Origin of the sequence: Paenibacillus sp. IHBB 10380, from assembly GCF_000949425.1 — a bacterium.
GTDB lineage: Bacteria > Bacillota > Bacilli > Paenibacillales > Paenibacillaceae > Paenibacillus_AQ.
In genome coordinates, this window is record NZ_CP010976.1 from 1 (window position 1) to 57,671 (window position 57,671).

The window sequence follows — 57,671 nt, forward strand, 5'->3', positions numbered from 1 at the left end:
GATAAGACTTATGGAACAATAGATTCCATGAATATTTCCTCACTCGTTGTCAGTTTTGAAAGAGCAATCTTTCAAACATGTTATTTCTCTTTTAGAAATGACTTTGATCCTTGAAAACTAGATAACGAAACGAATTTGCGATTTAGAACATTCTTTTATATTTAACATTCAACTCATTATGAATTGAATGAAGTGTAAAGGTAGCTAGCGAATTTGATGTGATGATCGATCCTTTGGGAGTTCATTTCAACCTCTAATGGGTTTACTCAATAGATGAAATGAACGGACAAGAGAGCGGACAGCGCAACAAATGAGCGAAATGGTTAAGCTACTAAGAGCACACGGAGGATGCCTAGGCGCTAGGAGCCGATGAAGGACGTGGCGAACAACGAAACTGCCTCGGGAGCTGTAAGCAAGCTTTGATCCGGGGGTGTCCGAATGGGGAAACCCAGCTGTGGTAATTCGCAGTTACTCATTCCTGAATACATAGGGAATGTAGAGGCAGACCAGGGGAACTCATGAGGAAGAGAAAACAATAGTGATTCCGTCAGTAGCGGCGAGGAACGCGGAACAGCCCAAACCAAGGAGCTTGCTCTTTGGGGTTGTGGGACGTCTCACATGGAGTTAAAGGATTAGGTTAGGTGAAGAGGTCTGGAAAGGCCCGGCATAGAAGGTAAAAGCCCTGTAACCAAAAGTCTAATCCCTCCGAGACGGATCCCGAGTAGTGCGGGGCACGTGAAACCCCGTATGAATCTAGCAGGACCATCTGCTAAGGCTAAATACTACCTAGCGACCGGATAGTGAAACAGTACCGTGAGGGGAAAGGTGAAAAGCACCCCGGAAGGGGAGTGAAATAGAACCTGAAACCGTGGTGCTTACAAAAAGTCAGAGCCCTATTTATGGGTGATGGCGTGCCTTTTGTAGAATGAACCGGCGAGTTACGTTCCCGTGCAAGGTTAAGGTGAGAAGCCGGAGCCGCAGCGAAAGCGAGTCTGAATAGGGCGAATTTTAGTACGTGGACGTAGACCCGAAACCGAGTGATCTACCCCTGTCCAGGGTGAAGGTGCGGTAACACGCACTGGAGGCCCGAACCCACGCATGTTGAAAAATGCGGGGATGAGGTGGGGGTAGCGGAGAAATTCCAATCGAACTCGGAGATAGCTGGTTCTCCCCGAAATAGCTTTAGGGCTAGCCTCGGAAATAAGTCGTGGAGGTAGAGCACTGATTGGGTGCGGGCCGCAAGGGTTACCAAACTCAGTCAAACTCCGAATGCCATAGACTCGAATTCCGGGAGTCAGACAGTGAGTGCTAAGATCCATTGTCGAAAGGGAAACAGCCCAGACCATCAGCTAAGGTCCCCAAGTGTGTGTTAAGTGGGAAAGGATGTGGAGTTGCACAGACAACCAGGATGTTGGCTTAGAAGCAGCCATCATTGAAAGAGTGCGTAATAGCTCACTGGTCGAGTGACTCTGCGCCGAAAATGTAACGGGGCTAAACACGCCACCGAAGCTATGGCTTGATGCTTTGCATCAGGGGTAGGGGAGCGTTGTATGCAGGTTGAAGGTGTACCGTAAGGAGCGCTGGACAGCATACAAGTGAGAATGCCGGTATAAGTAACGAAAAGATCAGTGAGAATCTGATCCGCCGAAAGCCCAAGGTTTCCTGAGGAAGGCTCGTCCTCTCAGGGTAAGTCGGGACCTAACGCGAGGCCGAAAGGCGTAGTGGATGGACAACAGGTTGAAATTCCTGTACCACCGTAATCCGTTATGAGTAATGGGGTGACGCAGCAGGGTAGTGACGCGGACTGATGGAAGTGTCCGTCTAAGCAGTGAGGCTGATGTGTAGGCAAATCCGCACATCAATAAGGCTGGGCTGTGATGGGGAGCGAAAATTATAGTAGCGAAGGTCATGATCTCACACTGCCAAGAAAAGCCTCTAACCAGGAGAAGGTGCCCGTACCGCAAACCGACACAGGTAGGCGAGAAGAGTATTCTAAGGCGCGCGGAAGAACTCTCGTTAAGGAACTCGGCAAAATGACCCCGTAACTTCGGGAGAAGGGGTGCCCCGGTAGTGTGAATAGCACGAGGGGCCGCAGTGAAAAGGCCCAAGCGACTGTTTAGCAAAAACACAGGTCTGTGCGAAGCCGCAAGGCGAAGTATACGGGCTGACGCCTGCCCGGTGCTGGAAGGTTAAGGGGAGTGGTTAGGGGTAACCCGAAGCTATGAACCGAAGCCCCAGTAAACGGCGGCCGTAACTATAACGGTCCTAAGGTAGCGAAATTCCTTGTCAGGTAAATTCTGACCCGCACGAATGGCGTAACGACTTGGGCGCTGTCTCAACGAGAGATCCGGTGAAATTTTAATACCTGTGAAGATGCAGGTTACCCGCGACAAGACGGAAAGACCCCATGGAGCTTTACTGCAGCTTGATATTGGATTTGGGTACGATCTGTACAGGATAGGTGGGAGCCTAAGAAGTAGGAGCGCAAGCTTCTATCGAGGCGCCGTTGGGATACCACCCTGATCGTATCTAGGTTCTAACCTAGGACCGTAAACCGGTTCGGGGACAGTGTCAGGTGGGCAGTTTGACTGGGGCGGTCGCCTCCTAAAGAGTAACGGAGGCGCCCCAAGGTTCCCTCAGAATGGTTGGAAATCATTCGAAGAGTGCAAAGGCAGAAGGGAGCTTGACTGCGAGACCTACAAGTCGAGCAGGGACGAAAGTCGGGCTTAGTGATCCGGTGGTACCGCATGGAAGGGCCATCGCTCAACGGATAAAAGCTACCCTGGGGATAACAGGCTTATCTCCCCAAGAGTCCACATCGACGGGGAGGTTTGGCACCTCGATGTCGGCTCATCGCATCCTGGGGCTGAAGTAGGTCCCAAGGGTTGGGCTGTTCGCCCATTAAAGCGGTACGCGAGCTGGGTTCAGAACGTCGTGAGACAGTTCGGTCCCTATCTGTCGTGGGCGCAGGAAATTTGAGAGGAGCTGTCCTTAGTACGAGAGGACCGGGATGGACGCACCTCTGGTGTACCAGTTGTTCCGCCAGGAGCATAGCTGGGTAGCTACGTGCGGACGGGATAAACGCTGAAAGCATCTAAGCGTGAAGCCCCCCTCAAGATGAGATTTCCCAATTAGTAAGACCCCTTGAAGACGACGAGGTAGATAGGTTGGAGGTGGAAGTGCAGTAATGCATGGAGCTGACCAATACTAATCGGTCGAGGGCTTATCCTAAAAGTTTCATGAAGTGAAACTACTTCGGAAGCATATGCTGTTTTAACATTGCAAATTCGTTTCGTATCTAGTTTTCAAGGATTAAACCTTGTACTGATTTTATGTTGCATGCTCTTTATAGGGTTGGATATTTTGTTGAAGTATTAACAAAGTAGATAAGCAACACAAAAATCCTGTTTGGTGGCGATAGCGGAGGGGTTCCACACGTACCCATCCCGAACACGACCGTTAAGCCCTCCAGCGCCGATGGTACTTGGACCGCAGGGTCCTGGGAGAGTAGGACGTCGCCAAGCAACTATGAGAACACTATCCATCATTGGGTAGTGTTTTTTTGGCTTTTTATTGAAGGAAAAGAAATTTAGCATACAGGTACTGGCAGATGAGTTGTTATTTTGTACATTAAAGGGAACTTCGATATACTTTATTAAAGTGAGAAGAAGTCCGTTATGACCAATAATAATAAAGCATTAGATATAATGTTATATATTTTATGAACGTAAAAAATGGATAGAGTTGTCAGAAAACATCTGACTCTCTATCCATTTTTCTTTTTGTTATAATTACATTTTGACTTGGAGATGCTCGAAGAGATTATAGTTTTAGACGGTCACACTTTTCAGCTACTGTGTCTGCAAGCAGAACGTGGAGACTCCCCCAGCGTTAGCATTTTTGGGACTGAATTATCATATCCCGTCGTATTATGAGGTTAGCTAGTTTTTACTGGTTGAGGTCTAGTCTCGTATCACGTGCAATGCTGTGGAACTGCAAGCAGATGTCATAGTGGTTACGGGCAACCATACAATCAGAGAGGATGAGAATATGATGAATCCAGTCATTGGTCTTGATATTTCAAGAGGTCAAAGCGAAGGTCAAGCATTCTTAAATAAAGGCAACCTTACGGTAAAAGCCCTCCTTTCTTCACACATAGGAAGGCTAGAGGAGTTATTCAACATGGTGCAGACTTTTGATTTTCGTTCCCTATTGGGAACTACTTATGGGAGTTGAAGAGAACTATCAGCCAATAAATTGCATTAATATCTGATTGAACTTGTCGCGTTCTTCCCAGAAAGTACCATGACCGCTATATTGAAATGGAACAAGTTGTGAATTTTTAATTAGCTTATTTGTTTCCTGAGCATTGGTAAAGGGAACGATTTTATCATGGATGCCATGAATAATTAATGTAGGTACAAATATTTTGCTAAGATCATTGTACACATTCTCATCTCTTAGTGTAGTCATGACTGCCGCAGTCGACCAACCAGCTGCTTGTAATCCCATTTGAAAGAACCAGTCTGAGAAAGGCTCCGTAATATGCTGAAAGAAAAAGAGATCCGTTACTCCCTCCAACATTTTTGGCCGATCATTTAGTGTTCCTGTAATGAAATTATTTGCTATTTCTTCTGGAACACTAGTCGGAGATGCAGCGCCTATAAGGACAAGCTTGGATACTCCATAACCTTGATATCGAGCCATATATCGAATCGAGATTCCTCCTCCTGTGGAGTGCCCTGCTAGTGTGAAGTTTTTTAACTGTAATGCCTCTATTACTGCACGGATATCATCTGCCAATCTGTCAAAATTGTAGCCACTAAATGGTTTATCAGAGTTACCGTAACCCCTCCAGTCAATGCCTATACATCGGTACCCCATTGCTGGAAGAATATTAAATTGATATTCAAACTGCTTATGGTTTAAAGGCCAACCATGTATAAATAGTATTGTTTTACTCCCCTCTGGGTTCACATCCTCTACATATATTTTCACACCTCGTTCTACAGTAACAAAGTATCCCATGCTGTTTCCTCCGTCTAATTAAAATGGCTTTAACAATAGGATACTCATCTAAGGCAATATAGGTGAATGTCTATTCTTTATTGTTTAGTTTGTTTGTACGTTCCGAGGTAACGTTTGTATACTTATATAGCTATCCAATTGAACTTACTGTATTTGGATGAATGCCTTTACCTATATCTAAAAGAGCAAAGAGAAGATGGTGTTGTGTTTTTTGGAAAGAGCATTATGATTAGAAGCTTGGTCAAGACAATACTCTTTCATTAAAATGGTGAATACGGGAGCTATTAATACTGCGTAAAAGACATTCCTCTGAATGTAGCCTAACGGGATATAGTAATGAGTAGTCAATAATGGTCATTTAGAAAATATTGTAACTTGTAGTTACTTAACAAACGTGATATATTATTTATCCGGCCATTAAACGTCGGTCAACACGAACCAGAAAGCTTAACAATCACATGAAAATGACATTGAAAATAAAGCTTGCATTACTGAGTCGGACATGATAAGATATAGTAGTTGTCGCCGAGAACAACTGGTGATGACGAGAGAGAAATTGATCTTTGAAAACTGAACAACGAGTGAGTAAGGATTTCACGAAAGTGAAGTCAAAACAAATGAGAAATCATTTGGTAGAGAATGAAAATTCTCGCCAGTTTGTTTCAAAATGAGCATATCGCTCTTTTCATTCGATGAATGTCCGGTCGCTGCAAAGTTGATCTGACATTCATCTCTATTGGAGAGTTTGATCCTGGCTCAGGACGAACGCTGGCGGCGTGCCTAATACATGCAAGTCGAGCGGAGTTGATGGAGTGCTTGCACTCCTGATACTCAGCGGCGGACGGGTGAGTAACACGTAGGTAACCTGCCTGTGAGACTGGGATAACTACCGGAAACGGTAGCTAATACCGGATAATACATTTTCTCTCCTGAGGAGATGTTGAAAGGCGGAGCAATCTGTCACTTACAGATGGACCTGCGGCGCATTAGCTTGTTGGTGAGGTAACGGCTCACCAAGGCGACGATGCGTAGCCGACCTGAGAGGGTGAACGGCCACACTGGGACTGAGACACGGCCCAGACTCCTACGGGAGGCAGCAGTAGGGAATCTTCCGCAATGGACGAAAGTCTGACGGAGCAACGCCGCGTGAGTGATGAAGGTTTTCGGATCGTAAAGCTCTGTTGCCAGGGAAGAAGATTCAGGAGAGTAACTGCTCCTGGAGTGACGGTACCTGAGAAGAAAGCCCCGGCTAACTACGTGCCAGCAGCCGCGGTAATACGTAGGGGGCAAGCGTTGTCCGGAATTATTGGGCGTAAAGCGCGCGCAGGCGGTCATTTAAGTCTGGTGTTTAATCCCGGGGCTCAACCCCGGGTCGCACTGGAAACTGGGTGACTTGAGTACAGAAGAGGAGAGTGGAATTCCACGTGTAGCGGTGAAATGCGTAGATATGTGGAGGAACACCAGTGGCGAAGGCGACTCTCTGGGCTGTAACTGACGCTGAGGCGCGAAAGCGTGGGGAGCAAACAGGATTAGATACCCTGGTAGTCCACGCCGTAAACGATGAGTGCTAGGTGTTAGGGGTTTCGATACCCTTGGTGCCGAAGTTAACACATTAAGCACTCCGCCTGGGGAGTACGGTCGCAAGACTGAAACTCAAAGGAATTGACGGGGACCCGCACAAGCAGTGGAGTATGTGGTTTAATTCGAAGCAACGCGAAGAACCTTACCAGGTCTTGACATCCCTCTGAATCCACTAGAGATAGTGGCGGCCTTCGGGACAGAGGAGACAGGTGGTGCATGGTTGTCGTCAGCTCGTGTCGTGAGATGTTGGGTTAAGTCCCGCAACGAGCGCAACCCTTATGCTTAGTTGCCAGCACATTATGGTGGGCACTCTAAACAGACTGCCGGTGACAAACCGGAGGAAGGTGGGGATGACGTCAAATCATCATGCCCCTTATGACCTGGGCTACACACGTACTACAATGGCCGGTACAACGGGCTGCGAAATCGCGAGATGGAGCCAATCCCACCAAAGCCGGTCTCAGTTCGGATTGCAGGCTGCAACCCGCCTGCATGAAGTCGGAATTGCTAGTAATCGCGGATCAGCATGCCGCGGTGAATACGTTCCCGGGTCTTGTACACACCGCCCGTCACACCACGAGAGTTTACAACACCCGAAGTCGGTGGGGTAACCCGCAAGGGAGCCAGCCGCCGAAGGTGGGGTAGATGATTGGGGTGAAGTCGTAACAAGGTAGCCGTATCGGAAGGTGCGGCTGGATCACCTCCTTTCTATGGAGAATCGTTTCCTGCAACGGAAACATTCATATAAGAGTCAAGATAAGACTTATGGAACAATAGATTCCATGAATATTTCCTCACTCGTTGTCAGTTTTGAAAGAGCAATCTTTCAAACATGTTATTTCTCTTTTAGAAATGACTTTGATCCTTGAAAACTAGATAACGAAACGAATTTGCGATTTAGAACATTCTTTTATATTTAACATTCAACTCATTATGAATTGAATGAAGTGTAAAGGTAGCTAGCGAATTTGATGTGATGATCGATCCTTTGGGAGTTCATTTCAACCTCTAATGGGTTTACTCAATAGATGAAATGAACGGACAAGAGAGCGGACAGCGCAACAAATGAGCGAAATGGTTAAGCTACTAAGAGCACACGGAGGATGCCTAGGCGCTAGGAGCCGATGAAGGACGTGGCGAACAACGAAACTGCCTCGGGGAGCTGTAAGCAAGCTTTGATCCGGGGGTGTCCGAATGGGGAAACCCAGCTGTGGTAATTCGCAGTTACTCATTCCTGAATACATAGGGAATGTAGAGGCAGACCAGGGGAACTGAAACATCTAAGTACCCTGAGGAAGAGAAAACAATAGTGATTCCGTCAGTAGCGGCGAGCGAACGCGGAACAGCCCAAACCAAGGAGCTTGCTCTTTGGGGTTGTGGGACGTCTCACATGGAGTTACAAAGGATTAGGTTAGGTGAAGAGGTCTGGAAAGGCCCGGCATAGAAGGTAAAAGCCCTGTAACCAAAAGTCTAATCCCTCCGAGACGGATCCCGAGTAGTGCGGGGCACGTGAAACCCCGTATGAATCTAGCAGGACCATCTGCTAAGGCTAAATACTACCTAGCGACCGATAGTGAAACAGTACCGTGAGGGAAAGGTGAAAAGCACCCCGGAAGGGGAGTGAAATAGAACCTGAAACCGTGTGCTTACAAAAAGTCAGAGCCCTATTTATGGGTGATGGCGTGCCTTTTGTAGAATGAACCGGCGAGTTACGTTCCCGTGCAAGGTTAAGGTGAGAAGCCGGAGCCGCAGCGAAAGCGAGTCTGAATAGGGCGAATTTTAGTACGTGGACGTAGACCCGAAACCGAGTGATCTACCCCTGTCCAGGGTGAAGGTGCGGTAACACGCACTGGAGGCCCGAACCCACGCATGTTGAAAAATGCGGGGATGAGGTGGGGGTAGCGGAGAAATTCCAATCGAACTCGGAGATAGCTGGTTCTCCCCGAAATAGCTTTAGGGCTAGCCTCGGAAATAAGTCGTGGAGGTAGAGCACTGATTGGGTGCGGGGCCCGCAAGGGTTACCAAACTCAGTCAAACTCCGAATGCCATAGACTCGAATTCCGGGAGTCAGACAGTGAGTGCTAAGATCCATTGTCGAAAGGGAAACAGCCCAGACCATCAGCTAAGGTCCCCAAGTGTGTGTTAAGTGGGAAAGGATGTGGAGTTGCACAGACAACCAGGATGTTGGCTTAGAAGCAGCCATCATTGAAAGAGTGCGTAATAGCTCACTGGTCGAGTGACTCTGCGCCGAAAATGTAACGGGGCTAAACACGCCACCGAAGCTATGGCTTGATGCTTTGCATCAGGGGTAGGGGAGCGTTGTATGCAGGTTGAAGGTGTACCGTAAGGAGCGCTGGACAGCATACAAGTGAGAATGCCGGTATAAGTAACGAAAAGATCAGTGAGAATCTGATCCGCCGAAAGCCCAAGGTTTCCTGAGGAAGGCTCGTCCTCTCAGGGTAAGTCGGGACCTAACGCGAGGCCGAAAGGCGTAGTGGATGGACAACAGGTTGAAATTCCTGTACCACCGTAATCCGTTATGAGTAATGGGGTGACGCAGCAGGGTAGTGACGCGGACTGATGGAAGTGTCCGTCTAAGCAGTGAGGCTGATGTGTAGGCAAATCCGCACATCAATAAGGCTGGGCTGTGATGGGGAGCGAAAATTATAGTAGCGAAGGTCATGATCTCACACTGCCAAGAAAAGCCTCTAACCAGGAGAAGGTGCCCGTACCGCAAACCGACACAGGTAGGCGAGAAGAGTATTCTAAGGCGCGCGGAAGAACTCTCGTTAAGGAACTCGGCAAAATGACCCCGTAACTTCGGGAGAAGGGGTGCCCCGGTAGTGTGAATAGCACGAGGGGGCCGCAGTGAAAAGGCCCAAGCGACTGTTTAGCAAAAACACAGGTCTGTGCGAAGCCGCAAGGCGAAGTATACGGGCTGACGCCTGCCCGGTGCTGGAAGGTTAAGGGGAGTGGTTAGGGGTAACCCGAAGCTATGAACCGAAGCCCCAGTAAACGGCGGCCGTAACTATAACGGTCCTAAGGTAGCGAAATTCCTTGTCAGGTAAATTCTGACCCGCACGAATGGCGTAACGACTTGGGCGCTGTCTCAACGAGAGATCCGGTGAAATTTTAATACCTGTGAAGATGCAGGTTACCCGCGACAAGACGGAAAGACCCCATGGAGCTTTACTGCAGCTTGATATTGGATTTGGGTACGATCTGTACAGGATAGGTGGGAGCCTAAGAAGTAGGAGCGCAAGCTTCTATCGAGGCGCCGTTGGGATACCACCCTGATCGTATCTAGGTTCTAACCTAGGACCGTAAACCGGTTCGGGGACAGTGTCAGGTGGGCAGTTTGACTGGGGCGGTCGCCTCCTAAAGAGTAACGGAGGCGCCCCAAGGTTCCCTCAGAATGGTTGGAAATCATTCGAAGAGTGCAAAGGCAGAAGGGAGCTTGACTGCGAGACCTACAAGTCGAGCAGGGACGAAAGTCGGGCTTAGTGATCCGGTGGTACCGCATGGAAGGGCCATCGCTCAACGGATAAAAGCTACCCTGGGGATAACAGGCTTATCTCCCCCAAGAGTCCACATCGACGGGGAGGTTTGGCACCTCGATGTCGGCTCATCGCATCCTGGGGCTGAAGTAGGTCCCAAGGGTTGGGCTGTTCGCCCATTAAAGCGGTACGCGAGCTGGGTTCAGAACGTCGTGAGACAGTTCGGTCCCTATCTGTCGTGGGCGCAGGAAATTTGAGAGGAGCTGTCCTTAGTACGAGAGGACCGGGATGGACGCACCTCTGGTGTACCAGTTGTTCCGCCAGGAGCATAGCTGGGTAGCTACGTGCGGACGGGATAAACGCTGAAAGCATCTAAGCGTGAAGCCCCCCTCAAGATGAGATTTCCCAATTAGTAAGACCCCTTGAAGACGACGAGGTAGATAGGTTGGAGGTGGAAGTGCAGTAATGCATGGAGCTGACCAATACTAATCGGTCGAGGGCTTATCCTAAAAGTTTCATGAAGTGAAACTACTTCGGAAGCATATGCTGTTTTAACATTGCAAATTCATTTCGTATCTAGTTTTCAAGGATTAAACCTTGTAAATACCGTTTGGTGGCGATAGCGGAGGGGTTCCACACGTACCCATCCCGAACACGACCGTTAAGCCCTCCAGCGCCGATGGTACTTGGACCGCAGGGTCCTGGGAGAGTAGGACGTCGCCAAGCAACTATGAGAACACTATCCATCATTGGGTAGTGTTTTTTTGGCTTTTTATAGAAGGAAATGAAATTTAGCATAATCATTTTAATGCTTTAGAACGCGATAGGTTGGACACTTCTTGGCAGGAGCAGTATATTAAATGTTGTAATATAGGCTGTTGGGAAGGACATGAGATTAGTTCTTGATTTGGATGCTTATAGACCTTTTGTTAAGCTGGAGGCGTTAGTTTGCATAGGGGACTAAATGGGGATTATGCTTGTGGTAACGATAGCTTTTTGTGCAAGTCGTTATGGGCTAGTCTTTTATTGGATGGGGTATAATGAACAATAGGTTGAGGAGCTATTAAAGAAATAGGAGAGAAGTAGACACATGGGAAATATATGGACAGAGGAACATCTCATTTATTCTAATGAAATTGATTATAAGGCCAATTGTCGATTATCTAATTTGTTAAGTCTGATGCAGCGAGCTGCTGATGGTGATGTGGAGCATATGGGGGGAACACGAGACCAAATGGTCGCCCATCATTTGGGCTGGATGCTGACAACGATTGATTTAGCATGTGAACGGATGCCTATTTTTAATGAAACTCTAAAAATTACGACATGGAATAAAGGAACGAAGGGCCCGTTATGGTTAAGGGACTTTAGGATATTTGATGAGAATAACCAAGAAATCGCCAAGGCATGCACATTGTGGGCTCTTGTGGATATTGATAAGCGCAAGGTGCTGAGACCATCAGCATATCCATTTAATATAAATTCTAACCATGAAGACTCTGTTGGACCTGTTCCTGACAAATTGAATATCTCGGATGAAGTGGAACTATATCATTCATACTCTATAACTGTACGTTACAGTGGCATTGATAGTAATGGGCATTTGAATAACTCTCGATATGCTGACTTATGTATGGATACATTGACGCAGTCTGAGCTGGATACCCTATCTATATTGGGTTTTCATATTACTTATTATCATGAAGTAAAGAGTGCGGAGCAGATTCAAGTTCTTCGATCTGATCATCTGGAGGGTTATATTTATTTCAGAGGACAATCTTTGGAGGATGAACGTTACTTTGAAGCTTGTTTACATGTGGGATGATATACGGACGTAATTAGCATAGCTTATGGATTGGATGGGTATGTTAATGGGAGGGGTGATATCATGCCATTTCATAAACCATTGAAAATAAATAACCAGCAGAACAAATCAAGTATTAAAGAAGAAGCGATAACGCTACACCCGGAGAAGGCCGCGAAGTATCCACCAAGCTTAAACAATATTCCTAAACAGAATTCTTAATGTTAATATAAACAGCCCAATACTTTATGGTATTGGGCTGTTTATATTTTTGGAAGGGATGTATTCAGTGATATACTAGATCTACAAGAAAGGAGCGAGTCATGAAATCTTTAATATTAGCAGAAAAGCCTTCCGTCGCAAGAGAGATCGCACGGGTAATGGGTAGTAGAGAGAAGCATAAGGGGTATTTTGAAGGACCTAAATATGTAGTTACTTGGGCGTTAGGACATTTGGTTGGCCTTGCAGAGCCTGAGGATTATGATCATAAATATGGAACATGGAATTTAGAGGATCTACCTATTCTTCCGGAGTCGATGAAACTAAAGGTACTCCGTGAGACAAGTCAACAATTCAAGGTGGTTCAACAGCAGCTTCGACGTCAAGATGTGACTGCTCTCATAGTAGCGACTGATGCGGCTCGGGAAGGTGAGTTGTTAGCTCGTTGGATTATTCATATGGTGAAGTGGAACAAGCCGTTCCAAAGACTGTGGATATCCTCACAGACGGACAAAGCGATTAAGGAAGGATTTGCATCCTTACGTCCTGGACATGAGTTTGATCGTTTATATCAGTCAGCCCGTTGCCGTGCAGAAGCCGATTGGATGATTGGACTGAATATAACGCGGGCTTTGACTTGTAAATTTGGCGCCCCACTGTCTGCTGGTCGAGTGCAGACCCCTTCGTTAGGGATGATTATGGATCGTGAGAAGGAAATTATCAATTTCAGATCAGAAGAATACGATACGTTATCGATTGATTGTGGAAGTTTCACGGCAACGTGGAGAGGTACGAATGGTGATGCTCGGATGTTTGATCGGCAGCAGGCCCCGGCAATGCAGAAGCAACTCCAAGGTAAGCCTGGTTCTATTGTTAGGGTGAAGAAATCAGAAAAGGTGGAGCCACATTCACTGGCCTATGATTTAACAGAACTTCAACGTGATGCTAACAAAAAGTATGGCTTCTCAGCGAAACAGACTTCTAATGTACTTCAACGTTTATATGAACAACATAAAGTAGTCACTTATCCGAGAACGGATAGCCGTTATTTAACCTCTGATATGACAGATACGTTAAAGGAACGATTAGAAAGCATTGCTGTAGGCCCGTATGCGACATTGGCTCGTCCACTGCTGCGTAAGAATCTACCAATTACAAAGCGAATTGTGGATGACAGTAAAGTAAGCGATCATCATGCCATCATTCCTACAGAAGAGACACTACTATTGAATAAGCTTAATACAGAGGAACGTAAACTATATGATCTCATCGCGCGTCGGTTTATCAGTTTATTTTATCCTCCAGCTCGTTATGATGATGTTGCGGTAACGGTTAAAGTGGAGAATGAGTCTTTTCATGTTAAAGGGACGACGGTTAAGGCGATCGGTTGGCGTGAAGTGTATGGTGGTGAGATGGGGGACGAGGCAGATGAAGAGGTTGCGGATAACCACGAGAACCGTGCCGTTCTACCAGAGTTACACGAAGGGGATCATGTAACCATACAACGGACCAGCGTTCGTTCTGGACGTACGCTTCCTCCGAAGAGATATAACGAAGCTGCGTTACTCTCACAAATGGAGAAGCATGGGTTGGGTACACCAGCCACTCGTGCTGACATTATTGAGAAATTAGTTTCCTCGGATACCATTGAACGACAAGGGAACGCATTGCATCCCACAGGGAAGGGGAAGCAACTGATTGAGTTAGTATCACCACAGCTACGTACACCGGAATTGACGGCTAAATGGGAAGCGGAGCTTGAGAAAATTGCAAGGGGTCAAGGAAGTCCAGAGCCATTTTTGCAAGGAATACGAAGTATGTCTAAAGAATTAGTGTTAGGAGTTAAAGGAAGCTCGGCTGAATATAAGCCCCATAATGTATCGAACAGTCATTGTCCAGATTGTAATACACGTTTATTGGAGAAAAAAAGCAAGCGAGGTACGATGTTAATCTGTCCGAATCAAGATTGTGAATATCGCCGATCTGATGATAAAAAGTTATCCAATCGTCGTTGTCCACAGTGCCATAAAAAAATGGAAATGAAGGATGGTAAGGCTGGTCTGTATGTTCAGTGTCTGTCATGTGGAATTACCGAGACGGTCAACAAAGATAATAAACACATCAACAAACGTGAAGAACGCAAGCTAGTCCAGAAATATACACAGCAAGAGACAGTGGGTTCTAATCTAGGTGAACTGCTGAAAGCAGCCATGGAGCAGAAGAATAAGGGCTGATTTTAAGAAAAATTGATGGAGTGGGTATTATTGTGTCCTATGATTGATCGTTCTATAATGGAAGTGTGACATAAGGCAAGAAATAAGGGAGTGAACATTCAGCGGATGAGAACTGCACTGTGGATATGGTTTATTTTTATCAACATGGTAGGATATCTAGTCATGTCTGAAGATAAGAAGCGTGCTCAGAGGCGGCGTGACCGAGTTCCTGAGAAAACACTGTTTCTATTAGCTGCCATGGGTGGTTCATTAGGTGTAATGATCGCAATGTACCGTAAGCGACACAAGACGAGGCATCTTAGTTTTAGATTTGGAATACCAGCGCTACTCTTTGTGAATGCTGTGCTGTATGGATATTTTATGATGTAGAATGAACTAAACTAAAGATCAGTATAGCTAAATGAAAGAGGTGGAGCATCATGTTATTTTCTAATATTTTATTAGCTTACGATGGTTCTAAGGCTTCTAATAAGGCTTTTGATCGTGCAATCGAGTTAGTACAAGCAACTCCAGATGCAACGTTAACGGTTATTCATGCTTTTGATTTTCCACGTATATTTATTGGTGAAGGACTAGCTCCAATTCCAGCTTCTGTGAATAAGGAGTATTACGATCTTGCCGAGCAGACAGTGGAAGAAGTCAAGAAACGTCTGGTTGAAGCGGGTGTTAACGGGGATGCGCAATTAGTACAAGGTTCTCCTTCACAAATTATTCTGGAATATGCCAAAGAGAAAGGTTCAGATATTATCGTTATTGGGAGCCGGGGGCTTGGGGGTATCCGAGAATTTGTACTTGGCAGTGTAAGTCATAATGTCGTTCAAAATGCTAGAATTCCCGTACTAGTCGTAAAATAAAAATAATGTATATCAATAGCCAGTCATCTGTTGTTTCAGGATGAGCTGGCTATATTTATTTCATTTTACGCTAAAAGCGAACGTTATTTTTATATATTATATAAATGTTCGGATTTGAGTTGACATAGGGTGAAAGGGATTGTTAAACTATAAGTATATTGTGAATGAGAAGTTATAAAATATGATGTAAATAAATCTCGTATAATGCCGGGAATACGGCCCGGACGTTTCTACCCGAATACCGTAAATTTTCGGACTACGAGGGAATACTGATGGAGCCATGATGCTTTGGGAATAAAGCAATGGCATTCTATGCCTGAGATTTGTCATTTTTTATCAATGAATGTCAAATCTCAGTGTATTCCTTTCTAGGTCCGGTGTCCTGAAAATAGAAGTATTTTCTTGGGGTTCCGGATTTTTCGAGTTTAATGATAAGTAGTGATTCACAGGAGAGTGGGTTGAAGCATGTTACCAGAGGTTGCTGTCATTATGGGAAGTAAATCAGATTGGGAGACCATGAAGCATGCATGTGAAATGCTAGATGTACTCCAGATCCCTTATGAGAAAAAAGTCGTATCAGCTCATCGTACACCCGATCTTATGTTCACTTTTGCAGAAGAAGCTGCTGGGCGTGGAATTAAGGTTATCATTGCTGGAGCAGGAGGGGCGGCTCATTTACCTGGAATGGTGGCTGCTAAGACCCTATTGCCCGTGATCGGTGTTCCAGTTCAATCAAAAGCGCTGAATGGTCTAGATTCTCTGTTATCTATTGTACAAATGCCGGGTGGCATACCTGTAGCTACTGTGGCGATTGGTAATGCTGGGGCAACGAATGCAGGTCTACTCGCTGCTCAAATCATCGGTGCCTTCAATCCTGAAGTACATTCAAGAGTACAAGCAAGGCGAGATACGATCCGTGATGAAGTGCTGGAAAGCAGTGATAACCTATGAACACAGGTAGACAAATAGGAGACAAATCTGTAGCAGGCCATAGAACAGTGCTACCTGGAGATACAATTGGTATTCTTGGAGGCGGGCAATTAGGACGTATGATGGCGTTGGCTGGAACGGCGATGGGCTATCGATTCGTGACATTAGACCCGACACCTGATGCACCAAGTAGTCACACGGCTCATCAGATTATTGCGGAGTACCATAATATAGAGGCTGCGAGAGAGTTAGCAAAGAAATCAGATGTTATCACATATGAATTCGAGAATGTGGATGCAGGTGTGGCTTCTGTATTAGAGGAAGAGTCGTATGTTCCACAAGGAAGTCAATTACTCTATACAACACAGCACAGAATTCGTGAGAAGCAAGCCATTGAGAAAGCAGGAGTGCCAGTCGCACCTTATCGAGTCATTGAGGGACTGGATAGCTTGAAGCAAGCGGTTGAAGAGCTAGGGTTACCTTGTGTTCTAAAGACGGCTACAGGTGGTTATGATGGCAAGGGACAATTCGTAATCCGTCATGCGGAACAATTGGATGAAGCTTTTACGGAACTAACGGCTTCGGGGAAAGAGTTAGTACTTGAACAGTTCATATCTTTTCAGTGTGAAATATCTGTGATTACAGCGCGCAGCCCGCAAGGTGAAGTGAAGAGTTTCCCTGTATCTGAGAATATTCATGTGAACAACATACTGCATCTTTCGATTGTGCCTGCACGGGTAACGGAGCAAGTACAACGAGAAGCACGTCGACTTGCAGAAAGACTTGCGACAAGTATGAATACAGTTGGGCTTCTTGCTGTAGAACTGTTCGTAACGGAAGAGGGTAAGCTGTATGTCAATGAGCTAGCCCCTCGTCCACACAACTCCGCACACTACACGATGGAGGCTTGTGTGACATCCCAGTTCGAACAGCATGTTCGCGCCATCTGTAATTTAGAGCTTCAAGATACGGATCTGCTTAGCCCAGTGGTCATGGTGAACGTATTGGGGCAGCATTTAGATGCAGTCGTTCAGAGAGCAGGAGAACATGATGAAATAGCTACAGAGCTTGGTGTGATTCCTAAGCTTCATTTATATGGAAAGAGTGAGAGCAAGACCAATCGCAAAATGGGCCATATTAACTTGTTATGTAAGGATGTACAAGAGGCTCTGGATTGGGTAGAACATACTAATATTTGGAGGTAGTGAATAAATTATGATCGAACGTTATAGCAGACCCGAAATGCGGGCCGTTTGGACCGAAGAGAATAAATTTAATTCTTGGCTAGAAGTAGAATTATGCGCTTGTGAGGCTTGGGCTGAGTTAGGGGTTATTCCTAAGGAAGATACCGTGTTACTCCGTCAAAATGCGAAATTTGATATAGATCGGATCTATGAAATTGAACAGGAAACACGCCATGATGTGATCGCCTTCACTCGTTCCGTATCAGAGAGTCTTGGACAAGAGCGGAAATGGGTACATTATGGTCTTACTTCGACAGATGTAGTCGATACGGCGCTAGGTTATGTCCTTCTTCAAGCTAATGAAATATTAGAGAAAGATATTCAGAACTTCATTGAAATTCTAAAAAACAAAGCCTTGGAGTACAAGGATACGCCTATGATGGGTCGTACTCATGGTGTACATGCTGAACCGACGACATTTGGACTCAAAATGGCTCTGTGGTACGAAGAGATGAAGCGCAACTTGGAACGTTTTCATCATGCAGCTAACGGTGTACAGTTCGGTAAAATTTCAGGTGCAGTTGGCACTTATGCGAATATCGATCCTTTTGTAGAAGAATTCGTATGTAACAAGTTGGGAACAACTGCGGCACCGATCTCTACGCAGACGCTGCAACGTGATCGTCATGCTGAATATATGGCAACTCTAGCTCTGATCGCTACATCCTTGGACAAGTTCGCTACTGAAATACGTGCTTTGCAGAAGAGTGAAGTACGTGAAGTAGAAGAAGCGTTTGCTAAAGGGCAAAAAGGTTCGTCTGCTATGCCACATAAACGGAATCCTATCGGATGCGAGAACATCTCGGGTCTGTCCCGCGTCATTCGTGGTCATATGGTAACGGCATATGAAGATGTTACTTTGTGGCATGAGCGTGATATTTCACACTCTTCCGTAGAACGCATCATTCTTCCAGATGCGACGATGCTGCTGAACTACATGTTGAACCGTTTCGGTAATATCGTGAAGAACTTAACTGTTTTTCCAGAGAATATGAAGCGCAATATGGCTCGTACCTTCGGAGTTCCTTTCTCAGGACGTGTCATGACCAAGCTGATTGATAAAGGCTTCAGTCGTGAGCAAGCTTATGATACGGTTCAACCACGTGCGATGCAAGCATGGGAAGAGCAACGTCAGTTCCGAGATATTGTAGAGGAGACGCCAGAAATTACTGAGGCGCTTAGCCCTGCTGAAATCGAGGATGCATTCAATCCAAGCTGGCACTTGAAGCACGTAGATACGATTTTTAATAAATTGGGTCTGAAATAAACATAGAAATTTATTGGACTGAGGAGGATGGACATGACATCAACGGCTATAGCAACTGCCGTGGAGCTTGTCAACGCGCCACTGCTATACAAGGGCAAGGTTAGAGAGTTGTATGATCTAGGAGAGTATGTACTAATCGTCGTAACAGACCGTATTTCTGCTTTTGATTATGTGCTTGACCCACCCGTGCCTAATAAGGGGAATGTATTGAATCGTCTAAGTGCTTTCTGGTTCGAGCAGACTTGTGACTTGATGGAGAATCATGTCGTCCATATAGATGTTGAGCAACTTGGAGATATTGTTAAAGATAAGGAATTGTTAAAGAATCGAATTATGGTCGTCCGTAAGGCAGAGCGCGTTGATATTGAATGTGTTGTGCGTGGCTATATTACAGGAGGCGGTTGGCGTCAGTACCAGCAATCGGGGGAAGTGAACGGGATTCCCCTTCCAGCAGGTATGCGTAAGAATGAAGCCTTCGTAGAACCTATATTCACACCAGCTGCTAAGAATGACATTGGTCATGATGAAGATATTTCACTGGCGAAGATGAAGGAATCGGTAGGAGAAGAGCTGACGTTGGAATTGCAGGAGAAGAGCTTGCAGTTATATAACTTTGCTCGAGCGTATTGCGCAGAACGAGGCATCATATTAGCAGATTGTAAATTTGAGTTTGGTATTTTGGATGGTCGAGTGATTCTTATAGATGAAATATTCACACCTGACTCTTCACGTTTTTGGGCAAAAGAGAAATATGAGCTCGATGTTGAGATCGATAGTATGGATAAGGAACCGGTACGTTCTTACCTTGCAACCTCTTCGTGGGATAAGAATAGTGTGCCTGATCCACTTCCACAAGAAGTTGTAGAAGAGACGACACGGCGTTATGTAGATATTTATTATAGATTAACCAATACAAATACTAATGATTCGCCATTCTGAGGAGGAACGAACAGACATGATTAAAGCAACCGTTTATGTCACCATCAAAAAGAGCGTACTTGACCCACAAGGGGTAGCCGTGCAGGGAGCACTTCATTCTATAGGATTTCAAGAAGTTGAAAGTCTTCGTATCGGTAAATACATGGAACTAAACCTAGATACGGATGATCGTGCTGAAGCAGAAATACGACTAAAGGCGATGTGCGAGAAGCTTTTGGCGAACACGGTAGTCGAGGATTACCGTTACGAATTGGAGGGCTGAACCCATGAAATTTGCTGTCATTGTGTTTCCGGGTTCTAACTGTGATATTGATTGCTATAAAGCGGTAGAGGATACAGTAGGAGAGTCCGTAGATTATGTATGGCACACAGCTACTGACCTATCAGCGTATGACTGTATTCTTATTCCGGGCGGCTTCTCTTATGGTGACTATTTACGATGTGGTGCCATTTCGCGGTTCGCTCCTGTCATGTCTGAGGTGGCTAAGGCTGCTGAACAGGGTAAGTTCATTCTTGGGATTTGTAATGGGTTCCAGATTCTAACGGAAGCGGGTCTTCTACCAGGCGCTTTACGCCGCAATATGTCGATGAAGTTCCGTTGTCATGATACAGTGCTTAAGGTGGTCAACAACGATACACCATTCACGCGCGAGTATAGTAAGGATGAGGAAATTACGATTCCAATCGCACATGGTGAAGGCAATTATTATTGTGATGAAGAGACGCTTGCGAAGATAAAAGCAAACAACCAAATTGTATTTACGTATAGCGATAACCCTAACGGATCCTTGGATGATATTGCAGGCATATGTAATGAGCGTGGCAATGTCATGGGTATGATGCCACATCCAGAACGGGCAGTTGACACATTGTTAGGTTCTGAAGATGGCAAACGCATGTTCACATCTATATTGAAGTCTTGGAGGGATTTACATGACGCAGCAGCAAATGTCCGTTAAAGAACCGACCGCAGACCAAATTGCGGAGCATCACATATATCAGCAAATGGGTGTATCGGATCGCGAATACGAGCTGATCTGTGGGTTCATGGGCCGTAAGCCCAATTATACGGAAATTGGCGTATTCAGCGTAATGTGGTCAGAGCATTGTGCATATAAGAACTCTAAGCCTCTGCTTCGTCGCTTCCCAACGACGGGACCTCGTGTTCTAATGGGTCCTGGTGAGGGTGCGGGTATTGTCGATATTGGTGATAATCAAGCTGTTGTATTTAAGATTGAAAGTCATAATCATCCTTCGGCTATCGAACCTTTCCAAGGTGCCGCAACAGGGGTAGGAGGAATCATCCGCGATATTTTCTCGATGGGTGCTAGACCGATTGCTGTATTAAATTCCTTGCGCTTCGGTAAGCTTGAGAGCGATCGTGTGAAATATTTGTTCGAACATGTGGTATCAGGTATCGCGGGTTATGGTAACTGTATCGGTATTCCTACGGTCGGTGGTGAAGTGGTCTTCGACGAAAGTTATGATGGGAATCCACTGGTGAATGCCATGTGTGTTGGCCTTATCGACCATGATAAAATTCAACGTGGCGTAGCTAAGGGGGTAGGTAACCCGGTGTTCTACGTTGGTCCTCCAACAGGACGCGATGGTATCCACGGGGCAACGTTTGCTTCGATTGAACTAAGTGAAGAGTCTGAAGCGAATCGGACTGCTGTTCAAGTAGGTGATCCATTCATGGAGAAGCTCGTTATGGAATCTTGTCTAGAGCTCATCGATAGTGGGATTGTAGTGGGTATTCAAGATATGGGTGCTGCGGGCTTAACTTGCTCCAGTGCGGAAATGGCTAGTAAGGCGGGCAATGGTCTAGAGTTGTACTTAGATCAGGTGCCACAGCGTGAAGAGGGGATGACCCCTTATGAAATGATGCTCTCTGAATCACAAGAACGGATGCTGTTCGTCGTTGAACCGCGTGATGAAGCACAAGCGCAGGAAATTTTTGATCGCTGGGGTGTTATTTGCACCAAGGTAGGTAAAGTGACTGATGATGGACGTTTGAAGCTGATTCACCACGGTGATGTCGTTGGAGATATGCCTGTTACTGCATTGGTGGACGAGTGTCCGGTATATGACAAACCTTCAACGGTTCCTGATTATTATAAGGATAGCGATAAAATAGATACCCTTCGTTATGAGGAAGTGACAGATCTTGGGGGTGCGCTTAAACAGGTGCTTGCATCTCCGAGTATAGCGAGTAAAGCATGGGTATATGACCAATACGATTATATGGTTCGGACAAGTACAGCCGTCCGTCCAGGTTCTGATGCAGCCGTTGTAACGATTCGTGGAACACGTAAAGGCCTAGCTATGACAACAGACTGTAATGGCCGATATGTATATTTGGACCCAGAAGTGGGCGGTAAGATTGCAGTGAGCGAAGCAGCCCGTAACATTGTGTGTTCAGGAGCTGAGCCACTAGCGATCACAGATAACTTGAACTTTGGTAGTCCTGATAAGCCGGAAATTTTCTGGCAAATGGAGCGTGCGGTGGACGGTTTAGCTGAAGCTTGCCGTGAGCTCAATACACCGGTTATCGGTGGGAATGTGAGTCTTTACAATGAGAATGCGAGTGGCGCTATTTATCCTACACCTGTTGTGGGCATGGTGGGTCTTGTACACGATCTTGATCACATTACGACTCAGGACTTTAAGCAAGAAGGCGATGTGATCGTACTATTGGGTGATACGATGGCTGAACTAGGCGGTAGTGAATTCCAAACTATTCTTCATGGTGTCGCTGAAGGTCGTCCGCCTGCACTTGATCTGGAGGTAGAGAAAAAGCTACTATCTGCTGTATTGGGAGCCATTCAAGGGGATCTTGTCCAGTCGGCACATGATTTGTCCGAAGGTGGACTAGCTGTGGCCCTTGCAGAGTCATGTATTAGTGGTGGAGTTGGAGCTAAGGTTAGTGTAGATACAGAGCTTCGCTCAGACGTAGCACTGTTCAGTGAGAGTCAATCTAGAATATTGTTATCTGCAACACAAGAAAAAGCAGAGCAATTGATCACATATATTAAGGGCTTCGGTGTTCCTGTGGTGAAACTAGGTACGGTAGTAGGAAGCGAGCTAGAGATAAATATCAATAAGGGTACTTCAGTAGTCAATGAATCCGTGGAGGCCTTGAAGCAGGTTTGGAAGGATGCGATTCCATGTCTCATGAAATAACGTCCGATACGATGATGGTGAATGCAGCCAAATTAGCATCCAAGATTCCCTCTCAGCTGTGGACAGGTGACTTTTACAACGAAGGTACGGGTAAGGACGATATTTTTGATACGTTAAAAGAAGAATGTGGCGTCTTCGGAGTGTTTGGTCATTCCGAGGCGACTTCGCTCTCCTATTATGGTCTACATGCTTTGCAGCATCGCGGAGAAGAAAGCTGCGGCATGTGTGTAGCTGATGGTAAGGATTTTAATTATCACCGTGGGATGGGACTGGTTAAAGAAGTATTCGATAAAGATACGATGGCTTCCTTAGTGGGGGATATGTCTATCGGACATGTGCGTTACTCTACAAGCGGAGATAGTCGTCTAGCCAATGCACAACCGCTCGTGTTCAAATATCGAGATGGCGATTTAGGGATTGCGACGAATGGTAATATCGTGAATGCGCCACAGATCCGGCGTGAGTTAGAGCAAATGGGCTCTATCTTTCAGACGACGAGTGACACTGAGGTTATTGCTCACTTGATCGCCCGTTCTCCTAAAGATGTTGTGGAAGCGGCTAAAGATGCGCTAGGCCGTATTGTGGGTGGGTACGCTTTTCTCATTATGACGAACGATAAATTACTTGTGGCTTCTGACCCGAATGGACTTCGTCCTATAACGATGGGCCGTCTAGGGGATGCTTATATATTTGCCTCTGAGACGTGTGCGTTAGAGACCATCGGAGCTGAGCTTATACGTGATATTCGACCAGGAGAGTTGCTTGTATTAGATGCAAATGGATTACGGGAAGATCGCTATACAGAACCGCAGCGGAAGGCGATATGTTCGATGGAATATATTTATTTTGCCCGTCCTGATAGTGATATCAATGGATCCAATCTGCATGCTGCACGCAAAAGAATGGGGAGTCAAATGGCGCTTGAGGCGTTCATTGATGCTGATATTGTAACTGGGGTACCAGATTCCAGCATTTCCGCAGCTATCGGGTATGCCGAGCAGACTGGCATTCCCTATGAGCTTGGGTTGATCAAGAACAAATATACAGGTCGTACATTTATTCAGCCCAGCCAAGAACTTCGAGAACAAGGTGTCAAAATGAAGCTTAGTGCTGTACGTCGTGTCGTTCAAGGTCAGCGTGTTGTCATGATTGATGATTCGATTGTACGCGGCACGACCTCACGCCGGATAGTCAATTTGTTACGTGAAGCAGGAGCTACAGAAGTGCATGTTAGAATTACCTCACCTCCATTCAAGAATCCGTGTTATTACGGCATTGATACACCTGATCGTAAAGAGCTGATTGCTTCTTACCGTACGGTTGAAGAAATATGTCGTGAAATTAACGCTGATTCTTTAGCATTCTTAAGTCCAGAGGGCCTAATCAGTGCTGTTGGCGGCGATAATGCTGGAGATGAGAATGGGGGCTTATGTCTCGCTTGTTTTACCAATGAATATCCAACGACGTTGGATTTCGATGGTGAGGAGAAGGGTGGCTGCGGCTGTTAATACACGTTAGAACAAGAGTGCTAACTGATTCAATACATTAATCGTTAATGCTATATAGAAAATCCCTGCCTATGATGCTAAGTAAGCTGTTTATGTGTTGGAATGAAGCGATTGTCCATTATGAAAGGTGTTGTTACAAGTGTCTGAGGCCTACAAAAGTGCTGGAGTAGATATCGCAGCAGGTAACGAAGCAGTTGAACGGATGAAGAAGCATGTGAAGCGGACGATGCGTCCAGAAGTAATGACGGATCTTGGTGGCTTTGGAGCGCTATTCGGATTAAATAAGGATAAGTATGAAGAACCCGTACTAGTGTCTGGTACGGATGGTGTGGGTACGAAGCTGAAGCTTGCTTTTGCCATGGATCGTCATGATACGATCGGTATTGATGCGGTTGCTATGTGCGTGAATGATATTGTCGTACAGGGTGCAGAACCCCTCTTCTTCCTTGATTACTTAGCTTGTGACAAAGTGCTACCAGAGAGAATCGAAGCGATTGTAGCTGGAATTGCAGAGGGATGTCATCAAGCAGGTTGTGCTTTGATCGGTGGTGAGACGGCTGAGATGCCAGGTATGTACGCTGAAGGCGAATATGATATTGCTGGCTTCACTGTAGGGATTGTAGATAAACGCAATATTATTAATGGCACAACGATTGCTCCAGGAGATACCGTGATTGGTCTTGCATCGAGTGGAGTTCACAGTAACGGTTTTTCTTTGGTACGTAAGCTTTTGTTGGAACAAGCGGGATATAGTTTACATGAAGAAATAGCCGAACTTGGTGCTAAGCTTGGAGATACGTTACTCACACCGACTAAGATTTATGTTAAGCCACTCCTAACATTGATTGAGAAGCTGAATGTAAAAGGGATGGCACATATTACGGGTGGCGGATTTATTGAGAACATCCCACGTATGTTGCCGGATCATGTCAATGTCGATATAACTTATAAATCTTGGCCGATTCTGCCTATATTTGAGCTCATGCAGCAAACGGGGAATATCTCGAATCGTGATATGTTTACAACCTTCAATATGGGAATCGGTTTAGTGCTGGTAGTTAGTGAGGAAGATGCTCAAGAAGCGCTAAGTATTCTCAAAGATAATGGAGAAGAAGCTTATATTATTGGCCGTGTTACAGAAGGAGAATCCATCGTGACTTTTACAGGGGCTGACGTGTAATGAGTCATTACCGGATTGCCGTATTTGCTTCTGGAGAGGGTAGTAACTTTCAGAACTTAGTCGATGCATCCGTTAATGGGGCACTTGGCGGAGCTAAGGTAGAATTGCTTGTATGTGATAAACCGGAGGCTCCGGTCGTTAAGCGTGCCAGAGATGCTGGAGTAAAGGTTCATTTATTTACGCCTAAATCCTATACTTCTCGTGAGGAATATGAGAAGGAGATCGTCGCGCAACTAGAGTCGCTAGATATTCAGTTGGTGGTTCTTGCGGGGTATATGCGTCTCCTAACATCCGTTATTGTTGACAAGTATATGGGACGCCTCATTAACATTCATCCGTCATTACTTCCTGCATTTCCGGGTACGAATGCTATAGGACAAGCATTGGAGTATGGTGTGAAGCTGACTGGAGCAACGGTTCACTTGGTCGATGGAGGAATGGATACTGGACCTGTTATCGCACAGCGAAGTGTCGAAATCAGCGTAGATGATACGTTGAAATCATTGACGAAGGCTATACATGACATCGAAGAAGAACTGTATCCACAGGTCGTATCTTGGTTTGCTGAAGGTTGTATGAAGGTAGAAGGTAGACACGTAACAAGAATAGATCCGAACAAATAACTACAATTCGTCAGCAGTTACCGACTCTGCAAAGTAATTTCGATATTTCTCGGGAAATAATGGTCGTGGAATCGAATGGTATCGTTTTAACAGATAAAGGAGGATCTTATTCGTGGGTATTAAAAGAGCACTAGTAAGCGTGTCGGATAAACAGGGCATCGTGGATTTTTGCCGCGAACTGTCTGCATTAGGTGTGGAGATCATTTCTACGGGGGGCACGAGTAGTTTACTTGCCAAGGAAGGTGTACCCGTTATAGGAATTTCAGAAGTTACAGGGTTCCCAGAAATTATGGATGGTCGTGTGAAAACATTACATCCAGCTGTACACAGCGGTTTACTCGCTGTACGTGACAATGTGGAACATCAGCAACAGATGAAGGAACTGGATCTTGGTTATATCGACCTTGTTGTCGTGAACCTGTATCCTTTCCAAGATACCATTGCTAAGCCAGACGTATCGTATGAAGAAGCTATTGAGAACATTGATATTGGTGGACCTACCATGCTTCGTTCAGGCGCTAAAAACCATGCTTTTGTAAGTGTGGTAGTAGATTCTAGCGATTACAGCACAGTGCTCGAAGAAATCCGCAAGGATGGAGACACAACACTGGAGACTCGCAAACGGCTCGCGGCAAAAGTATTCCGTCATACGGCGGCTTACGACGCTCTGATCTCTGATTATTTGTCGAATGTGACAGGTGATCCGTTGCCAGAACGCTTAACAGTGACTTATGAGAAAATTCAAGATTTGCGTTACGGCGAGAATCCTCATCAAACAGCAGCATTCTACCGTAAACCGCTCGCTCCTGAAGGAACGCTAACGACAGCAGAGCAGATTCATGGTAAGGAATTGTCTTTCAACAATATCAACGATGCGAATGCAGCTCTGCAAATTGTGAAGGAATTCGATGAACCAGCAGTGGTAGCCGTTAAGCACATGAATCCTTGTGGTGTGGGAACGGGAGCTAATATCCACGAAGCCTATCAAAAAGCGTACAATGCGGATCCTACGTCCATTTTTGGTGGGATTGTCGCTGCGAACCGTACGATTGATGCAGATACTGCTGAATTACTCAAAGAGATTTTCTTAGAAATTATACTTGCTCCTGATTTCACAGCAGAAGCGCTTGAAATTCTAACGAAGAAGAAAAATATCCGTCTCTTGAAAATGGGCGAATTCGGTTCTTCTAAAGAACGCAGTAGCCAATTCCTATTCACTTCTATAGATGGAGGTATGGTCGTGCAAGAGAGCGACGTTCATTCTGTGGATGCTTCAGATTTGAAGGTCGTGACTGACCGCCAACCGACTGAAGAAGAGTTGAAACAATTGCTGTTCGGATGGAAAGTAGTTAAGCATGTTAAATCTAATGCGATTGTACTGGCATCCGATAATATGACGGTAGGTGTTGGTGCTGGACAAATGAACCGTGTAGGTTCAGCTAAAATTGCAATTGAACAAGCTGGAGAGAAAGCTAAGGGTGCCGTACTAGCTTCGGATGCATTTTTCCCTATGGGTGATACCGTCGAATTTGCAGCAAAAGCAGGAATTACGGCTATTATCCAACCGGGTGGTTCGATTAAAGACGAAGAATCTATAAAAGCCGCGAATGAGGCTGGGATTGCAATGGTATTTACAGGCGTAAGACACTTTAAACACTAGATAGACTTTGGCGGGAGGGCGAACATGGATATATTGGTCATTGGTGGCGGCGGACGTGAACACGCCATCGTATGGGCGTTAGCGAAAAGCCCTCAGGCTGGACGCATCTATTGCGCGCCTGGTAATGCAGGAATTGGAACCATCGCTGAATGTGTGCCGATTGCAGTAGGGGAGTTCGACCGTTTGACAGCTTTTGCTATGGAGAACCATATTGAGTTTGTAGTCATCGGACCAGATGATCCATTAGTTGATGGAATTGTGGATGCTTTTGAAGCTAAGGGCATTCCAGTCTTCGGTCCACGTCAGAATGCAGCTGCTATTGAAGGTAGTAAGACATTCATGAAAGATTTACTGCATAAATATCAGATTCCTACAGCAGCTTATGAGAAATTCGATAACTACGACGATGCGCAGTCTTATTTGCTTAAGCAAGAAGTCCCGATCGTCATTAAAGCGGATGGATTAGCAGCGGGTAAAGGTGTGACCGTAGCGTTCTCCATGGACGAAGCTGAATCTGCTCTACGAGACATTATGGTAAACAAAGTATTCGGTGAAGCGGGTACTCAAGTGGTTATTGAGGAATTTCTTGCAGGTCAGGAGATGTCGATCCTTGCATTTGTAGATGGAGAAACCGTAAGACCGATGGTAGCAGCTCAGGATCATAAGCAAGTCTACGATAATGATCAAGGGCCTAATACGGGAGGAATGGGTACTTACTCACCCTTACCACATATCGCAAGTTCTATTATTGAAGAAGCCGTTGAAACGATTATTAAGCCAACAGCGAGGGCTATGGTTACGGAAGGACGTCCTTTCCGCGGTGTATTGTTCGCAGGGCTGATGATTTCGCCTGATGGAACACCTAAAACGATTGAGTTCAATGCTCGTTTTGGAGATCCTGAGACGCAGGTAGTGTTACCACGACTAAAGACTGATTTACTTGAGATTATGCTGGCGGCTGTGAACGGAACACTAGCTGACATCCAGATCGAGTGGAGTGAAGAGGCAGCGGTATGTGTTGTACTTGCATCTGGTGGATATCCTGCTGCCTATCCTAAAGGTATCACGATTCAAGGGTTGGATAACAAGACAGATGCCCTTGTATTTCATGCCGGAACAGCAAAGAATGAAGCTGGCGAATGGGTGACGAATGGCGGACGCGTTCTCGGTGTGGTTGGTTTAGGGCAGACTATAGCCGAAGCTCGTGATTCAGCTTATCGTGAAGCTGAACGTATTCAATTCGAAGGTAAGCAACTTCGGTCGGATATTGCAGCTAAAGCTCTGCTTAGGGATTAACAGTGATCGGAAGAATATTCCTCCAGCGGAGCTCATTCGTTCTATCTTAGATCGTAAAAATTGTTCAACTTATATAGTAAAGGTGTCATTGTAATACGGGGGAACAAGAGCGGAATTATATATAGATCATAATAGAATGATCATAACAAAAGAGGCCTTTCCTGATTATAGGAAGGCCTCTTTACATTTACATGTATTTATTTAGAGATATCTACAAATCCTTCTCCAAAAACATCACGTACATCATGAATGGTTAAGAATGCGTCTTTGTCGATAGATTTAACAATTTTTTTGAGTGTAGATACCTCTTGTTTACTGATGACGATATAAAGAATTTCTTTAGCTGTTTTGGTATAGTAACCGTGTCCTGAGAGAACAGTAACACCTCTGTCCATCACAACATTAACTTGATCAGCAATTTCATTCTGCTGTGTTGAGATGATCATCACTGCTTTTTTGGAATTAAGTCCTTCTATAATGAAGTCCATGACCTTGGTACCGACGTAAAGCATAATGATCGTAAACATTAGGCTCTCTGCTCCAATAATGAAATAAGAAGAGAAAGCAACAATTAAATCAAAAAACAGTAGAGAGTAGCTAATATTCCAGTCTAGATATTTATTTGTCATTCTCGCTAGAATAGCAGTTCCTGCGGTCGTACCTCCGACACGTATAATCATCCCGATTCCAATACCCGTAAAAATCCCACCAAAAATAGCATTGAGAATGAGTTCATCCGAAGGGATGCTCCAGCTTTCCGTTAAATGGAGGAAGAGCGAGTTGAATAGAACGGCAATGATCGTGTAGACGGTCGTTGTTTTATCCAAAAATCTATACCCTGCTATCAGCAGAAACGTATTTATGATTAAGTTCACTAGTCCAGGTGACCACTGAAATACGTAATAGAGAATAATGGTTATCCCTGTAACGCCACCTTCACCGAGCTCATTCGGAATAACAAATAGGTTAACTGCGAGGGCAAAAATAAAAGAACCTAGAATAATAAATAAAATATCAATGAGTCTTTTTTTCATCTGACGTCCGCCTTTTTCAAATAAAATGAAGAATAAATAAATGCTAATGGAGTTATATAAGCAACAAAACTAAAATGTTATCGTGTATTAGTAATTATGTCAAGGTTTTATATAATGTAGGATGTGAACATAGGAGCATTTAAATACAATATATAATGTAGTGAAGGAATTTGCCTTGCAATGAGCCTCTGAATTATATATTATTAAATAAGTAATCTTAATATAAAGATATTAAGGAATTATTCTGAATAATATAAGTACACGAAGAGGAGATAATTGCTATGAAGCATATTTTCAAACAAGGAAGTCAAACATCTGCCCCAACACTCGTTCTGTTTCACGGTACGGGCGGGACGGAAGAGGATCTACTTTCCATTGGAGAAATGATCTCTCCAGCATCTTCTATTCTGAGTCTTCGAGGTAATGTGTTAGAGAATGGTATGCCACGTTTCTTCCGTAGGTTAGCTGAAGGCGTATTTGATATAGAAGATTTAGTAGTGCGTACGAAAGAAGTGTACGATTTCTTAGATGAAGCAGCTGAAAAGTATAGTATCGATCGTCATAATATGGTAGCTGTTGGTTATTCTAATGGAGCCAATATTGCAGGAAGTTTATTATTTCACTATGAGGATGCTTTTAAAGGGGCAATTCTCCACCATCCTATGGTTCCACTACGTGATAAGAAACTCCCAGATTTAACAGGAATACCTGTCTTCATCGGAGCAGGGCGTAACGATCCAATCTGTCCAGCGAAGGAATCTGATGATCTTGATGCATTGCTGGACGGAGCTAGAGCGTTAACGCATCTGCACTGGGAGAATCATGGACATCAGTTAAGTCGCACGGAGATTGAAGCTGCTGCTGTATGGTTCAGTAAGCATTTTAAGTCGTAATAGTAGACACCCAGTAAATCATTTTTTTAAATGTCTATATGAAGGGCCTCTGGTTATCAGTTCCGGAGGTTTTTCTGCATGAGTAGGTTTTTCATCAACATTCGTTGTTGTGCTTGAATAATAGTCGTGAAAATAGTACGTTACTACATAGAAGAACGGCGCTAAGCGCTGATACAGATGTGGTGGAGTGTGGAGACGATGAATGAAACAAACAAAGAAGCAAATAAAGAAACGTATACCGAGGTAGTAAAAGTGGCTCATGTTAATATGGAAGATATCGTACGAGCACATCATGTGCTACGGGAAGTCATTGTACGGACTCCGCTACAGTGGGATGCTGTTCTGTCGGCAAAATATAACTGCAACGTATATCTGAAAAGAGAGGACTTACAAGTAGTACGCTCTTTCAAGATTCGTGGAGCTTATAATATGATCCGTAGTCTTTCAGAAGAAGAGTTATCCAAGGGGATTGTCTGTGCAAGTGCGGGTAATCACGCTCAGGGCGTAGCATTTTCCTGCAAGACACTAGGTATTCAAGGTAAGATTTATATGCCAAGTACGACACCTAATCAAAAAGTAAAGCAAGTTAGACGTTTCGGTGGTGAGAACGTTAAGGTCGTATTAATGGGTGATACCTATGATGATGCTTATGCTGAAGCTATGAAGACTTGTGCGGAACAAGGGATGACGTTTATTCATCCTTTTGATGAATCACGTATTGTTGCCGGTAATGGTACGATCGCTATGGAAGTCATGGAAGACTTGGAATCTTCCGCGGATTATGTATTTGTAACCATTGGTGGTGGTGGATTAGCAGCTGGTATAGGTACGTACATTAAGACGATGAGCCCTCAAACGAAACTCATAGGCGTAGAACCGCTAGGTGCAGCTTCAATGAGTGAGGCCTTGCTACACAAAGAGGTCGTCACTTTAGATGAGATTGATAAATTTATCGACGGTGCCGCAGTTAAACGTGTAGGTGATCTGACCTTTGATATTTGCGCTCGTACCTTGGATGACGTAGTGAAAGTTCCAGAGGGTAAGGCATGTACAACGATTCTCGAATTATACAATGAGAATGCGATTGTAGTAGAACCTGCTGGAGCATTGCCAGTTGCGGCTCTTGAGTTATATCGTGAGCAGATTCAAGGAAAAACGGTGGTTTGCATTATCAGTGGGGGTAATAATGATATAGCGCGTATGCAGGAGATCAAGGAAAGATCGCTTATTTACGAAGGACTCAAACATTATTTCATGATCAATTTCCCGCAACGTGCGGGTGCATTACGTGAATTTCTTGAAGAGGTGCTTGGACCCGATGATGATATTACGAACTTTGAATATACCAAAAAGCATAACAAAGAGAACGGTCCTGCTCTGGTCGGTATTGAACTAGATACTAAAGCTGATTATGGCGCTTTAATCGAACGAATGAATCGTAAAGGCTTCGATTATAAGGAACTGAATAAGGATTTAAATCTTTTTAATTTGTTGTTTTAAGAGTGAGTTCTATTGTAGTTTGACTATAAATATAAGAATACCGTGCCCTCTTTAGGACACGGTATTTCACTTTTTCTAAAATAAGTTTATTATTTCAGCATACGCTTTGCACCGAGGTAGGCCTTTTTGTAATAAGAGGTTGTTAGGGACTGAACTCTTACTCCTTTGGTTGTAGCGGCGATAAATTCGTTATTTCCTACGTAAATACCTACCAATGAGGCTGTTTTTCCATCTGTCTTGAAAAAGATGAGGTCGCCTGCCTTGAGACTCTTAGAACCAATAGCTTGACCCTGCTTGAATTGCGCTGCCACGGAACGCTCAAGGATCATTTTGGCATCTGAGTTTTTATATACAAACTTAGTGAAACCGGAAGCGTCGAATCCGTCCTTGGTTACACCACCATATTTATAATCCACGTCTATATACTCTTGTGCAAAAGTGACAACTTTTTGTCCTAAAGTCTCAATAGAGTCTGGGACTGCGCTAGCGGAAATCGTATCCGCAGGTTTTGTCACTGTTTTAGAAGTTTCCCCATAGACAGAGGTCCATCCGGTCATGCTCACTGCTAGAATTAAACTCATTAGTAATACTGCTTTCTTGTTCATACTGTTTCTCTCCTCATTTCTAAATCATATCTTTAGCATAATATGATACTATACCATTTGGTGGAAAACGTCGTAACAATTTGATGACAGTTTAGTTATCTCTCTAAAGTAATCACAGCACGAATAATTCCTTGACATCCAATTCATAGGAAGCATATATATAATGCCAATCATTCGTAGATGGATTGTATTGGTAGTCCTGTTTCCAACATGCGACATTGGCGATGATCGAACGGATGGCAGCCACAATCTCATAAATTTCAGCATTTGTCATGATGGGATGCATGGATATTCGGACCCACCCAGGCTTGTGTGTAAAGTTTCCTTCGTTTAGTTGGTCTGTAATCTGTTGGGAAATATTTTTATTAATGTTGAGTAAGTAATGGCCATAAGGTCCCGCACAAGAGCACCCTCCCCGAACCTGAATGCCAAAGCGATCACTGAGGAGCTTCACCATTAAGTTATAATGGACATCTTGTACAATGAAAGACACGATTCCGAGACGATCCTTCGAAGCTCCCCCTAGTACATATACCTCACGAATACATGTTAATTCCTCCATCAATAAAGAGGCTAGCTCATGCTCTCGTTGCATAAGCTGGTTGATGCCCATGTCTTCCTTCAGCTGAATAGACAACGCTGCTCGTATCGTCTGCAGGAAACCAGGTGTTCCACCATCTTCACGCGTCTCTATATCGGAGAAATAATGATGTTCCCCCCAAGCGTTACTCCACATCACTGTTCCGCCCCCGGGATGATCAGGAACATGGCTTGTGTAGAGTCGTGAATCAAAGATCGCTATTCCGCTGCTCCCCGGGCCACCTATAAACTTATGAGGAGAGAAAAAAATGCCGTCTAACTTTTCTATAGGGGAAGGAGGATGCATGTTTATATTCACGTAAGGAGCGCTTGCTGAGAAATCAACGAAGCATATTCCTCCGTGCTCATGCATGATTCTTGCTAACTGATGATAGGGTGTCTGAAATCCCGTCACGTTAGAACAGGCGGTGAAAGATCCGATCTTGCATGTACGATGCTTATATTTCAGCAAAGCCTGCTCTAACTGATAGGGGTCAACCTCACCGTTCTCGCCTGGCTCAATACAAACCACATCTCCAATGGTCTCAGACCAAGTCAGCTGATTGGAATGATGTTCCATATGGCTAATAAAGATAACAGGACGGCTTTTCTCTGTGATGCTCGAATGTTGTTGGAGCCACTGAGGTACTTTTAATCCTAGAATACGTTGGAGTTTATTAATAGCATCTGTCATTCCTGAACCGGTCATCATCAGAACATCTCGTGGACCTGCGTTAACATGACGCTTGATCCTATCTCGAGCTTCCTTATACGATTTGGTCATGGTCATGCCGGTCATATTTGCTTCTGTATGTGTATTAGCTACGAAGGGACCAAATCGATGAGAGAGGGTCCATTCAATAGGTTCGTATAGACGCCCGCTGGCAGCATAGTCCGCATAAATCATCTTTTTCCTACCGTAGGGGGTCTGATAATAACAGCGGTTTCCTATTATATGGTTACGAAAGGGTTGGAAATATTGTTCAAGTGAGCATGCACAGGGATGATCCGATGAATGATCCTTAGGTTGTATATTGAGCAAATAGCATTCCTCCAGCGGTATAGAATGAAGTGGATTCGAAAAGTCCAATTGTGATCATTTCACAGTATATGTGGCATCTTGATGATGGGTTAAAGCCTAGAAGTTATTTATTTATGGATCATGGGTCATGGAAGAAATCCTTTATAGTTTGTGACTACAATCACAATGTCCTTATTTGGCCTATGTTAATCTGTTGTTGAGAATAGTTATCAATAAAGGAGAAGAGGCCATGATGGAGAAGGTGCTGAAGATGGAAGAATCCATATACGAATGGGTGAATCGATATCCGGAGGTCATCGACATTATGGTTGAGCTAGGCTTTGATGATATTGCCAAACCGGGTATGTTGCAGACCGTAGGGCGTTTCATGACTTTGTCTAAAGGAATTAAGCTGAAAAAAATGGACATCGACACCGTTAAGCTAACGTTTCAGCGTTATGGCTTCAATGTTCTAGAATAGATCATCTTATATAACTAGGATTCGATAAGGAGAGAAGACAAATGAGCGAACTGATTAACAACCGTGAGGTTGATGTACCGGAGCAAACCCGACGTCAGGCTATGCTTAAGGAGATTATTAAGGAACTGCATGCAGGCAAGAGTGTGGAGGAGGTAAAAGCGCGTTTTGCAGAGGCGGTCGGCGACGTTACGGTAGCAGAGATCTCCGCAATGGAACATTCGTTGATGACAGAGGAGGGTATACCGGTATCCGAAGTACAGCGTTTGTGTTCGGTGCATACGGCGATTTTTAAAGGTTCGATCGAGGAAATTCACCGCTCGTCCAAACCAGAGGAGCAGCCAGGGCATCCTGTGCATACATTTAAGCTAGAGAACCGCGAAATCGAGCGATTGGTAAACTTTCGTCTGGAGCTGCATATGGGTAAGTTCCATAATAACGATAGCAAAGAGAATGTCTTCAAACTGCTGGAGGACTTAAGTCTACTATTAGACCTCGATAAGCATTACAGTCGTAAAGAAAATCTATTGTTCCCCTATCTTGAGAAATACGGTATTTTTGGACCGACCAAGGTGATGTGGGGTGTTGACGACGGTATCCGCAGCATGATTAAAGAGGCAAAGGCACTGCTCGGTCCATATAATGGTGATAACAAGGTAGAGATCGGCGCACTACTTGCGCATATCATTCAGGAAGTTAACGAGATGATTTTTAAGGAAGAAAATATTTTGCTACCGATGGCACTCGACAAGCTAACGGAGGATGAATGGGTCAAGATTGCGAGGGAGAGCGACGAAATTGGTTTCTGTCTGACATCACCAGAGCATGAGTGGGTACCGGAGCGTGCCGCAGAACCAGAGGATACTGTGCAGCAGAATGATGAAGAAGGAACCGCACCACAAGGATTTATCCGCTTTGAGACGGGGCTGTTGTCGTTGCACCAGTTGGAGACGGTGCTGAATCATCTGCCCGTGGACTTGACGTTTATTGATGAGAACGACATTGTTCGCTATTTCTCCCATGGGAAGGAGCGTATCTTTGCCCGAACCAAAGCCGTTATCGGTCGTACGGTACAGAACTGCCATCCACCGCAAAGCATGCATGTGGTAGAGAAGCTATTGGAGGATTTCAAAGCGGGCCGCAAGGACAATGAAGATTTCTGGATTGCGATGAAAGATAAATTTATCTATATCCGTTACTTTGCTGTTCGTGATGAGGCAGGTAAATACATGGGCACACTGGAATTCACACAAAATATAGCTCCAATTCGGGCACTTGAAGGACAAAAACGTATTTTGTCGGAATAATATAAGAAAGTAAGAAGCGCCGAATGGTCCTGAAGTACAGGACCGACCGGCGCTTCTTACTGTTAAATCATTATTTCCTTTATCGGTGCTTACATTTTATTCCCCCGCCTGCTCGCGTTGAAATTTCGCAATGGCTTCGTACTGGCTTTCCAAGTTGCGGTATATGGAAATAAATATAGGTAGCAAATTTTTGTATATTTTAGCATTCCTTTCTATCGGTGTGTGCTGATGGGTGGAGCCGATCATATCGAAGACGATTTCTAGGGAATCGGCTTTTCCGGTAGCATAGAGGCCGAGTACGACCGCACCCAAACAGGAGCTTTCAACGCTCTCGGGAACAACGACCTCCTGGTCAAAAATATCGGACATCATCTGCCGCCACAAGAAGGAGCGGGCAAATCCGCCTGTAGCGAGGATACGTTGTGGACGTCCGATCTGCTCTTCCATGGCGAGCAGGACCGTGTACATGTTGAATATAACGCCCTCCAGTACGGAACGGATCATATGTTCTTTCCGGTGGTTCATCGTCAGTCCGAAGAAGGAGCCTCTAGCATCTGGATTCCACAGTGGTGCTCGTTCCCCTGTTAGATAGGGGTGAAACAGGAGACCGTCGCTTCCGGCAGGTACTCCTTCCGCAATGCGCGTCAGCACCTCATAGGGATCAATACCGAGCCGTTTGGCGGTCTCGACCTCGGGGGCTGCAAATTCGTCCCGTACCCACCGGAACAACATCCCGCCGTTGTTGACCGGCCCCCCGATCACCCAATGCTGCTCGGTTAATGCGTAGCAGAAGATCCGTCCTTTAGGGTCGGTAACCGGACGGTCCACGACTGTGCGAATGGCGCCGCTTGTGCCGATCGTAGCCGCCACGACACCTGGCTGAATCGCGCCTACGCCCAGGTTGGAGAGGACGCCGTCGCTGGCTCCTACCACAAACGGTGTGTCGGACAGAAGTCCTAGCTGTTCCGCCATCCCGGGGGACAAACCTTGCATAACATGGGTAGTCGGCACAAGTCTGGAGAGGCGCTCTGCGGTAATGCCAGCAATCTTCAGCGCTTCCGCGTCCCAGTCCAGATTTTCCAGATTCAGCATTCCTGTTGCAGAAGCAATGGAATGGTCCACAATATATTCGCCGAACAGCTTGGCAAACACATACTCTTTAATGGAGATGAATTTGGAAGCTTTTCCGAAAATGTCTGGGTGCTCTTGATGCAGCCACATCAGCTTGGTGATAGGCGACATGGGGTGAATCGGTGTTCCGGTACGCATGTACAGTTCATGGCCGTTCAGTTCAAGCTTTAAACGCATTGCATACTCGGCGCTTCGGTTATCAGCCCAGGTGATGCATTGTGTGAGGGGAATGCCGTGAATGTTCACGGCTATCATACTGTGCATGGCAGAGCTGAAGGAGAGAAACAGGACTTTACCGGGTTCAATGCCGCTCTTCTGCATCACCTGTGATATCGTAGCTATCACGGCGTGCCAAATCTCCTCTGGGTCCTGCTCGGCTGCAGATGGGGAAGGTTTATGTAAGGGATAACCTACATTCGCTTGCTCAACAATAACTCCGTTCTCCTCAAAAAGGACAGCCTTTGTGCTCGTAGTTCCGATATCTACACCAATCATATAATGTGTACTCAATGGTTAGCCCTTCTTTCTACAGAGAAGTGAAAGCGGGGCCGTGCTGAGTAGCTCAGCCGCCCCGTTTCTTACCTCATAAATATGGTTTATACAAAAACACTTAGAATCATAATGAAGATTAATCCCACTACGGACAGAATGGTCTCCATGACCGTCCAGGTCTTAAGAGTCTGTACTACAGTCATACCGAAGAATTCTTTGATCATCCAAAAGCCGGCATCGTTAACGTGAGAGAGGATCAATGAGCCTGCACCTGTTGCCAGAACGACCAGCTCAATATTCACACCGGTGCTCACGGCCAGTACGGGAGCGATGATTCCGGCGGCGGTTGTCATCGCAACCGTCGCAGAGCCGGTGGCTACACGGATTAGCGCCGCTACAAGCCAGGCAAAGAAAATAATGTTTACATGTGACTGGGTGGCAAGCGAAGCAATAGCCCCGCCGACTCCGCTGTCTATCAGAACCTGCTTGAATGCGCCGCCTCCGCCGATGATCAAAATAATCGTTGCTGTCGGCGCAAGGCACTCGCTTGTGAAGCGGGAAATCTCCTCTTTTTTGAAGCCGCGGGCAAAACCCAGAGAGAAGAAAGAGAAGACTGCTGAGATGAGTAGTGCAATAACTTCATGCCCGATAAATTTGGCAAAAGGCGTAAAGGCGTTCACAGCTTCGGGATCAACGATGTCGACCAAGGAGCCGAGCAGCATCAAAATTACAGGAAGCAAAATCGTAAATAGGGTAATACCAAAGCCTGGCAGCTCCCGTACGCTCTTTGCCGCAAACTGTTCAGCCAACGCTGTCGGAGGCTCAACATGTATGCGCTTGCCAATGAATTTACCGAAAAGAGGTCCGGCTATAATGGCAGTGGGCAAACCAACAAGAATAGAGTATAGAATCGTTTTACCTAAATTTGCACCATAGGCACCGATAGCGATCATAGGTGCGGGATGCGGTGGTACAAGCCCGTGAACCGTCGAGAGACCAGCCAAAATCGGAATCCCGATTTGTAGAAGTGGCATTTTTGTTTTACGTGCAACCATAAAGACAACTGGAATGACGAGAATTACACCGACTTCGAAAAAGACGGGAATCCCTATGACGAATCCCACAAGCATCATGGCCCAGTGGACCCTCTTCTCACCAAACCGGTCGACCAGCGTATTGGCTATACGTTCCGCGCCGCCTGACTCGGCCATCATTTTACCCAGCATGGTGCCAAGGCCTATGACAATGGCTATCGTACCGAGTGTACCGCCAAGACCGCCTGTGATCGACTTTATAAGAGCCTGATAATCCATGCCTGCAAGCAGACCAAGGAACAACGCAGAAACGAGCAGGGTAACGAATGGGTTCCACTTGTATCTGGCGATAAGCACGATCAGGAATACAATGACTAGCAGTGTCCAAATCAAGAGTGTCGCGTTATGACTAAGTCCAAATAAACTCTCCATAGTAATTTACCTCCTTATTAATGGCATAACAGATACAGATATCAAGTTTTATGGATATAGCAGTATAGAGCTATTTCAATGAAAATCATACGTTGTGTACTTGTATACATCTTGAGGCGGAGCTCATCAGGAAGGTATGCAACCTCCCCAGGCTCCTAAGGCAGGCTGTGTATAAGCGTTCTTCCCGAATCCGCAAAGTAATCCTGAACGACCTTGCGAATGATTTCGATGTCCCCGGAGCGAAGGCTTTCTACCACGGTACGATGCTTCTCCGCTACCCAGTTCATTCTTTCTTCGCCTTCGTGGAAGCCTTTTTCGGTGGTTATCAACATGACGGTCATTACAATATGGCGGATGCTGTTCCACAAATGCAGAATCCGGGTATGATTCGCTTCTTTGACAATCGCTTCGTGAAAGATGAAATCCTGATTCGCGAACTCGACAATATCATTGTGTTTTACCGCGAGCTTCATTTTATCGATGATTTGCTCTAGCTGCAGGATCATTGCTTCGTGCCCGCCGCCCGCGAGCTTTTGTTGGGCGAAGCTTTCGATGAGGTAGCGCACATCGTACAATTCCTCGACGTCCTTTAAATTGAGTCCGATAACAACCGCGCCCATTCTTTCAAGGCGGATTAACCCTTCACCCGATAAATATTTAAGCGCTTCCCGGACTGGAGAACGGCTTGTGCCGAAATCTGCGGCTATTCGGTTCTCCGAGAGGACTTCCCCCGGCTTGATCTGTTCATTTATAATTTGCAGCCTGAGTTCACAGGCAATGGATTCTCCGCGAGAAGCTCCTTGCAGCCAGGCCGTTGGATATTGCATCTTTACACGACTCCTCTATTTAAGCGATTGGTTAGTGTACTAAAATGATAGTTCTTTTATCGATTTTAGCATATATTCGCTTTGAGGTTCCATCCGTTTATAAAGAGCAGGGCCTTCTTACGGACATTCGTTAGCAGGAAAGGATCAGTCTTCTTTGACAACGGCATGGCCGCCGAATTCGTTGCGGAGCGCGGCAACAACCTTACCGTGAAAAGTATTCTCCTCCAGTGAGCGGTAACGCATCAGAAGAGATAGGGCAATGACTGGCGTGCTGGCTTCCAGATCAAGGGCTGTCTGTATCGCCCATTTGCCTTCGCCTGAGCTCTGCATCACGCCCCGGATGCTGGAAAGCTCCGGATCTTTGGCAAAAGCATTTTGGGCAAGCTCCATCAGCCAACCGCGGATTACAGAACCGTTCGACCATACGCTGGCTACAGCTTCGTAGTTGAAATTGAAACTGCTCTTCTCCAGCAGCTCGAAGCCTTCGGCTATAGATTGCATCATGCCGTACTCGATACCGTTATGAATCATCTTCAGGAAATGTCCGCTGCCACTCTCTCCCGCATACAGATAGCCTTGATGAACCGCCAGGTCCTTGAATAATGGCTCGATTAATGGGAAAATCTCCGGGTTACCGCCAACCATGAAGCAAGCTCCGTGCTCTGCACCCTTAGTTCCGCCAGATGTGCCGGCATCAAAGAAGTGTATGCCGCGTTCGCTCAGCTTCTCTGCGCGGGTGATAGATTCTTTATAATGAGAGTTTCCACCATCAATAATAATATCGCCCTTGTTCAGCAACCCGGAGAGAGTATCGATTAAACCCTCTACCACAGGTCCTGCTGGGACCATGATCCATATCACTCTAGGCTGTTCTAGCTTTGCTACTAGGTCCTCTATTGTAGAAGCTACAGTCGCTCCATGTTGTGCCAATTGCGCTCCTTTTTCAGGATTGATATCGCTTACAATAATTTCATGCCCATGGTCTAGCAAATTCAATACCAGATTGTAGCCCATTTTTCCAAGGCCGATCATACCGAGTTTCATTTCGCGTTCACTCCTCAAATTTTTTGAAATATGTTTTTGTGTACTTGTATACAACTTGATTTGTATTTTACTCCTGTTCTCTTAAATTTGTAAAGAGTAAATTTGTAAGCGGTTAATATTCCCGCCGGGACAGGTTATACGGTAGTGCGAAGAATAATTAGGTATATTTTATATATTTAAATTAGAGTAGAATAAATGATATTCTTTAATTCATGAGGAATTATTCGAAGGATCGTTGTACAATAGACGAAGTTTACATAAGGAAGAAGGAATGAACTTTGCCACGACTCGCCTATGCTGCACTCATCTCACTTAGTCTTATTTGGGGAGGTTCTTTCTTTTTTGTCAAAGTGCTGTTAAATGATTTTGGACCTTGGACCATTGCCTTTCTAAGATCTTCATGCGGTCTAATTGTCGTAGTAGTCATTATGCTTGGGCTAAGAAAGCCATTCGGAATTCGAGAAATTCCTTGGATTCCTATGGTGATCATGTCTTTAATTAATACAGCTATCCCGTGGGCACTTATTGCTTATAGTGAGACACATCTGACCAGTAGTATGGCTTCCGTCTTGAATGCTACAACGCCTGTATGGACTATCATTGTTGGGATTCTTTTTTTCGGAACGCGTTCTAGTCGGAAGCAGTGGCTTGGGATAAGTATTGCATCGGTCGGTCTTATCATTCTGCTCGGAGTTAATACCCATTCGATTATTTCTGTGGATAGCATTGGATTGATCTGCATGCTCTCAGCTACATTCTGTTATGCTATTGGATCTCAGCTATCTAAACGTCTGCTCACAGGTTACTCGATGTATCAAATCACCTTTGGTACGTTGGTAAGCAGTATGTTGGGAAGTGGAGCGATGGCTTTTACTACGGAAGCAGTCTCGCTTTCACATCTTGCGTCCTTATCAAACATGATCATGATTGCTGGATTAGGGGGATTTGGATCAGGGATTGCTTACATTCTTTTTTATTATATGGTTCAACAAGGGAGTGCAGAGTTTGCAACGCTGGTCACCTATTTAGTTCCTTGTACGGCGCTCGTATGGGGATATGCACTACTAGGTGAGGATATAACTTGGAACTTAGTGGTTGGATTATGTATCATTCTTGGCGGCGTATTTGTAGCAAGTAGAAGACAGAAGCTTAACCAAGAAATGATCTCGTAATAATAGAACTATCCGTGAATAAGAAACAAGCCCTCTCAGCTATACATGAGAGGGCTTGTTTCTTGTATGTCAGTATATTCCTAGTAGGGGTAGATGGTTCTCGCGATATCGTTCTACTGTAGAATTACCCAAATCTGGAGGTTATAAAGTTACGATTTATTTACTTCTAAATAAGAATCCCCACCCCAAGGCTCCGATGATAGTTATGACTAGGCTTATACCTGGTTGCACGTTAAAGGTAGGCAGAGTACTGCTGAATGTAAATCCAACAAACACAACGATGAGTAGAATGACTACGTATATGCCGATTCCTTTAAGTGTTAATTTAGGTTTAGAAGGGGCGGCATTCTCTTCTTCTGTCCCATGATTCAATAATTTTGTGACAGATTCAACAAGCAGGATGGAGCCACCAGCAACAATAATGAGTGTTAGGACGCTAATCTGAGTAAGGTTATCGGTCGATTGACCGAGCAATTGTGCGAAGAAGCCGATAAGAGTCTCGATGAAGAAGAATAATGTCAGAGCGATCCAAGGGATCATAACATAGTACTTTATACCTTCTGTAGCTTTCCTCTTTGGCAGATCTTGTAGCTTAATACGGCTGTATTCCTCAGCATCAGGTCCAAACAATTGTTTAGCGCTCTTTCCCTTGGATTGAGCCTCTAATAATTGATGTGCTAAATCCAGTAGTAATTGTTCACTTGGAATACGAGCAGCCCCGCTATCTCTAAAGTAAACGACAATATCTTCGTAATAGTCTTTGTTGGCAGGTGTCATTTGTTCTCTCAGGCGATTATTCTCTTTAATCATAGCTTTAATGTTCATAGGTGATAATTCCTCCTAGATTTAAGTATAGGAATAGCTTACTAGCAATGCAAGTTACTTATAGAGGGATGAATAAATCAGGGTGATCCATACCAGAATATAAGATGATACTATACTATAAGCCAAAAAGGAGTGAACTTGTATGGAGAAAAATCCAGATCGTACGTATTTGTCGCAAGAGGGGACTGGAGCGTTGTCCAATACGGAAATGCTGGAAGTTGAACTGGCAACAGAGAATGAAGCCGATGTTCCATCTATATGGGAGAACTCTACAGAGATTTTATCCCATCTGATGGCTGATTGGAGCGGTAGACAGGAGACGCACCATATGTTTCTCCAAAGCTACGATTAATAATAACGGTCTTAAAGCGATTGACATTCCTCTAAGGGCGATGTTAAAATAAATCCATAATTCACATTAAACTTATCGGATTTATTGTAATATAGAAATATCCTAGAAAGTAAGGGGGAATGGTGCATGGAGCGGCATATTATTATCCGGCACAATGAAGAAGAATTGACAGCTAATGTTCATTATCCGTCTTCGTCTGTTAAGAGAGAAGGACGCTGCAAAGATCGGGTACCTCTAGTGGTTATATGCCATGGCTTTGTAGGTAGTCGAATCGGTGTGGATCGTCTATTCGTCAAGACATCGCGGGAATTAGCAGAAGAAGGTTATATGGTCGTTCGTTTCGATTATATTGGTTGTGGTGAAAGTACGGGGGATTATGGACAGGAAGGGCTGGAGTCGATGATTGATCAGACCCGGACTGTGCTTGACTATGCTCTTAGTTGTGCGGATGTTGATCCTACTCGGGTTACTCTCATTGGGCATAGCCTTGGAGGTGCGGTCGCGATTCTGGCTGCAGGGCGGGACCAAAGAGTTAAGAATTTGGTGTTGTGGGCACCTGTTGGTTATCCATTCAACGATATTGTCAAGATTATAGGTAAAGACGTATACGAGACAGCTATAAAAACAGGGTTGTCTGATTATCTTGGCTATGAATTCACAGCTCCGTTCTTTGAATCACTGGCTCCGTTTCAACCCTTTCAGCAAGCAGGTAAATTTGGTGGGAATGTTTTATTGATCCATGGAACTGCAGATGAATCCATTCCAGTGGACTATACTTTCCTATATCAGAAAGTATTCTGGATGCGGCCTGAAGGACGGTGTGACAAGGAGATTATTTTTCAAGCAGATCATACTTTTTCTTCCGGACCTCACCGTAAACAATTGATGGACCATACGAAGCAATGGCTCAACCACCAAGAGAATGTCCAGCAAGAATGGCAGCATTGGATGATCTAATATGAGGGTAAGAGAATGTTGGTAAAATGCCTTCATACACGGTAAAATATAAATAGCAACGTATACTGGCGTATGGAGGCTGACAGCGATGACATTACCTTCTTTATTTATAGCACACGGCTCGCCAATGCTCGCATTAGAGGATCATGAGTATGTTCGGTTCCTGGAGAATTTAGGTCGGGATTTAAAGAAACCAAAGGCGATCATTGTGTTCTCAGCGCATTGGGACAGTCCAGATCAGTCGGTAACTGTGGATGAATCACATCATACGATGTATGATTTCTACGGATTCCCTGAGGAGATGTATAAACTTACTTATCCAGCCCAAGGGAGTCCTGAAATCAATCAGCGAATTGATGAATTATTTCAGACAAACAATCTGCACTATGTCCCAGTAAAGGGACGTGGGCTTGATCACGGTGTCTGGGTCATTCTACAGAAGATGTTCCCAAACGCAGATATTCCGGTGGTGGAGCTCTCTGTAGATTCCCGTCGATCTCCAAAGGAACAATATGCAATCGGTAAGATGTTGTCAGAGCTTCGTAAAGAAGATGTGCTTATTATAGGTAGTGGTGGACTTGTCCATAATCTACGCATGGTGAATAGTCAGGCTACTGAGCCAGATGCATGGGCCATGGAGTTCGATGATTGGATAGCAGAACAACTGGAGTCTTGGGATTTGTTATCACTGTTCAATTATGGTCATAAGGCTCCTTATGCAGATCAGGCCGTTCCTCATTATGCGATAGAACACTTAGTTCCCCTATTCTATGCTATGGGAGCAGCAGATGATCAACGACATGCGAAGCGATTAATTCAACAGTATCAATACGGTAATCTTAGTCTGAATTGCTGGAAGTTTGGTTCGGATGAAGAGAACTGATCAAAGACTTCTACTTCTATTAAAAGTTATTAGATGTTTAATAAGCCTCACAATACACAAAAATAGAGGGTGTCCCAAGCCATTTCGTATGGCTGGGGCACCCTCTGTTTTTGTGTTTCTTCTTATATATAGTTCTTTATACAGTAGCTTTTGTATTTACTTTTGTATGAGGTTTAGTGAAGGTTGTAGGTTTATTATTCTTTTTGTGAAGTAAGCTACGAACATAAGGCATTACCCAACGATCAAGTCCGATACGTCCTGCATTGGCAGCTGCTACCAGAATGAATACTTCAAGTATAAGCATCTGTGCGTTAGTACTTACGGTTCCCGAGAAAAGGAAGGCTGTGTTCATGACAATGGCCATAAGTGCAGCGAAAGTAGTGAATGTACCTAGAATGAGCCCAAGTCCTACTAACGTCTCACCCAACGGAACAAGAACGTTGAAGAATTTGATGCCTGGTAGTGCGGCATGTTCTAAGAATGCTGCCCACCAGCCTTGAACGGCGGGATGATTACCGGTACTATTGGCAATTGCCCCTTGAATGAAACCTCCTGCGTCAAATCCACCACTACTTAATTTACCCCAGCCTGCAGTGAGCCACTCGTACCCTACATATATACGGATGACGGTTAGAATCCAAGCCGCCACTTTATTATTTCTTAGCCAATTGTTAAACATAATATCCACTCCCAAGTTGTTTTTTGTTTTTCTTTGTTGTTTTTGTGATGATCATCTTTGATGTCTTTATTATATGTGAATTATTTCACACAACATGTGATTTAAATCACAATTTAAGATAAATTTTTAAATAAAATTTTAAATGTATGCGAAACTACCTTACTTATACAAAAAAAGAGGGTATCTTAGGCCATTTTATATGGCTGGGACACCCTCTTTTCTTAAAATATAAGGAGTATAAGTTCTCACTTTACTTTACTTATATTTCTACGAGAAACGGTTACCGTCCCTTTAAGGGCGGCGAAGCCGTTTCTTCTTGATGAGTGATCTGTTATATTCTTTATGCAAGGCCCTTTACATTTACTCTTGGTTGAGATCTTTTCTTGTGAAGCAAGCTACGAACATAAGGCATTACCCAACGATCTAATCCAATACGGCCTGCATTGGCAGCAGCGATGACGATGAATATTTCAAGTATGAGTAGCTGTGGGTTAGTACTTAAGCTTCCCGAGAAGAGGAAGGCTGTGTTCATCACAATAGCCATAAGTGCAGCGAAAGTAGTGAATGTTCCTAGAATGAGTCCAAGTCCTACTAGTGTCTCAGCTAATGGAATAAGAACATTGAAGAATTTGACGCCTGGTAGTGCAGCATGTTCTAAGAATGCTGCCCACCAGCCTGGAACGGCTGGATGCTCGCCGGTACTCATGTTAATTGCTCCTTTTAGGAATCCCCCTGCATTAAATCCACCATGACTTAACTTACTCCATCCTGCTGTAAGCCACTGATAACCTACATATACACGGATGACGGTTAAAATCCAAGCTGCTGCCTTTGTACTTTTCAACCAATTGCTAAACATGATTACCACTCCTAAATATGTTTTTTGTGTGACAAATATTTGCCGTCTTTATTATATGTAAGCGCATAACAGTTAGAATTGAATATGCCATTTATTTCCCTGTTAGCCAATTCTTCACCATAATATCGACACACAAGTTATGATTTTCTGTTGATTTATTGGAGTTATTTGTTGTTATGGTCATTAGTTACGACCTATATGTGAATTATATGTGAATTATTTCATGAATTGTGATAAAAGTCCAGATTTAAATAAAATTTTTAACTTAAATTTTACAAATCAATTTTAAGATATGCTAAATAGAGGGTTCGCCTCCCTATTTAGCAGGTATGAATTCATGATCTCGAATAAATATTCAGGATGATAACTCGTTTAAATCCATTTATTACCTGATTTGATAAATGGCATGGTTGATACAAAGTAATAGTGTTAGAACTTTTGGTTCAGGGATCTTTAAGGTAAGTTACGCAGACAAGTAGACGCTTTTATGATTAAATGGAATGATAAGAAGATATTGGCACAATGAGAGGAGTTACAACTTTATTATGAATCCACCAAAATTTCCGAGCCTTGTGGGCGGACTATTGGCATTATTATTACTTGCATCCTGTAGTAACGATGGCACCCAGAAGGCAGAAGATGTACTACCCGTTGAAGTACCTTCTATAGAAGAGGAAGTTCCACCACCTTTAGAGGTCGCAAGTCTACCCTTTACAGCCCCACTTACAGGACTTCCTATTAAGGAAATCTCCACTCAGAGACCGATCGCAGTCATGGTTAATAATGCTCCACAGGCTAGGCCTCAATCAGGACTTACACAAGCAGATATCGTATATGAGGTGCTAGCAGAAGGAGGGATAACGCGTCTCATCGCTATTTTTCAAAGTCATGGTGATGTAGTAACAGTAGGTCCTGTAAGAAGTATAAGACCTTATTTAATTGAACTAGGTGAGAGTTATAACGGATTGTTAGTGCATGCAGGGGGAAGTCCAGAGGCTTATTCAATTATACAAAAGCAGCACAAGGAAGATCTTGATGAGATCGGCAACGCTGGGGCATCCTTTTGGAGAGATAAGAGCCGCAAGGCGCCTCATAATTTATATACTGATGTTGAGAAGTTACGTGCAGGTGCAGATCGACTCAAGTATAAGACAGAAGTAACGATTCCAAATTATACTTTCCGTACAAATGATGAACTTATTACTGGTGAGAATGCGAATAAGATCGATATTAGCTTTTTACTTAAAGGATACAAAGTCTCTTATCAATATGATGCAGCTTCACAAATGTACAAGCGATCCATTAATGACAGCGCACACATTGATCTTAACAACAATGAGCAACTACAAGCTGCAAATGTAATCGTTATGGGAGCAAACCATAAAGTGCTGGATGATGTGGGAAGGCTTTCCGTTGATGTGAACACAGGTGGCGAGGCGATGTTGTTTCAGCGTGGCGTGATGATTAAAGGCAACTGGATACATAAAACAGACGATTTGATTAGATTTGTTAAGGATGGAATTGAAGTTCCATTCGTACCTGGGACTACGTATATTAATATTGTTCCGAATGAACCTAATTTCGACAGTCACGTTACCGTGACGAATGCTGAATAAAAAAGAGCGGAATATGGCATTATAAAGGGAACAATTGGGTGAATTCGCTGTATTTGGTTGATTATGATATGCATTCGAGAAGGTTGTAAAAAAAGATCGAATTCGCCTTTAAAAAAGCCTATAGGATATGTTAAGATAACGTAGGTTGTCATTTTTCGTTAAGTTTTCGTTCACGGCAATATTCTGTAAAGGGGTAATCGTTATGAGGTTTAATAAGAAGAAGGATATATTTTTCGAAACACTGGAGAATATGGCAGATACGATTGTACAAGCCGCTGATTACTTCGCTCAGCAAGTTTCAAATCTTCAAGATATAAACGTTTTTATTGAAGAAATGAAAAAATATGAATCGCAGTGTGATGAATACACACACACGATTATTAAGGAACTCAACAAAACGTTTATTACGCCGATCGACCGCGATGACATTATGGATCTGACAACGAGTATGGATGATGTTATGGATGGTATCGAAGCTACCGCTTCTCGATTCTATATGTATAATCATCTCAATCCGGATGAGTATGTTGTACAATTTGCTGAGATATTGCGTCAGTCAGCTTATGTTATTCAGAAGGCAATCCATCTGTTGTCTCAGAAAAAACTTCTTCAAATTCGTGAACATACGATTCGCCTTAACGACCTTGAGAATCAAGGTGATGATTTACTTCGAATTTGTGTGAAGAACTTATTTGACACCGTGAGTGATCCTATCGAACTGATTAAGAAAAAAGAGATTTATGAACGTCTTGAACAAACTACAGATACGTGTGAAGATGTAGCCAACATGCTGGAATCGATTATTATGAGCAACTCTTAAGGAGTTTTATTAACATGGAAACGTCATTTTTTATATTAGCTATCGTCATCTTTCTTGCTTTAGCATTCGATTTCATTAATGGTTTTCATGATACAGCGAATGCCATTGCAACTTCTGTATCTACACGAGCACTTAAACCGCGAGTTGCGATTCTTATGGCTGCAGCTATGAACTTCCTCGGCGCAATGCTCTTTACTGGGGTTGCTAAGACCATCGGAGGAAGTATTGCAGATCCTACGACGTTAGACAATGGGATCGAAATCGTTATTGCAACATTACTTGCGGCTATTATCTGGAACCTAGTAACTTGGTGGTTCGGTATTCCATCGTCGTCTTCACATGCCTTAATCGGAGCCTTAACAGGTGCTGTGCTGGTAGGAGCGGGCTCGGATAAAGTTAAATGGAGTGGATTCATTGAAATCCTTGAAGTCTTAATATTATCCCCGTTGATTGCTTTTGCCATTGGATATGTTTTTATGACTGTTCTTAAGTGGATCTTTGCTAATAGGAGTCCTCATACAGTCAACAAAGGCTTCCGGACGATGCAGATTGTTACGGCAGCAGTTCAATCATTCACTCACGGAACGAATGATGCACAGAAGGCTATGGGAATCATTACATTTGCTTTGGTAACCTCAGGGAATCTAGACGTTCTAGAAGTGCCAATGTGGGTGAAAATTGCAGCAGCGACTTCTATGGCATTAGGTACATCTATCGGTGGATGGAAAATCATTAAAACAATGGGTACTAAAATTTTCAAAATCGAACCGATCAATGGTTTTGCCGCAGATATGTCAGGAGCAGCCGTTATTATGACGGCAACCGTACTACATATGCCAGTGAGTACGACGCACGCAATCACATCCGCACTCTTAGGTGTAGGTAGTGCGAAACGGTTCTCTGAGGTAAAATGGTCACTTGCTGGACGAATCGTAATCACATGGTTCATTACCATTCCAATTTCAGGTTTGCTTGCAGGTGTAATATTTAAAATTTTGTTCTAAGAAGATTCATGTATAGAGATAATAGGGATAGAGTGGGCCAATCGCTGAAGGTTGGCTTTTTTTGTTTCATTTTGTATGATGGAAAGAAGTGACATAAAGAGAGAAGGATAGTCTATGATTAGGACACTTGCCATTACTCATTCACATGACATCAAGGTGGGGATTCCTTTAGAAGAGATCCAAATGAGCGATTATGCTTGGTTATGGGTAGATTTCAATGCTCCAACGATGCAAGAATCACTACTGCTGGATACGTATTTCCACTTCCATCCGCTGGCTGTGGAAGATTGTATGTATGTGCTACAGCGACCGAAGCTTGATTTCTATGGAGATCTACAGTTTCTTGTGTTACATGCGCTTAATCCGGATACGTTGCATGCAGAGGAAGTGGATTTATTCTTAGGATCTGATTTATTGGTCTCCTTTCATCAAAGAGAGCTTCCAGAGATCGATGAAGCTTGGGCACAAATTGTACAGCATGCGCATGATCGAAAAATATGGTCTCGTGGCCCCATCGCCTGCGCTTATACGATGATTGACATGATGGTAGATCGTTACTTTCCTAGCTTATATTCTATTGAGGATGAACTGGCTGAGCTTGAAACTCAGGGGGGGAATGAATCTGTAGAAGAGTTGATGAGTCAAGTATTCAATTTACGAGGACGACTTCTGAAGTTGCGCCGAACGATTGTACCGATGCGGGATCTCATGTATAGAATTATTAATTCGCAGCATGTTCAGAGCAGTGGGGAACACAAAGTATATTTCTCAGATATTTATGACCATCTATTGAAGCTCGCAGATATGATAGAAGCAGACCGTGAAATGACAGCGGACTTACGTGATAGTTATATATCCGTTAATTCAAATCGTATGAACGCTATTATGAAGACGCTAACGGTCATTACGACGATCTTCATGCCACTTACGCTGATTGCTGGAATTTATGGAATGAACTTTGTGTACATGCCCGAACTTAACTTTCAATATGGTTATGCAGGGGTAATGGCATTCATGTTCTTGTTAGGTGGAGGCATGGTGCTGTGGTTCATACGCAGGGGGTGGTTCAAATAAAAGAGAGTACTCGCTCGCTTTATTGCGGGCACTCCCTTAAATTGCAACACTTCCTGTACATGGGTGTTATTTACGTCGCTTCTTATTAGGAGTATTTTTGTTAGATGTACTTTTCCCTTTAGAAGTACGACGTGAAGTGTTTTTCTTGCTTTTAGAGGTGGATTTCTTGCGTCGCCGTTTAGGGGGAATATAGAACATGCCATCTCCGTCTTCACTTGATTTTCCTTTTGTTGTACCCTTGCCTAAGGAGCCCATCACTAGCTTAACCATAGGGGCCATCTGCTGAACACTTGACATTACTTTCTGAAATTTGCCTATAGAACTGACAAGGCCATCTATTCCTCCCATTCGATCAATGACGCCTTTAAGCTCGCCCAGACTTGCTAATGAGAAGCCGGTCTTAGCTGCGGCAGCCACAGGGGCAATTTCCACAACAGGGTTAATCCACTCGGCGGCGCCAAGGGCGGTACTTGGAGTGGCCAACCCCTCTGCAGCTCCCTGAAAAGGAGTAAGGGCTGAAGCTCCTACTTGGGGGATATCTCCGAAAGGACTAATACCAGGATAAATGTATTGGGAGTCCAATGAGGGGGTTGTGTATGACTGGGACAGTGAACGTTTATTGCTCGGGGAACGATGATGGTAATGTTGAACCATGAATTATCACTTTCCTTTTTGTGTGGGTTTACTGTATATGTATGTGATAGGCAAACATAAGGTATGGACGGATGCCCGGTTATTCTTGCGTAGGCAGGTGAAAGGGGCATATGCCTAGAAGAATATACAAGTGGAATAACGCTTATAGATAGGATGCGGATGTATCTAGCACTCTGTATTAAGCTTTAATAAATCTGTAATAAATCTGTAATATTTCTGTTCTGTAAAGCGATAAACCGTTAATGCTTGAAAAGATTGCATCGAGTCAGGTACAATGAGGTTACTTAGTAACAGTAGGGGATGATTAGCCAGTGCAATTAAAGAAACTAGATGACAAAAGTGTTGATCAATTATTTGAAGCCGTATTGACTCTTAAAAATTTAGAAGAGTGTTATATATTTTTCGATGATCTGTGTACAGTGAATGAGATACAGTCACTTTCTCAGCGTCTAGAAGTAGCTCGTATGCTAGGCAAAGGTTCAACATATAATCAGATAGAGGCCGAGACGGGGGCAAGTACTGCTACCATTTCACGTGTGAAACGTTGCTTGAACTATGGTAACGATGGGTATAAAATGTCACTAGAGCGTCTAGGACGTTAAGATGCGTAAGCCGGGCGTGCTTATTATCAGCCATGGCTCAAGGGAGTCTTCTTGGGTTGAATTGGTGGATGAAGCGGTCAAACAGTTGCCGCTACAGGGGGATATCCCTGTAGCGGTTTCGTTCTTGGAGATCTTGGAAGGAAGACTCATTCAGGATGGCATTGATGCTCTTGAAGATCAAGGTGTTACTGACATTGTCGTAATTCCTCTATTTGTATCGTCTGGAAGTACTCATGTGGATGAAATAGCTTATGCACTGGGAGCAAAAGAAACAGCCGATTCAGATACTAATCTAGATCTTTTCCGCATTCGTGCTAATATACATTATGGAACTCCGATGGACGATGACCCTGTGGTTGCCCAGATGATCTGGGACAAGGTTCGTGATTTATGTGTAGAACCGAAGCAAGAAGTCATTCTACTCGTAGGTCATGGTAGTATTTATGAGGATTTTAGAAAACGCTGGGTGAAGAAGATATCCTCACTTGCTCTTAAAGTGCAGAATATTAGTGATGTGATAGCTGTTGACTATGCTTTACTGAATCCAGATTCGGTGCGTGAACGTACCGAATATTGGCAGAAAGAGCATGGATATCAGGTAATTGTTGCTCCTCTTTTTTTAAGTGAGGGCTATTTCATACGAAAAGTGATTCCTGATCGTCTTAAGGGGTTATCTTATCTTTATACAGGTAGAGCTATTCTACCGCATCCGTTGTTATCTGAATGGATAGGTAATCAGGTACATTACATGTTAGAAAGTTTGAAATTATGATAAACAGGTGGGGTTCTTAGTATGAACAAGAGAGCTAGGTTAATTTATAATCCCACTTCAGGTCGGGAAGAGATGAAACGGCGTCTGGCAGATATATTACAACGACTCGACCAAGGTGGCATTGAGACTTCCGTCCACGCAACGACAGGAGAAGGAGATGCGACTAGGGAAGCGGCAGATGCAGTAGGGCGAGGATATGACCTTATTATTGCTGCAGGTGGTGATGGTACGCTGAACGAAGTCATTAACGGCATGGCGGAGAAGGACAACCTTCCACCGCTCGGTTTGTTTCCACTTGGAACGACCAATGATTTCGCCAGAGGGCTTGGAATCTCGAAGAATTGGGAAGAATATTGTGATGTGATCATACGTCAAGAGACGCGTCCGATTGATATCGGTAAAGCTAACGATCGTTACTTCATTAACATTGCAGGTGGCGGTACACTGACTGAATTAACCTACGACGTGCCTAGTAAGCTTAAGACGCTTATTGGCCAACTAGCTTATTATCTCAAAGGGATCGAGAAGATGGTCAGCCTGTCACCTCAGGAACTTATTATCAAGGCTAACGGTCAGGAAACCATTCATGATGAATTCATGCTATTCCTTATTGCCAATACTAACTCTGTAGGTGGCTTCGAGAAGCTTGCACCTAGTGCTACTATTGATGATGGTCTCTTCGATGTCATTGCTCTTAAGAATTGTAATTTGGCAGAATTCGTACGTGTCGTCAGATTAGCATTACGTGGTGGACATTTGAATGATAAGAATGTGATCCATTTTCAGACCGATCATATTGAAGTGACCTCACCGGGTGAAGTATTACTTAACTTGGATGGTGAGCTAGGTGGCTCACTTCCTGCAACCTTCCAAGTGTTGAAGCAGCATATGCGTATTTTTGCTTAAAGAAACAAGAAGAGAAGATAGAAGATAAAGAAAGAAGTGAATATAGCATCATGAGAAACCACCGCAGCGGCCGGAACTCCGGTCGCCGTAGCAGTTCGACCCCCATTGTCGGATTGCCGGTATCCAAGAACGATGAAGTCGTAATCGACATTATCGGTATGAACCATGACGGAGAAGGGGTAGGTCGCGCAGAGGGCTATACCCTTTTTGTGCCGGGTGCACTCCCAGGGGAGAAAACCCGTGTGAAAGTACTTAAGACAAAGAAGCAGTTTGGCTATGCCAAGCTGATGGATATCGTTCAGGCGAGTCCAGATCGGATAAAAGCACCTTGTAACATTTATGATCAATGCGGCGGCTGTCAATTGCAGCATATGGAATACAACGCGCAATTAGAGTGGAAACGACAACTCGTGGTGGACAATCTTACGCGGATCGGGAAGTTGAATGTGACAGGAGAACAAGGAATAACCGTGCTTCCTACACTTGGTATGAGTGATCCGTGGCGTTATCGTAATAAAGCCCAAGTACCCATCGGTGCATCCGAAGCGGGTCTTATTGGCGGTTTCTATGCACGTGGTAGCCATCGCATTATTGAGATGGAGACATGTCTCATTCAGCATGAAAGTAACGATGAAATCATCGCTCATGTCAAAGCCATCGGTCGTAAGATAGGCATCACTGCCTATGATGAAGAGACAGGTCAAGGACTTCTGCGACATGTTGTCGTCAAAGTAGCTTTCACTACCGGAGAAATGATGATTGTCCTAGTGACGAATGGCGCGAAGATTCCTAACCTAGATACATGGATTGCTGAAATTAGGAAGACTATGCCGGCAGTAACTAGCATCTGCCACAACATTAACACCCAAGAGACAAATGTCATCTTTGGAGATCAGACTAAGGTACTTTGGGGAAATGAAGTTATATATGATTACATCGGTGATGTGAAGTTCGCCATATCCGCGCGTTCCTTCTATCAAGTCAATCCAGTTCAGACGGAAGTGCTATATGGCAAAACGTTGGATTACGCTGGACTTACAGGAGCCGAGACCGTAATCGATGCCTACTGCGGTATCGGTACAATTTCATTGTTCTTAGCTCAGCATGCTAAGCAGGTATACGGTGTCGAAATCGTACCTGAAGCGATTGAAGACGCGCGTGCCAATGCAGAGCTTAACGGAATGAATAACGTTACATTCGAAGTTGGTGCATCCGAGGATGTCATCCCACGTTGGAAAGAACAAGGCATCACCCCCAACGTCATCGTCGTCGATCCACCGCGAAAAGGTTGCGATCCAAGATTGCTAGAGACGATCCTAGCGATGCAGCCGGAGCGGGTTGTGTATGTCAGCTGCAATCCCTCGACGTTAGCGAGGGATTTAAGAGTGCTCGAGGATGGCGGGTATAGAACGGTAGAAGTGCAGCCGGTGGATATGTTTCCGCATACGGTGCATGTGGAGTCGGTTGCGTTGTTGATAAAGAATAATACAGAATGTTGAGACCCTTATAAATACTGGGTATTAGTCTGTATAACAGTATCAGTAATATCGGTAGAACAGAGTACTAAAAAGTGCGTTGATGTAAAATTGATGTAAAAATTGATCGGAGAACAACCTAAAAGAACATAAAGATGACGCCAGGAATTTTTGATCCTGTGCGTCATCTTTGTTGTCAGGAAGTTTTATTTTTTAATAACGATTCAAACTTATCAGCAGCAGTTTGATCAGCTGGTCGAAGAGCGTGACCATAGATATTCATTGTTGTGGTAATGCTTCCATGACCAAGTCGCTCCGATATTATTTTGGCGTGTACGCCCTGGTTAATTAGAATTGTAGCAGATGTATGCCGCAGGTTATTTCGGTATCCTGATCTTTTTATTAAGCTAACGGGCAGGTTAACGTAAGAAACATAATTCTCATACTTCAATTCCAATTTATGGTAATATAGAGTTGGAGTTATGAAAAATATGTTTTATCGTTAAGAATGGATGAATGTAAATAGTACATATGGAGGTAATTAAGTTTGAAGACTCACTACTATTTCAGTTGGTTTAATGATATTTTTCCAGAGAAGCTGGTCAAATTGTTGCATGAGGATATAACAGACAGAAAATCGCTTGTTATGATTAGCGCTCAACCGTCTGGTTATAAAGATGAGCAAGTTAACAGTGATGATGTTTTTGAAAGGACATGGTTTAATCAGGCTAACATTATTTTTAATGAATATCATTTCATTGATTACCGCATGCAGAAGGAAGATGCCCAGCGATTCATTCAAAACGCTTCTGTCATTTTTTTATGCGGTGGATATCCTGTTTTGCAGAACGATTTTTTGGCGGAATATGAATTATCGGATGTTATTAAGAACAGCAATGCCGTTATAATGGGTGCCAGCGCTGGCGCGTTAAACATGGCTGCCAAATGGTTAAGCTTGATAGAGACTGGCAATGAAGTTGAAACAAGTACTATTTATGATGGTATTGGCTTTAATCATTTTGCCTATGAGTCTCATTCTAAACGCGACTACGCCACGTTTGTTCAAGGCTACCTGTTCCCCTTGTCTGAAGAGATTGATGTTTATGCTGCAGAACAGGAGAGCGCTATACGTGTAAAGGACGGCAAAATAGAAATAATGGGTCCTGTATATTTAATTTCCCACTCAAAGATTCAAAAATTGGTTGAGACGCTCTAATTAGGGTGAGTGGCTGTGACCTAACAGAATTAATTCCTCCTGATGTATAAAATCAATCAAGGCTTACAGCGAATCATCCAAGGTCTCCTCTCTATGATTGGAATACTTGTTTGTAAACAAATGCAATCTTATTATCTCCAGGACTTATTGTCGGGCAGGAATATCGAGAAATGGAAACGAATACATGATTTAGCATCCCAAAATAGGTTTATTAACGTGATTTCAACATTCGATTTATGTAAGCATCATTAAACTAAAAGGAGTAACTTTTACTATGAAGGATTTACATAATTTTGTATCAGATTACACGAAAGATAAGAAACATTTACATCTTGCTATCGGGATTATTAGGGAGGGAGATATTGAATACTTTTCGTTTTG

General features: G+C 44.2%; 48 protein-coding genes, 5 rRNA genes, 1 pseudogene and 1 riboswitch (1 of these 55 running past the window's edge). Of the genes and pseudogenes, 41 read left to right on the forward strand and 13 right to left on the reverse strand.

Going from position 1 to position 57,671, the window contains the following annotated elements:
* The first annotated feature begins 321 nt into the window (after nucleotides 1-321).
* From UB51_RS00005 to UB51_RS00015, 3 genes are all read left to right on the forward strand, one after another.
* Nucleotides 322-3,231, forward strand: a 23S ribosomal RNA gene (locus tag UB51_RS00005).
* Nucleotides 3,232-3,407: 176 nt separating this feature from the next.
* Nucleotides 3,408-3,524: ribosomal RNA gene (gene rrf, locus UB51_RS00010) — 5S ribosomal RNA — on the forward strand.
* 463 nt (nucleotides 3,525-3,987) lie between these two features.
* Nucleotides 3,988-4,236, forward strand: a complete 249-nt coding sequence (locus tag UB51_RS00015; RefSeq protein WP_144406924.1) for a hypothetical protein — start codon at nucleotides 3,988-3,990, stop codon at nucleotides 4,234-4,236.
* A 9-nt stretch (nucleotides 4,237-4,245) separates the two neighbouring features.
* Here the strand turns inward: UB51_RS00015 and UB51_RS00020 are convergent, their stop codons facing one another.
* Nucleotides 4,246-5,028: an alpha/beta fold hydrolase gene (locus UB51_RS00020; RefSeq protein WP_044875525.1), complete on the reverse strand. Its 783-nt coding sequence runs from the start codon at nucleotides 5,026-5,028 to the stop codon at nucleotides 4,246-4,248.
* A 733-nt stretch (nucleotides 5,029-5,761) separates the two neighbouring features.
* Here UB51_RS00020 and UB51_RS00025 point away from each other — a divergent pair.
* The 20 genes from UB51_RS00025 to purD all read left to right on the forward strand — a co-directional run bounded on the left by UB51_RS00025 (nucleotide 5,762) and on the right by purD (nucleotide 29,047).
* Nucleotides 5,762-7,317: ribosomal RNA gene (locus UB51_RS00025) — 16S ribosomal RNA — on the forward strand.
* Nucleotides 7,318-7,685: 368 nt separating this feature from the next.
* Nucleotides 7,686-10,615: ribosomal RNA gene (locus UB51_RS00030) — 23S ribosomal RNA — on the forward strand.
* Nucleotides 10,616-10,715: 100 nt separating this feature from the next.
* Nucleotides 10,716-10,832: ribosomal RNA gene (gene rrf, locus UB51_RS00035) — 5S ribosomal RNA — on the forward strand.
* Together the 16S, 23S and 5S rRNA genes form the textbook arrangement of a ribosomal RNA operon.
* A 364-nt stretch (nucleotides 10,833-11,196) precedes the next feature.
* Nucleotides 11,197-11,931 (forward strand): acyl-[acyl-carrier-protein] thioesterase, encoded by a 735-nt coding sequence (locus UB51_RS00040; RefSeq protein WP_044875526.1) that lies wholly within the window; start codon nucleotides 11,197-11,199, stop codon nucleotides 11,929-11,931.
* Between the two features lie 63 nt (nucleotides 11,932-11,994).
* Nucleotides 11,995-12,132, forward strand: a complete 138-nt coding sequence (locus UB51_RS28425; RefSeq protein WP_199924974.1) for a hypothetical protein — start codon at nucleotides 11,995-11,997, stop codon at nucleotides 12,130-12,132.
* A 101-nt stretch (nucleotides 12,133-12,233) separates the two neighbouring features.
* Nucleotides 12,234-14,363: a DNA topoisomerase III gene (locus tag UB51_RS00045; protein ID WP_044875527.1), complete on the forward strand. Its 2,130-nt coding sequence runs from the start codon at nucleotides 12,234-12,236 to the stop codon at nucleotides 14,361-14,363.
* A gap of 105 nt (nucleotides 14,364-14,468) precedes the next feature.
* The gene (locus UB51_RS00050) at nucleotides 14,469-14,732 is read left to right on the forward strand and encodes a DUF1294 domain-containing protein (RefSeq protein ID WP_044875528.1); all 264 of its coding nucleotides are present in this window, start codon (nucleotides 14,469-14,471) and stop codon (nucleotides 14,730-14,732) included.
* Between the two features lie 50 nt (nucleotides 14,733-14,782).
* Nucleotides 14,783-15,217 carry a universal stress protein gene (locus UB51_RS00055; protein ID WP_044875529.1) on the forward strand — a complete coding sequence of 145 codons (435 nt, stop codon included), beginning with the start codon at nucleotides 14,783-14,785 and terminating at the stop codon, nucleotides 15,215-15,217.
* A 177-nt stretch (nucleotides 15,218-15,394) separates the two neighbouring features.
* Nucleotides 15,395-15,496: riboswitch (purine riboswitch) on the forward strand.
* 186 nt (nucleotides 15,497-15,682) lie between these two features.
* Nucleotides 15,683-16,168 carry a 5-(carboxyamino)imidazole ribonucleotide mutase gene (gene purE, locus UB51_RS00060; protein ID WP_044875530.1) on the forward strand — a complete coding sequence of 162 codons (486 nt, stop codon included), beginning with the start codon at nucleotides 15,683-15,685 and terminating at the stop codon, nucleotides 16,166-16,168.
* Nucleotides 16,165-17,352, forward strand: coding sequence for a 5-(carboxyamino)imidazole ribonucleotide synthase (gene purK / locus UB51_RS00065; RefSeq protein WP_044875531.1), 1,188 nt, complete (start codon nucleotides 16,165-16,167; stop codon nucleotides 17,350-17,352). The genes purE and purK overlap by 4 nt, the downstream gene beginning before the upstream one ends.
* A gap of 10 nt (nucleotides 17,353-17,362) precedes the next feature.
* Nucleotides 17,363-18,658, forward strand: a complete 1,296-nt coding sequence (purB, locus tag UB51_RS00070) for an adenylosuccinate lyase (protein ID WP_044875532.1) — start codon at nucleotides 17,363-17,365, stop codon at nucleotides 18,656-18,658.
* Nucleotides 18,659-18,691: 33 nt separating this feature from the next.
* Complete coding sequence (locus UB51_RS00075) at nucleotides 18,692-19,597, forward strand: phosphoribosylaminoimidazolesuccinocarboxamide synthase (RefSeq protein WP_044875533.1); 906 nt, start codon at nucleotides 18,692-18,694, stop codon at nucleotides 19,595-19,597.
* Between the two features lie 16 nt (nucleotides 19,598-19,613).
* The gene (gene purS / locus UB51_RS00080; RefSeq protein WP_044875534.1) at nucleotides 19,614-19,859 is read left to right on the forward strand and encodes a phosphoribosylformylglycinamidine synthase subunit PurS; all 246 of its coding nucleotides are present in this window, start codon (nucleotides 19,614-19,616) and stop codon (nucleotides 19,857-19,859) included.
* A 4-nt stretch (nucleotides 19,860-19,863) separates the two neighbouring features.
* Nucleotides 19,864-20,556 carry a phosphoribosylformylglycinamidine synthase subunit PurQ gene (gene purQ / locus UB51_RS00085; protein ID WP_044875535.1) on the forward strand — a complete coding sequence of 231 codons (693 nt, stop codon included), beginning with the start codon at nucleotides 19,864-19,866 and terminating at the stop codon, nucleotides 20,554-20,556.
* The gene (purL, locus tag UB51_RS00090; protein ID WP_044875536.1) at nucleotides 20,531-22,780 is read left to right on the forward strand and encodes a phosphoribosylformylglycinamidine synthase subunit PurL; all 2,250 of its coding nucleotides are present in this window, start codon (nucleotides 20,531-20,533) and stop codon (nucleotides 22,778-22,780) included. Before purQ ends, purL begins: the two co-directional genes overlap by 26 nt.
* Before the next feature lie 14 nt (nucleotides 22,781-22,794).
* Nucleotides 22,795-24,288: an amidophosphoribosyltransferase gene (gene purF / locus UB51_RS00095; RefSeq protein WP_044879788.1), complete on the forward strand. Its 1,494-nt coding sequence runs from the start codon at nucleotides 22,795-22,797 to the stop codon at nucleotides 24,286-24,288.
* A gap of 139 nt (nucleotides 24,289-24,427) precedes the next feature.
* Nucleotides 24,428-25,468 carry a phosphoribosylformylglycinamidine cyclo-ligase gene (gene purM, locus UB51_RS00100; RefSeq protein WP_044875537.1) on the forward strand — a complete coding sequence of 347 codons (1,041 nt, stop codon included), beginning with the start codon at nucleotides 24,428-24,430 and terminating at the stop codon, nucleotides 25,466-25,468.
* Nucleotides 25,468-26,091, forward strand: a complete 624-nt coding sequence (gene purN, locus UB51_RS00105) for a phosphoribosylglycinamide formyltransferase (protein ID WP_044875538.1) — start codon at nucleotides 25,468-25,470, stop codon at nucleotides 26,089-26,091. Before purM ends, purN begins: the two co-directional genes overlap by 1 nt.
* Before the next feature lie 112 nt (nucleotides 26,092-26,203).
* Nucleotides 26,204-27,751 carry a bifunctional phosphoribosylaminoimidazolecarboxamide formyltransferase/IMP cyclohydrolase gene (gene purH, locus UB51_RS00110; protein WP_044875539.1) on the forward strand — a complete coding sequence of 516 codons (1,548 nt, stop codon included), beginning with the start codon at nucleotides 26,204-26,206 and terminating at the stop codon, nucleotides 27,749-27,751.
* A 24-nt stretch (nucleotides 27,752-27,775) separates the two neighbouring features.
* On the forward strand, nucleotides 27,776-29,047 hold the full coding sequence (purD, locus tag UB51_RS00115; RefSeq protein ID WP_044875540.1) for a phosphoribosylamine--glycine ligase: 1,272 nt from the start codon (nucleotides 27,776-27,778) through the stop codon (nucleotides 29,045-29,047).
* A gap of 197 nt (nucleotides 29,048-29,244) precedes the next feature.
* On the opposite strand, the gene UB51_RS00120 is transcribed toward purD, so the two are convergent.
* The gene (locus tag UB51_RS00120; RefSeq protein ID WP_044875541.1) at nucleotides 29,245-30,081 is read right to left on the reverse strand and encodes a YitT family protein; all 837 of its coding nucleotides are present in this window, start codon (nucleotides 30,079-30,081) and stop codon (nucleotides 29,245-29,247) included.
* A gap of 281 nt (nucleotides 30,082-30,362) precedes the next feature.
* Between UB51_RS00120 and UB51_RS00125 the strand changes: the two genes are divergently transcribed.
* Both UB51_RS00125 and ilvA read left to right on the forward strand, forming a co-directional pair.
* The gene (locus UB51_RS00125) at nucleotides 30,363-30,974 is read left to right on the forward strand and encodes an alpha/beta hydrolase (protein WP_044875542.1); all 612 of its coding nucleotides are present in this window, start codon (nucleotides 30,363-30,365) and stop codon (nucleotides 30,972-30,974) included.
* A 267-nt stretch (nucleotides 30,975-31,241) separates the two neighbouring features.
* Nucleotides 31,242-32,474: a threonine ammonia-lyase IlvA gene (gene ilvA / locus UB51_RS00130; RefSeq protein ID WP_044879789.1), complete on the forward strand. Its 1,233-nt coding sequence runs from the start codon at nucleotides 31,242-31,244 to the stop codon at nucleotides 32,472-32,474.
* A gap of 89 nt (nucleotides 32,475-32,563) precedes the next feature.
* Here ilvA and UB51_RS00135 read toward each other — a convergent pair whose 3' ends face one another.
* Nucleotides 32,564-33,079: a C40 family peptidase gene (locus UB51_RS00135; protein ID WP_052675709.1), complete on the reverse strand. Its 516-nt coding sequence runs from the start codon at nucleotides 33,077-33,079 to the stop codon at nucleotides 32,564-32,566.
* A 112-nt stretch (nucleotides 33,080-33,191) separates the two neighbouring features.
* A complete protein-coding gene (locus tag UB51_RS00140; protein WP_044879791.1) occupies nucleotides 33,192-34,691 on the reverse strand; it encodes an aminotransferase class V-fold PLP-dependent enzyme in 1,500 nt (499 codons plus the stop codon).
* 241 nt (nucleotides 34,692-34,932) lie between these two features.
* Between UB51_RS00140 and UB51_RS00145 the strand changes: the two genes are divergently transcribed.
* Complete coding sequence (locus UB51_RS00145; protein ID WP_044879792.1) at nucleotides 34,933-35,160, forward strand: DUF1858 domain-containing protein; 228 nt, start codon at nucleotides 34,933-34,935, stop codon at nucleotides 35,158-35,160.
* 41 nt (nucleotides 35,161-35,201) lie between these two features.
* Nucleotides 35,202-36,464 carry a DUF438 domain-containing protein gene (locus UB51_RS00150; RefSeq protein WP_044875543.1) on the forward strand — a complete coding sequence of 421 codons (1,263 nt, stop codon included), beginning with the start codon at nucleotides 35,202-35,204 and terminating at the stop codon, nucleotides 36,462-36,464.
* Nucleotides 36,465-36,560: 96 nt separating this feature from the next.
* Here UB51_RS00150 and gntK read toward each other — a convergent pair whose 3' ends face one another.
* From gntK to gnd, 4 genes are all read right to left on the reverse strand, one after another.
* On the reverse strand, nucleotides 36,561-38,090 hold the full coding sequence (gene gntK, locus UB51_RS00155) for a gluconokinase (protein WP_044879793.1): 1,530 nt from the start codon (nucleotides 38,088-38,090) through the stop codon (nucleotides 36,561-36,563).
* 101 nt (nucleotides 38,091-38,191) lie between these two features.
* Entirely contained in the window at nucleotides 38,192-39,553 is a 1,362-nt protein-coding gene (locus UB51_RS00160; RefSeq protein WP_044875544.1) for a GntT/GntP/DsdX family permease, read from the reverse strand.
* A gap of 155 nt (nucleotides 39,554-39,708) precedes the next feature.
* Nucleotides 39,709-40,380, reverse strand: a complete 672-nt coding sequence (locus UB51_RS00165) for a GntR family transcriptional regulator (RefSeq protein ID WP_044875545.1) — start codon at nucleotides 40,378-40,380, stop codon at nucleotides 39,709-39,711.
* Between the two features lie 144 nt (nucleotides 40,381-40,524).
* On the reverse strand, nucleotides 40,525-41,424 hold the full coding sequence (gene gnd / locus UB51_RS00170) for a phosphogluconate dehydrogenase (NAD(+)-dependent, decarboxylating) (protein ID WP_044875546.1): 900 nt from the start codon (nucleotides 41,422-41,424) through the stop codon (nucleotides 40,525-40,527).
* A 278-nt stretch (nucleotides 41,425-41,702) separates the two neighbouring features.
* Between gnd and UB51_RS00175 the strand changes: the two genes are divergently transcribed.
* Nucleotides 41,703-42,596, forward strand: coding sequence for a DMT family transporter (locus UB51_RS00175; protein ID WP_044875547.1), 894 nt, complete (start codon nucleotides 41,703-41,705; stop codon nucleotides 42,594-42,596).
* Between the two features lie 156 nt (nucleotides 42,597-42,752).
* Here UB51_RS00175 and UB51_RS00180 read toward each other — a convergent pair whose 3' ends face one another.
* Nucleotides 42,753-43,421: a DUF1129 family protein gene (locus UB51_RS00180; RefSeq protein WP_044875548.1), complete on the reverse strand. Its 669-nt coding sequence runs from the start codon at nucleotides 43,419-43,421 to the stop codon at nucleotides 42,753-42,755.
* Nucleotides 43,422-43,563: 142 nt separating this feature from the next.
* Between UB51_RS00180 and UB51_RS00185 the strand changes: the two genes are divergently transcribed.
* From UB51_RS00185 to UB51_RS00195, 3 genes are all read left to right on the forward strand, one after another.
* Entirely contained in the window at nucleotides 43,564-43,773 is a 210-nt protein-coding gene (locus tag UB51_RS00185; RefSeq protein ID WP_044875549.1) for a hypothetical protein, read from the forward strand.
* Between the two features lie 126 nt (nucleotides 43,774-43,899).
* Entirely contained in the window at nucleotides 43,900-44,730 is an 831-nt protein-coding gene (locus UB51_RS00190) for an alpha/beta hydrolase (RefSeq protein WP_044875550.1), read from the forward strand.
* An 88-nt stretch (nucleotides 44,731-44,818) separates the two neighbouring features.
* Entirely contained in the window at nucleotides 44,819-45,613 is a 795-nt protein-coding gene (locus UB51_RS00195) for a DODA-type extradiol aromatic ring-opening family dioxygenase (RefSeq protein WP_044875551.1), read from the forward strand.
* A 136-nt stretch (nucleotides 45,614-45,749) separates the two neighbouring features.
* Here UB51_RS00195 and UB51_RS00200 read toward each other — a convergent pair whose 3' ends face one another.
* Nucleotides 45,750-46,292, reverse strand: coding sequence for a DoxX family protein (locus UB51_RS00200; RefSeq protein WP_044875552.1), 543 nt, complete (start codon nucleotides 46,290-46,292; stop codon nucleotides 45,750-45,752).
* Between the two features lie 340 nt (nucleotides 46,293-46,632).
* On the reverse strand, nucleotides 46,633-47,151 hold the full coding sequence (locus tag UB51_RS00205) for a DoxX family protein (protein ID WP_044875553.1): 519 nt from the start codon (nucleotides 47,149-47,151) through the stop codon (nucleotides 46,633-46,635).
* Nucleotides 47,152-47,696: 545 nt separating this feature from the next.
* On the opposite strand from UB51_RS00205, the gene UB51_RS00210 reads away from it, so the two are divergent.
* The 4 genes from UB51_RS00210 (at nucleotide 47,697) to corA (ending at nucleotide 51,665) form a co-directional block, all read left to right on the forward strand.
* Nucleotides 47,697-48,767, forward strand: coding sequence for a DUF3048 domain-containing protein (locus UB51_RS00210; RefSeq protein WP_044875554.1), 1,071 nt, complete (start codon nucleotides 47,697-47,699; stop codon nucleotides 48,765-48,767).
* A gap of 202 nt (nucleotides 48,768-48,969) precedes the next feature.
* Nucleotides 48,970-49,587 (forward strand): DUF47 domain-containing protein, encoded by a 618-nt coding sequence (locus UB51_RS00215; RefSeq protein ID WP_044875555.1) that lies wholly within the window; start codon nucleotides 48,970-48,972, stop codon nucleotides 49,585-49,587.
* A gap of 14 nt (nucleotides 49,588-49,601) precedes the next feature.
* Nucleotides 49,602-50,591: an inorganic phosphate transporter gene (locus UB51_RS00220; protein WP_044875556.1), complete on the forward strand. Its 990-nt coding sequence runs from the start codon at nucleotides 49,602-49,604 to the stop codon at nucleotides 50,589-50,591.
* Nucleotides 50,592-50,705: 114 nt separating this feature from the next.
* Nucleotides 50,706-51,665 carry a magnesium/cobalt transporter CorA gene (gene corA / locus UB51_RS00225; RefSeq protein ID WP_044875557.1) on the forward strand — a complete coding sequence of 320 codons (960 nt, stop codon included), beginning with the start codon at nucleotides 50,706-50,708 and terminating at the stop codon, nucleotides 51,663-51,665.
* Between the two features lie 66 nt (nucleotides 51,666-51,731).
* Here the strand turns inward: corA and UB51_RS00230 are convergent, their stop codons facing one another.
* The gene (locus UB51_RS00230; RefSeq protein ID WP_044875558.1) at nucleotides 51,732-52,319 is read right to left on the reverse strand and encodes a hypothetical protein; all 588 of its coding nucleotides are present in this window, start codon (nucleotides 52,317-52,319) and stop codon (nucleotides 51,732-51,734) included.
* A 311-nt stretch (nucleotides 52,320-52,630) separates the two neighbouring features.
* Between UB51_RS00230 and UB51_RS00235 the strand changes: the two genes are divergently transcribed.
* From UB51_RS00235 to rlmD, 4 genes are read left to right on the forward strand one after another with little or no spacing between them, the layout of a single operon-like run.
* Nucleotides 52,631-52,921 (forward strand): YerC/YecD family TrpR-related protein, encoded by a 291-nt coding sequence (locus UB51_RS00235; RefSeq protein WP_044875559.1) that lies wholly within the window; start codon nucleotides 52,631-52,633, stop codon nucleotides 52,919-52,921.
* Between the two features lies 1 nt (nucleotide 52,922).
* Entirely contained in the window at nucleotides 52,923-53,693 is a 771-nt protein-coding gene (locus tag UB51_RS00240; protein WP_044875560.1) for a sirohydrochlorin chelatase, read from the forward strand.
* Nucleotides 53,694-53,714: 21 nt separating this feature from the next.
* Nucleotides 53,715-54,599: a diacylglycerol kinase gene (locus UB51_RS00245; protein WP_044875561.1), complete on the forward strand. Its 885-nt coding sequence runs from the start codon at nucleotides 53,715-53,717 to the stop codon at nucleotides 54,597-54,599.
* A gap of 50 nt (nucleotides 54,600-54,649) precedes the next feature.
* Nucleotides 54,650-56,098, forward strand: a complete 1,449-nt coding sequence (rlmD, locus tag UB51_RS00250; protein ID WP_044875562.1) for a 23S rRNA (uracil(1939)-C(5))-methyltransferase RlmD — start codon at nucleotides 54,650-54,652, stop codon at nucleotides 56,096-56,098.
* 172 nt (nucleotides 56,099-56,270) lie between these two features.
* Here the strand turns inward: rlmD and UB51_RS27495 are convergent, their stop codons facing one another.
* Complete coding sequence (locus tag UB51_RS27495; protein ID WP_324607733.1) at nucleotides 56,271-56,531, reverse strand: tyrosine-type recombinase/integrase; 261 nt, start codon at nucleotides 56,529-56,531, stop codon at nucleotides 56,271-56,273.
* 90 nt (nucleotides 56,532-56,621) lie between these two features.
* Between UB51_RS27495 and UB51_RS00255 the strand changes: the two genes are divergently transcribed.
* Both UB51_RS00255 and UB51_RS28610 read left to right on the forward strand, forming a co-directional pair.
* Nucleotides 56,622-57,290, forward strand: coding sequence for a Type 1 glutamine amidotransferase-like domain-containing protein (locus tag UB51_RS00255; protein ID WP_044875563.1), 669 nt, complete (start codon nucleotides 56,622-56,624; stop codon nucleotides 57,288-57,290).
* A 274-nt stretch (nucleotides 57,291-57,564) separates the two neighbouring features.
* Nucleotides 57,565-57,671: pseudogene (locus tag UB51_RS28610) on the forward strand (serine hydrolase domain-containing protein) (it continues 951 nt past the right edge of the window).

What these genes read in the sequence shown, in the direction of transcription:
- UB51_RS00020 (WP_044875525.1), bottom strand. Translation starts at nt 5,028, where the DNA reads ATGGGATACTTTGTTACTGTAGAACGAGGTGTGAAAATATATGTAGAG.
- UB51_RS00040 (WP_044875526.1), top strand. Translation starts at nt 11,197, where the DNA reads ATGGGAAATATATGGACAGAGGAACATCTCATTTATTCTAATGAAATT.
- UB51_RS28425 (WP_199924974.1), top strand. Translation starts at nt 11,995, where the DNA reads ATGCCATTTCATAAACCATTGAAAATAAATAACCAGCAGAACAAATCA.
- UB51_RS00045 (WP_044875527.1), top strand. Translation starts at nt 12,234, where the DNA reads ATGAAATCTTTAATATTAGCAGAAAAGCCTTCCGTCGCAAGAGAGATC.
- UB51_RS00050 (WP_044875528.1), top strand. Translation starts at nt 14,469, where the DNA reads ATGAGAACTGCACTGTGGATATGGTTTATTTTTATCAACATGGTAGGA.
- UB51_RS00055 (WP_044875529.1), top strand. Translation starts at nt 14,783, where the DNA reads ATGTTATTTTCTAATATTTTATTAGCTTACGATGGTTCTAAGGCTTCT.
- purE (WP_044875530.1), top strand. Translation starts at nt 15,683, where the DNA reads ATGTTACCAGAGGTTGCTGTCATTATGGGAAGTAAATCAGATTGGGAG.
- purK (WP_044875531.1), top strand. Translation starts at nt 16,165, where the DNA reads ATGAACACAGGTAGACAAATAGGAGACAAATCTGTAGCAGGCCATAGA.
- purB (WP_044875532.1), top strand. Translation starts at nt 17,363, where the DNA reads ATGATCGAACGTTATAGCAGACCCGAAATGCGGGCCGTTTGGACCGAA.
- UB51_RS00075 (WP_044875533.1), top strand. Translation starts at nt 18,692, where the DNA reads ATGACATCAACGGCTATAGCAACTGCCGTGGAGCTTGTCAACGCGCCA.
- purS (WP_044875534.1), top strand. Translation starts at nt 19,614, where the DNA reads ATGATTAAAGCAACCGTTTATGTCACCATCAAAAAGAGCGTACTTGAC.
- purQ (WP_044875535.1), top strand. Translation starts at nt 19,864, where the DNA reads ATGAAATTTGCTGTCATTGTGTTTCCGGGTTCTAACTGTGATATTGAT.
- purL (WP_044875536.1), top strand. Translation starts at nt 20,531, where the DNA reads ATGACGCAGCAGCAAATGTCCGTTAAAGAACCGACCGCAGACCAAATT.
- purF (WP_044879788.1), top strand. Translation starts at nt 22,795, where the DNA reads ATGGTGAATGCAGCCAAATTAGCATCCAAGATTCCCTCTCAGCTGTGG.
- purN (WP_044875538.1), top strand. Translation starts at nt 25,468, where the DNA reads ATGAGTCATTACCGGATTGCCGTATTTGCTTCTGGAGAGGGTAGTAAC.
- purD (WP_044875540.1), top strand. Translation starts at nt 27,776, where the DNA reads ATGGATATATTGGTCATTGGTGGCGGCGGACGTGAACACGCCATCGTA.
- UB51_RS00120 (WP_044875541.1), bottom strand. Translation starts at nt 30,081, where the DNA reads ATGAAAAAAAGACTCATTGATATTTTATTTATTATTCTAGGTTCTTTT.
- UB51_RS00125 (WP_044875542.1), top strand. Translation starts at nt 30,363, where the DNA reads ATGAAGCATATTTTCAAACAAGGAAGTCAAACATCTGCCCCAACACTC.
- ilvA (WP_044879789.1), top strand. Translation starts at nt 31,242, where the DNA reads ATGGAAGATATCGTACGAGCACATCATGTGCTACGGGAAGTCATTGTA.
- UB51_RS00135 (WP_052675709.1), bottom strand. Translation starts at nt 33,079, where the DNA reads ATGAACAAGAAAGCAGTATTACTAATGAGTTTAATTCTAGCAGTGAGC.
- UB51_RS00145 (WP_044879792.1), top strand. Translation starts at nt 34,933, where the DNA reads ATGGAGAAGGTGCTGAAGATGGAAGAATCCATATACGAATGGGTGAAT.
- UB51_RS00150 (WP_044875543.1), top strand. Translation starts at nt 35,202, where the DNA reads ATGAGCGAACTGATTAACAACCGTGAGGTTGATGTACCGGAGCAAACC.
- gntK (WP_044879793.1), bottom strand. Translation starts at nt 38,090, where the DNA reads ATGATTGGTGTAGATATCGGAACTACGAGCACAAAGGCTGTCCTTTTT.
- UB51_RS00160 (WP_044875544.1), bottom strand. Translation starts at nt 39,553, where the DNA reads ATGGAGAGTTTATTTGGACTTAGTCATAACGCGACACTCTTGATTTGG.
- UB51_RS00165 (WP_044875545.1), bottom strand. Translation starts at nt 40,380, where the DNA reads ATGCAATATCCAACGGCCTGGCTGCAAGGAGCTTCTCGCGGAGAATCC.
- gnd (WP_044875546.1), bottom strand. Translation starts at nt 41,424, where the DNA reads ATGAAACTCGGTATGATCGGCCTTGGAAAAATGGGCTACAATCTGGTA.
- UB51_RS00180 (WP_044875548.1), bottom strand. Translation starts at nt 43,421, where the DNA reads ATGAACATTAAAGCTATGATTAAAGAGAATAATCGCCTGAGAGAACAA.
- UB51_RS00185 (WP_044875549.1), top strand. Translation starts at nt 43,564, where the DNA reads ATGGAGAAAAATCCAGATCGTACGTATTTGTCGCAAGAGGGGACTGGA.
- UB51_RS00190 (WP_044875550.1), top strand. Translation starts at nt 43,900, where the DNA reads ATGGAGCGGCATATTATTATCCGGCACAATGAAGAAGAATTGACAGCT.
- UB51_RS00195 (WP_044875551.1), top strand. Translation starts at nt 44,819, where the DNA reads ATGACATTACCTTCTTTATTTATAGCACACGGCTCGCCAATGCTCGCA.
- UB51_RS00200 (WP_044875552.1), bottom strand. Translation starts at nt 46,292, where the DNA reads ATGTTTAACAATTGGCTAAGAAATAATAAAGTGGCGGCTTGGATTCTA.
- UB51_RS00205 (WP_044875553.1), bottom strand. Translation starts at nt 47,151, where the DNA reads ATGTTTAGCAATTGGTTGAAAAGTACAAAGGCAGCAGCTTGGATTTTA.
- UB51_RS00210 (WP_044875554.1), top strand. Translation starts at nt 47,697, where the DNA reads ATGAATCCACCAAAATTTCCGAGCCTTGTGGGCGGACTATTGGCATTA.
- UB51_RS00215 (WP_044875555.1), top strand. Translation starts at nt 48,970, where the DNA reads ATGAGGTTTAATAAGAAGAAGGATATATTTTTCGAAACACTGGAGAAT.
- UB51_RS00220 (WP_044875556.1), top strand. Translation starts at nt 49,602, where the DNA reads ATGGAAACGTCATTTTTTATATTAGCTATCGTCATCTTTCTTGCTTTA.
- corA (WP_044875557.1), top strand. Translation starts at nt 50,706, where the DNA reads ATGATTAGGACACTTGCCATTACTCATTCACATGACATCAAGGTGGGG.
- UB51_RS00230 (WP_044875558.1), bottom strand. Translation starts at nt 52,319, where the DNA reads ATGGTTCAACATTACCATCATCGTTCCCCGAGCAATAAACGTTCACTG.
- UB51_RS00240 (WP_044875560.1), top strand. Translation starts at nt 52,923, where the DNA reads ATGCGTAAGCCGGGCGTGCTTATTATCAGCCATGGCTCAAGGGAGTCT.
- UB51_RS00245 (WP_044875561.1), top strand. Translation starts at nt 53,715, where the DNA reads ATGAACAAGAGAGCTAGGTTAATTTATAATCCCACTTCAGGTCGGGAA.
- rlmD (WP_044875562.1), top strand. Translation starts at nt 54,650, where the DNA reads ATGAGAAACCACCGCAGCGGCCGGAACTCCGGTCGCCGTAGCAGTTCG.